Below are 57,671 nucleotides of genomic sequence, written 5' to 3' on the forward strand. Positions count from 1 at the left end.
AGAATCGATGATCTTTTTATTGCTCGGTTTCAAGCACTAGCTTTTCTTACTTTTTGATACTGGTTGATTGATTCAGTTTTCAAAGATCAAATTATGGTGGGCCTAAGTGGACTCGAACCACCGACCTCACGCTTATCAGGCGTGCGCTCTAACCAGCTGAGCTATAGGCCCAATTGGAGCGGGTGAAGGGAATCGAACCCTCGTCATCAGCTTGGAAGGCTGAGGTTTTACCATTAAACTACACCCGCAAATATTAATACTGACTTACTCTAAATAAGTTATAAATTTCAGGCTAAAATGGCGCGCCCGAGAGGAGTCGAACCCCTAACCTCTTGATCCGTAGTCAAACGCTCTATCCAATTGAGCTACGGGCGCCTGTTTCAGCAACGAAATTAAATATAACATGAAATGAGCTACTAAGTCAACCACTTTTTTTATAATTTGAAATGCATTTTTAAAAAGGTTAGCTCAAGCTCTTTTTACTGTAATATTTATAGAAATGAATAGGGATCTTGCCTAATGATTTCCTCTTAAATAAGCAATAAACGTCTATTTAAAAAACTTAAGCTAACCTTCCTAATCATCATTTTTTTGCTTTAGTTTCATTTTGTAAGGGTGAACTTACATCACTTAAGATTATCGAACCCGAGCAACAGTCAAACAAAGCGAACAACAAATTGGAACATGCACCTATCCATTGCTTACCCTAGTCAGGTTTTTTCAGTGTTTTGTGATTGTTATTCCACCTGCTCCAATTATATTTATATTATATAGTAGGAAATGGGTGAATCTCATCCTTATTTATTTTTATCTTTAGCGAGCACTCTGTTAACTGTGTTGAATCCTATAACCTACTCAACAGCTATATGCTCAAGCATAAATCTCCCTTAAACTACGGTATGGCTCGGCTACATAAACCATCCTCATATAAGGAGTACATTGGCAACACGTGCATCCATTGTTCGTCGTTATCCTAGGTCACTTTGCTCAACCATATAAAAAACCTTAGTTAAATCTCTTACCCTGCATACTTGCTACTTTAATATTAGCAAGTGCGACTTTCGCGAACCCATTATCCCAGACTGAACTATCCAGTTTCCTTCCCATTTGACCAGCAAAATCCCTACTTTTTTGAACCAGTTACTTCTATATTAATGAACATAAGAGCTACAGATGGATGAATGTATGGATTTCTCGTTTATTGATTCACATTCTTTCAATAATTATTCATCTAATTCAATATTTTAAGTATGACTAAAAAATTAAATAATCTAAAACTGAACAACCATAGCGCTTGTTTTATTTTAATGGAATGCCTATATTCCCAAGATCATAAGCAAAGTATGTTTAGTCTGCATTCAGCATTCGGTTGAAATAGAACATATACCTTCGCAGCATAAAGTGAAACCTCGTTCAGTGGGGGGGCGCTTTCTGTGCTAGTGCAGACGTTGCGACACGATGTCGCGAACTAGTCAGCCTCCTCCATCCCCACTGATTGAACCAATTGGGCCATTACTGGCTGTTGGATCTCCCACTTAGACAAGACGTGTCCCCTTATTTCTTGTAGTGGGAGGCTTACAAAAGCCCTTCGATGGGGCGAGTAGTCGCAGCCCCAGCCAGTTACACTACCATAATCAATTGAAATAAAAAGTGGCTAACTTTAAGACTTGACCTTCTCGTTACGTAAACCTGTAACATAAGGAATTGGGTTGGAGGAGGTGATAAATATGGCCAATAAAAGAAATGTTATTACAACTAGAATTTTAAATTTACCAGCAGGTGAAATTAATCCGGCTATAATAGGAAAGGATTTAGCTCCTACGGGTATCAATTTAGTTAAATTCGTAAATCAATATAACGACATGACCAAAACTGAAATCGGCAATATTATCCCAGCTAAAGTTACGGTTTACGATGATCAAAGCTTTGTCATTAACTTAAAAACACCCCCTACAGCTTTTTTAATTAAGAAAGCAGCTGGGATTAAAAAAGGTGCACAGAAGAGTGGGCATGAGATCGTTGGTTCGATTACACGTAAAGATTTAGAAAAAATTGCCCAGACTAAACTACCCGATCTAAATACGACCAATCTTACTGGAGCAATGCGAATGATTGAAGGTACAGCACGTAATATGGGGGTTAGCATTGTTGATTAGGCATAATCAGATGCTGATTGCAAAGCCCCTAAACGGATATTTTTTTGAACAATAATTAATCATTTTTTTCAAACGTATTGACATTGACGTTACGTAAAGGTTTATCATCAGATTAGGAGGTGGTTACATTGGAATACACCATTAAGAAAATAGCATGCATGTCTGGTGTGAGCACACGCACGCTCCGCTATTATGATGATATTGATCTGCTAAAGCCAGCTAGAATTAACTCATCTGGATATCGAATTTATGGAGAGAAAGAAATTGATCGGCTCCAATTGATCCTATTTTATCGAAAATTGGATCTAAAACTTGAAGAAATCCGGAATATCTTAAATGATCCGAATTATTCTATCCAGTCTGCACTAGCTGACCATTACCAACAGCTTCTATTAAAAAAGGCTGAAATTGATCATTTACTGGCTACAGTCAAAATGACAATGCGTTACCACAAAGGAGAGATTGAAATGAAAAATCATGATAAATTTGAAGTATTTAAGCAGGCAAAGCTTGCAGAAAATGAAATGAACTACGGCAAAGAAATAAGAGAAAAATATAGCGATGAGGTTATTGATGCAAGTAACCAAAAGTGGTCTAGCCTAACTAAAAAGCAATTTGAGCAAATGGGGAAAATAGAACAAGAGCTAATCGAAAACTTAAAGCAAGTGGCTAAAACAGGTGATCTTTCTTCACCAGATGCCGAAGCAGCCTACAACAACCATAAAACTTGGTTATCCTTTAGCTGGCCATCCTACAATGCTGAAGCTCATAAAGGGCTTGGTGACATGTATGTTGCTGATCAAAGATTTGCCCAGTACTATGATCAAAAGGCTGACCAAAAAGTCACATCATTGCTACGTGATATTATCTATCGCTATGCAAAATAAGTAAAGGTGGTAATGCTAATTATCGCATTGCCACCTATTTATGATTTTTGTTAGGAAAATACGATTAGAATTTTTTAAAATCCCATCTTGGTGAGCCAATTGACGAGTAGCTGCTCGCGTGCTCTTACATCATCTCCTTGTCGATACTTCCCAAGCACTTTTTCTCCCTTAATTGCTCCATCAGCCATATAAAGGACACGTTCACTTCTTGCAGCAACTTTAGCATCATGTGTGACAAGTAGGATAGTTGTTCCATTCAAGTTAAGATCAACCAAAATATTCATAACATCATCCGTCGCTTTAGAATTTAAAGCACCAGTTGGCTCATCACCAAATAGGATCTCTGGATCATTAATTAGGGCTCGACAAATAGCCACTCGCTGTAGCTGGCCTCCAGAGGCTTGATCAATTTCATGTTCCTTTAACTGCCTTATCCCTGTTTCGCTCATTAATGCTAATGCTCGATTTACAATCACTTGGCGTGACTCACGCTTTGCCATAAACCCAGGTAAGATAATATTATCCAATATATTTAGATTTTTTAATAATTGACTTTGCTGAAAAACAAATCCCATATAATTCAGTCGGATAGCTGATAAGTGGTCTTCTGTCATTTTTGAAATCTTTTTTCCCAAAAAGTATACATCTCCAGATGTCGGTTTATCCATTCCACTAATACTATATAGTAAAGTTGTTTTTCCAGATCCCGATGGTCCCATAATTGTGACAAATTCCCCTTGCTCTATCGAAAGATCAATATGTTTTAAAATCTGACTACTGTTATTTTTATCCAAATGAACAACCTTGGTTAATTGTTTCACTTCTAATATCTTCTTCATTAGCTGACCTCACTCTTCTCTCAATGGCATAAGATTACGTTTTGGGATGGATTGACTACACCATATTATAGTTATACTTACAGTTAAGATAAGACTGACAGGATAAACAAACCAACTAACAAATGGATCAATAATAAATTCCATCTTTGAAATACCTGTGATCAAAGCAACGGCGAGTTCTTGACCTAACGTCATTGCAGATAACACCCCCAATACTGTTCCAAGCAACAAAACCGTTAAGATTCGAGTTAAATATTGAACCTGAATATTCCGATAGGGGATACCAAGATGGTGCATAATACCAATTTGCTTAGACTCCTTTGCTAGGAGCATCTTACAAAACATTGCTGTAATTAGTACCGCGATAATAATGGCCAGCCCAAATGCAAGCTTAACAATCAACGCTAATTGATCGACTAAGCCACCTAATGTTTGGCTCAAGTATTCATCCATTTCTGTCACCTTGACCTCAGGAAATTCACGATTGTATTCCATTGTTTTATCAGCTACGGATATACCAGAAGCCAGTTCAATATTAATCACATACCAGAGAATATCCTCCTTCTGATAAGGTAATTGTGCCTTCGCTGTGCGACCGCCATTTGTTATATCCTGGTAAATCCCACTAATTGACAGTGTGTAACTCCGATCATCATTAGTCAATAAGGTAACCTCATCGCCTACTTTTTTGTCAAGCTCTTCAGCATATAAACTAGAGATGGCCATTTGATCCACTGAATCAGGCGCTGTTCCATTTAAATATTCAAGTGGAAAGATAGAAAAGTCACCTGACTCTATCTTTATCGTTTCGTGTAGGCCGTCTGCATTTTCTAGCCTATAAGCGGCTGTTACTAAACCAGTGTGATTAACAATATCCTGATCCTCAATTAAATATTGATTGATTTGTCTATATACCGAGTCCATATCCTGTCTGTGCTGAATATCGATTCGAATATCACTCCGTCCCGCTCCCATATAAGTAATAAATTCTGGAGATGTAAGGGTATTGAGGAGGTTAAATGGCATATTCATTAGACCTACGCAAACTAAAAAAATAACAGATAATGTCCCATATAAACTAAACTGGCTAAAGACTGCTTTTAATCCGAGAAAAATATTAGGGTTTCCTACAAAACAACGACTAAGTTTGAACCCTCTTGATCGATACTTATTGCCATTGATCATCATTTGTCTAAGCGCATCAATGGGCGATATTTTGCTTATTTTACGTAAGACAACCTGACAAAACAGCAGAATGATCCCAAATACAAATAGTGCCCCTAGAAAGGGAATGATGTTAGACCAAATGGTTAAATTTGAACTTCCCAGATAAAGTGAGATATTAGCAGTAAAGACATGACCAATAAACAGTGAGATCAAATAACCACATACAGAAGCAGTGAAACTTATGATTATATATTTAGCAAGATATAAACGTTTAATCTCTCTCTTGCTAATGCCAATCGCCTTCATCACACCGATCTCACGATAGTCTTCTTCAATCGTTGCTATCAAGGTGAGCCGTATACAAAGTAACGCAATTGCCAATAGCAACACACTAATTAACATAATGACCGCAACAACCACACCATCTGTTAAAGCATTTAAAACCCGATAAAACGTATAATTAATCGCTGTCCCCTGTTGGGGGAGAGAGCTTGACTGGTACAAAGCTTCAAATTCATTCACATCATTCACATCGTGTAATAGAAACTCAATTAAATATTCCTCTTCACTACAGTGATTCTGCAATGTCATCCAATCATTGTCATTGACAACAAAACGTTTTGACGTAACAATAGCTGGGTTCATTTGTGCATCACGGACAAAGGCTGTTATGGTAAATTCCATATTAAGATTATTTTTCACAATTTGAACTTTGTCTCCTAATTCTAAGCCGTACTCCTTCATGTGATAGATCGGTACTCCAATCTCACCATCATTGACATCGATCTTATGATTATTGGTATCTAGCAAAAAATCAAACTCCTGATTTTGTTTGACGAAGCTATTTTCAATAATACTGTTCGCTTCAGAGTTTTCATTATCTCCCAGATAGAGGTAGGCACCGTTAATACCCAGCATTGTCACAGTTTGTTGGTTTCTAACTAATGGATTTTCTTCCGTAAAAGTATCTATCTCCGCTTGGTTAAGATCACCTGCGTACATTTGAACATAGTGTGGTGCTTTTGCTGCAATGAACAAGTTATCCATTGAGCTAAACAAGGTGACCATAATCTGGGTCGCCCCTGACACCAACAGAGTAGCAAGTAAAATAAATACAAAAAGAGTGGTTATAATCACTTTATTCCGCCTGAGGTCTTTTACTAATATTTTTCTTTTCATCTATACGATGGCCTCGTTTCTCATCATTCTATAAGTTAACAGTGTCAATCCTAGCATTACGATACTAACGAAAAGCGTCGGTAAATATACATAACCACTGAATGATTCAAAAGCTAAGCCATAGATAATCTGTCCAATCGGTGCCATACATTGTGACGCTGCAGTTATAATGGCCATGACCTTACCTAAGTTCTCATTAGGTGTCTTTTTCTGAACTTTAGTAATAACGAAAATAGAGGCTATTGTCATGATCATGGCAATGAGAACAGTAGATATGATAAATAAAATAAATGAAGGATAGTAGCCCAAGTTCAACATTATCGGAGTTACTGAAAGTGCGGTGGGCAACACAAGTACCGCAATGATAAGCAACCAGTAATGGAGTGTACTGACTTGGATTTTCTTAGCAAAAAAACCAACAGATAATGCTCCAATAATCGTCGCTACATTAATTAATCCCATGCCTATACCATACATTGTATTGCCACTGCCCATAGTCAATCTAAGGACGATAGGACCTCCTTCAATAAAGTAAGGTGTTAAAAATAAATTAAGTAAGGCAGCAAGGACCATTGATTTCATAATAAACGGCTGCTTTACCACATAAGTAAAGCCATCTTTTAAGTCGCGCGTAATCATAAGAGCAATATAGCCCGATTGTTTACGTTTCTCAAACGGAATCTCGATAAACATTTCCATAATAGCGGAGAATATAAAAGTAAAAAAGCTAAGGACCACTAAAAGACGAAGACCTATTACACCATACAGTAATCCACCTATAAACTGGAGCAATCACTGCTGAGAGTGCTTGGATTGCTTGGATCAAGCCATTAGCCCCTTCTAGCTTTTCTTTCTCTACTAACAGTGGAATACTTGCCGTTACAGCTGGAGTGTACATCGCACTTATGATAGAAAAGATAATCATGATCACAGCAATAAGTAATACAGAAGTGTAACCGCTAAGCATGAACAAAATATAAATAAGTATGACTGCACCTGATGCAAAATCGAAGTTAACCATAAGATTACGTCGATTAAATCTGTCAGCCAATACTCCTCCAAGCGGGGCTAGTAATAATGGTATATTCGACATGGCATAAAGACTCGCATAAATATCGGCACGACCAGTAAGATCAAGCACATATAACGATAAAGCAAAGCGCAGTAATACTGAGCCAAGTACTGAAATAATCTGACCCGCTACCATTAATCTAAAATTTTTGGGTGAAGAATTAACCTTTAAGAATTGATTGCTCTCCATCTTATTCCCCTCCTGTTCAGCTATCTAGAATGTCATAAATAAAATTAAAGCTTCCTTTCTTGGCACCAAGTAGACGCTCAGCCGATTGAACGAAACCTACTAACCGTTGAACGCGTTCTTCTAACGGCCAATCAAAAATAGCCTCATCAAACAGCATTTGCCTGAAATAAGTAACATATCCATAACCGTTCTCGGGTTGTTGGTGTGAAAATCCCCATTATCAATTCCTTGGATAATTACTTCAGTTATAACAGGTGATAACCTTTGAATAGATTGCACAATTGTTTTGACATGCATGGCGAGATTTTCTGGTTCGTGTGCAACCTTTATCATGCTCTCCTTGCTATCTCCTACTTCCGGACGTTGTGCTAGCAATATTTTTGCTATTTTCTCAATCGGGCTTATTGTCTGATCCTCGACAATTGCTCTTGCCCTCACAAGATCTTGATCAATAATTCGCTCGATCATCGCATCAAGAATATCATCCTTTGACTTAAAATAGTGATAGAAGGTCCCTTTGGCAATCCCAACAGCTTGACGAATATCATTAATGGTCGTCTGATTAAATCCTTTCGTGATAAATAGTCGCTCAGCAGTATCAAGTAATTCTTTTCTTCGTACGTCATGTTCTTTTACGACACGCATCTTCATTCTCCTTATTTCAGTCTTTCTTACACTGACTGACCGACGGTCAGTATAATATAATTCGAATTTTATAGCACCATTCACATGTTCACAACATACTTTTAACGCTAATTGATAAATTACATCTGAAGTCTTAGTTTCTAGCCCTTGCACATGCTTATTTTGAAAATGACATAGAATATATGACAGTGGATGTCAGATTTTTGCTAGTATAATAAAATTAAAGGAGATGAAGATAATGAACCAAAAGCGCAAGATAGTTCTTTTTATTGCTACAAGCCTAGACGGTTATATTGCGACAAAGAATAACTCACTTGATTGGTTATTCGATGTTGAAGGTGATGGAGATAATGGCTTCTCTGCTTTTTATCAAACAGTTGATACCATCCTTATGGGGCGAAGAACATACGATTGGATAATGAACCAGGAGCTCGATTCATTTCCTTATGAAGGTAAAGCCTGCTACGTCTTTACCCAATCGGTTGTTAACGATACAAAATATGTAAAATTTATCAATGAAGATATGACTGATTTTTTGGACAGGCTAAAAAGCAGGTCCGGAAAAAACATATGGATCGCTGGCGGTGGAGGGTTGATCAATTCTATTATTAAGACTAAACAAGTTGATGAAATCATATTAACGATTGCACCAACCATTTTGGGTGGTGGAATTTCACTGTTTCGAGAGGGCGACTATCACTTGAATTTAGAATTAAAACAAATGAAAAGGTATAATCAATTTGCTGAATTGTATTATATGGTGAAGGACGTATAACTACAAAATCATATCACAGCTAAGATTGTAGTTATACGATAAATCAAACGCTAGCTATCTTCTTCCAATAAGTTTAGTTTCATAATCCACTGTTCACCTATTGGACCTGTTTTTCTTTTCCCTGTATCGATGAATCCAACTTTTGTATAGAGCTTCTGGGCTGGAATGTTTTTATGGTTAACAGCTAAAACGACTTCATTTATATTAGAAAATTCAGATGTGATAAACTTTTTTAACATGGCCAACCCTCGGTAAGCATAGCCTTTTCCTTGATGGATATAATTAATCGAGAAAGCCGTTAACAAAACAGCTCGGGGGTTATCGGTATACTCTTTAACTCGATCTGTCGTATGCAATAAAAAAAAGCCAACAGGTTCTTGACCATTCAGGATAACAATCGGGTTTTGTCCTTCTTCTATGTCTGATTGTTGTTTGATTGGCAATGCCGCAAACTGTGCTTGTTGATCTGGTAATTGAAATGCATGTAATTCTTTAAAATAATCTTGAGTAGCGTATGCTAGCTTTATACATGCTTTTTCTTCCATTGCTGTCACTTCTCCTCGTTGTTTTTAATCCATATTACCATAAGCACATATGTTTGTCATTATCGCTCTTTCGGACTAAATTAGTATAGTAAAGAGACCGAACAAGGAGACTTTAATCCTAAACTGTTAACTCTGTTTAATTGTGAAGTCTTCTGTTACAACTTAATGAATAATACCTAGCCCTCTCAGTCTAACTATTGTATAACGAGCACACTATAATTAGCTGAAAGAAGCTCTTTCTAAGTCCTTAATATCTAAATTATTCAACACATTTTAATCTTTTTTGCTTTTTACTCATAAAAATGCACAAACACATTATACAAAGTGAAACTTCGTTCAGTGGGGAGTTCGACGCATAGGATGTGCTCGTGCAGACGTTGCGACACGACGCCGCGAACTTAGTCAGCTTCCTCTCTCCCCCACTGAACGTTAGTTAAACCAATCGAGCCGTTACTGGCTGTTGGATCTCCCACTTAGACATGACGTGTTCCCTTATTTCTTGTAGTTGGGAGTCTTACAAAAGCCCTTCGATGGGGCGAGTAATCGCAGCCCCAGCCAGTTATACTGCGATAAAACTCTATGCTCGTGCTTACTATTCTAACTTAGACCCGTTGAACCTCTTCACTTACTTTGCTTAGGTGTAGTGGCGGTGGAATCAACCAGCCTTTTTCCTTGTTCAGCTTCAAGTATTTTGCACCTAGCGCAGCTTTGTCAGTGTGAAATTGACCAAACATCATCGCAATGTCCTCACGAATAGATTGTCCAATAATGGTACTGCATGTCACTAAACCTGCCGCTACCTCCGCTGCTGTTGCAGCAGAAACAGCTGGATCCTGAAAACGGGCACCAGTTGGTATACTATTTAGATCAGCCTTTGGTGGCTCCGGTGTTTCTGGAGGGAGGCCCACACCATTATCCCTTAAAACCGTTTCGACTTGCTTCACTTCTGCTTGACTTTGCTCAATCGTTTCTTGAAGTAACTGCTTCAAGTCGTCGTCTCCTACATGGTTAATCAGCATTTGATATTTACCAATTGCACCATTAGCAGCCATAACATAATTCCACGCGCTAAATACTTCACCATAATGTAATGGTTCATCTTGAGGGTTTCCATTTAAAATACCCATCATCTTCCTCCTTAAATTATTTTTGTGTCATCTTTCGATCTATACACTCCATTAGAATATCCTGAATTTTAACAATTATACGGTTTTCAAGCTTAGTATATCGATGGATTTCGAAAAGCGCAGGTCTGTTCAAGAATGGCTGATAAAGTGAAACTCGTCAATTACACTGCGATAAATTATCAGACGAAGGGGCATTTTACGGTATTGTCTAATCGATCAATAAGAATTGAAGACATAAAAAAAATACCAAAACCTCTAAAAGAAGGATGGTATTTAGTGATGCGGTCGAGAGGACTTGAACCTCCACGGGATAAACTCCCACTAGGCCCTCAACCTAGCGCGTCTGCCATTCCGCCACGACCGCATAATATTTTTAAAACATCAGATGAGCCATGAAGGATTCGAACCTTCGACCCTCTGATTAAAAGTCAGATGCTCTACCTACTGAGCTAATGGCTCTTTATAATCTTGCCATATTTAATTCTTTATTAACAGAAAACCCCTTTAAAACCTTAGGGCTTCAAAGGTGTTCTATTAAGTATAGATATAATAAAATGGCTGGGCTAGCTGGATTCGAACCAGCGCATGACGGAACCAAAAACCGTTGCCTTACCGCTTGGCTATAGCCCAATAAATGATAATGGCGGTCCGGACGGGACTCGAACCCGCGACCTCCTGCGTGACAGGCAGGCATTCTAACCGGCTGAACTACCGGACCCTAACAAATTGAAGATATAATGGTGACCCGTACGGGATTCGAACCCGTGTTACCGCCGTGAAAGGGCGGTGTCTTAACCGCTTGACCAACGGGCCATTACAACAAAAAACAATGGCGGAGAAGGAGGGATTTGAACCCTCGCGCCGCTTACACGACCTACACCCTTAGCAGGGGCGCCTCTTCAGCCACTTGAGTACTTCTCCATTATGGCTCCACAGGTAGGATTCGAACCTACGACCGATCGGTTAACAGCCGATTGCTCTACCACTGAGCTACTGTGGAATAGATGAAAACTTATATTAGCGACGTTTAAAAATATACTATATCACAAGTGAAATGTCAACATATTTTGTCTTATTTTTATTTAAAAAATAAACTGAGTTATCCATTTACGATTAAGACCTAAAAAGATATAGTTACATTTTACTTGGAAAGGTATAAATAGGTCAAGCCTCCATCGGAGATTCCTTCTTGTTTAGTTGTTTTAATTTGCCGCGACAAGCTCCACAGCGGTAACGTTTAAGGTCAATTTTTTTCTTCCTGATATAGTGTTGCCCACATTGGGTGCAACTATAATAAATTTTCGGTTTTTTTTGAACTGAAGGAAGGGGTTGGCAATGCTTGGGAGCTCCAACCTGCTTTAACAAGCGTTGAAAACTAGCATCTCGATCACGGTAGTTTTCACCTGTAATATGAAGATGATAATGACAAAGCTCATGCTTGATAATACCAATCAACTCATCCATCCCTAGCTCGATCAAATATTTTGGGTTTATTTCAATCTTCCTATGTCCCGGTAAATATCGACCACCAGTTGTTCTAAGTCGGTTGTTAAAAGCTGCTTTACCTAAATAAGGTTGGTGAAAATACGTAAGTGAAAGTTGTTTAATAAGTGTTTTTAGTTGTAAATCATCCATATTCGTGTACCTCAAAATTCCCTTTTTACATATGCTATCTTAACAAAAGTTTAGTCAAGGAGGAATAACCATGCCGACTTGGTTAAAGAGACAACTTACTTATGCTTTCAAGCAAAAAGATATTAACCAAATTATTATCCTAAACCAGTGCTGGTTTTTTTATCATTCTGAGCAAGGCTAAAACTGGTCTGAGACCACACAAAAAACCGTCATTGTGGTGCATTAATCATTGGCAGGTCCGACGTAACGTACCTATCGTGTGTAGCTCTTCGATACAGATTACCTCGTAGTTTTGGCTGATCAACTTATTCTGAATGGTTGATTACCTTTTCGTGTAGACGAGCTACTTCTAGTAAAAACATTCTTCAAGAAGGGCGAAGAATACTCGCCCTATCTTGAGTGAAGCTGGACCATAGGGGTAGCTTCGTCAAAGAGAAACCTCTGTGATGGAAGAGATACACGTAGCCAAGCATCTCCCACTTCAGTCAGACTGCGAGGACGCTAAATGGGGGAGGTTCAAGATTCTTGTTTAACCATGGTTAAAGCTATCCGTTCTTTAGCTAAATCGACTTGATCTACCCATACTGTAACTACATCACCTACAGAGGCGATATCCATTGGATGCTTTACAAATTTATTAGACATTTTGGAGATATGGACAAGTCCGTCCTGCTTAACCCCAATGTCAACAAACACACCAAAGTCAACGACATTTCGCACTGTACCTTGTAATTCTAATCCGGGCTTTAAATCTTCCATCGACAAAACGTTTTTCTTAAGCAAAGGTTTAGGAAGATCATCTCGTGGGTCACGCTCTGGACTGCTTAACGCCTTAACGATATCTTGTAAAGTAATTAATCCAATATTCAATTCTGTTGCTACTTGATTTAAATCCAAAGTAGCTAATGCTTTAGTTAGCTTTTCACTTCCTAAATCTGCTCCCGTACAATCGATCATCGCAAGTAACTGTTTAACCTCTCGATAGCTTTCAGGGTGGATCGGCGTACGGTCCAATGGCTCATCTCCGTTTGAAATACGAAGAAATCCAATACTTTGTTCATAAGTTTTCTGACCAAGTCGCGGAACATCCTTAAGTTGCTGACGTGAAGTAAATTTACCTAAATCCTCTCGAAGCTTAACAATATTCTCCGCTACCGCTTTGCTTAGCCCTGACACATATTGTAGCAGTGAGACCGATGCGGTATTAACATTAACCCCAACTTGGTTAACGGCTGTCTCAACAACAAATTTCAGTGATTCACTTAAACGCTTCTGACTGACATCATGTTGATATTGACCAACACCAATTGATTTTGGATCAATTTTAACGAGTTCGGCTAGTGGATCTTGAACACGTCTTGCAATTGAAACAGCACTACGTTCTTCAACCTGAAGATCAGGAAATTCCTCACGTGCTAATTTAGAAGCAGAATAAACACTTGCTCCAGCCTCATTAACAATTAGATAAGGTGTTGAAAACTGTTCCTTTTCAATTAAATCGGCTATAAATTGTTCTGTCTCACGCGAAGCAGTACCGTTTCCAATAGCTATAAGCTGAATCTTGTATTTTGACATAAACGCTTTGACCTTCTGCTCGGCACCTGCTATATCCTTTTTTGGTGCGGTTGGATAAATGACATCAACTGCAATCATCTTTCCGGTCTCGTCTACTACCGCCAATTTACAGCCAGTACGATATGCTGGGTCAATCCCTAAAATCATTTGTCCTTTTAAAGGTGGCTGTAGCAATAAGCTATTGAGGTTTTTAGCAAAAATATCAATGGCCTGTTCCTCTGCCTTTTCCGATAGACTAGTACGCACTTCACGTTCAATTGAAGGCTGGATCAATCGTTTATAGCTATCGCTAATAGCTTCACCCAAAAATGTTTTAACCGCTTCTTGACTATTATTTTTAATGATTTGACGTTCGAGATAGCCTTGAATCAGCTCTAGCGGTGGTTGTATTGAAACCTTGATAACCCCTTCCTTTTCACCTCGATTCATAGCAAGGATTCGGTGGGAAACAACGGATTTTACCGCTTCTTGGTAATCATAATACATTTCATAGACCTTTTTCTCATCTGACTCCTGATCCTTGACTTGAGTAATGATAAGGCCTCGTTCAACCGTCTGCTTTCTTATGTAGTGACGATAAGATGCTTGGTCCGATATCCATTCAGCAATAATATCATTAGCTCCTTCTAAAACTGCAGTGGTTTCAGTTAATTCATACTCGTCAGAAAGAAACTCAGTGGCAGCTTGGTTCAGATCGGTTAAACTTTGTTCCCAAATTTGTTGGGCCAATGGCTCCAACCCTTTTTCCTTAGCAATAGTTGCCTTTGTCCGACGTTTTTGTTTATATGGACGGTATAGATCTTCAACACGTTGTAGTTGTTCAGCTTGTTCTATTTCAGCTTTTAGCTCTGGTGTCAATTTTTGTTGCTCGTCAATTAAACGGATGACCTCAGCCTTCCGCTGGGCCAGCTGCTGACCATAGTGCCAATGGTCTTCAATTTCTTTTATTTGAACTTCATCTAAACTACCTGTTTGTTCCTTACGATAACGTGCAATAAAGGGAACGGTATTTCCTTCTTCTAATAATTTAATAACTTGTTGAACTGTTGAGAGCTTGAGTGAAACACGTTTGGCTACACCTTCAATGACAAGCCCTTGATTTAATTCCTGACTCATGACTTTTCCTCCAATCTCTATTCCCTTATTTTATCAAAACTTTTACCCGTTTGGCTATTCGAATCATCGTATCCCCTTGATCTGCTGCTTTGAGCCCATAGCTTGATAAGAGAGCATAGCAAAAGCTCTATGCCTTTGCTTGCTTAGCATAGAGCTTTCTAATGGTATTTTATAATGATTAAAGTTGTATCATCTGCATGGTTATGGTCAAGCCGTTCTGCAAACGTATCGGTCATCTCAATAACATTTCTCTTTTTAAATAATTCATGTGATAAATCATGTGAACTCACACCGTCAGAAAATAACGCAAAAATAGTACCTGATTCCAACTGCCCTTGCTCTTCTTTCATTGCTCGAGCATATACTCCTAAGTAACCCGAGATTGGAATCATACGTTTTTTTAGTGTGTCAACCGTTATGGTTATTAAACCAATATTACCTATGGATGCGTAGGTATAGACTTTTTTGTGATAATCAAGCTTTAAAATCCCAAGTACTACTCCACGTTTGCCTATTAATACCTTGTTACTTTCTTTGACCAGCTCGGCTGTATCCATTGTTGGCTCTGACTTAACAACGTTCATCACAGCCATTGAAGACTCACGCGCTAACTCTCCACTGCCTAAACCATCCGCTAAGGCACAGATAAAGTAACGATCATCTTCATAGTAATAATAGCTGTCACCACAATAGAAATTACCAGCTTTAGGGGTCTGATAAATTGATACATCAACTCGTTTTGTCTCTACCATTAATCATTAACTCCAATACCATCAGCTTGTAGGGCTTCCTTTAGCTTTAACAAAGCACGTCGTTGAATTCGTGACACGTGCATTTGCGAAATCTCCAAAAGTTCACCTGTCTCTTTTTGACTTTTATTTTCAAAGTAAGTATATTGTAAAATTTTTTGTTCACGCTCAGACAAAATCGGTAATACTTTCTCCAATAATAACCGTAGATCTGTTTTTTCAAAACCTTCATCTTGGTTTCCGATTAGGTCAAGTATCGATACTGTGCTTCCATCAGAGTCTGATTCAATTTTTTTATCAACCGATAAAGCTTTATAGCTTTGCCCCATTTCCATGGTCTCAAGAACTTCTTCTTCTGTCACTTCCAAATATGCTGCAATATCGCGTACGGATGGAGAACGTTGATACAAAGTGGTTAATTCCTCTGTTGCTTTTTTAATTTTTGGTCCTAATTCTTTAATTCTACGTGGCACATGCACACTCCAAGTCTTATCACGAATAAATCGCTTAATCTCACCGATAATCGTTGGAATGGCAAATGACTCAAATGATTTACCTAATGATGGATCATACCTTTTGATTGCTGCTAATAATCCAAGCATCCCTACTTGAACAAGATCCTCATGAATCGTACTATTCTTTGCATATTTTCGTGCAATGGAATGGACGAGATCCTGATAGGTTAAGACAATCTTCTCTTGTATTTGTTCATCTTGTGGGTTACTTTGTAGGTGCTTTATCCATTGGTAAACCTCATCCCCACGCTTATTGTGTGGTTGAGATTTGGCCGTCATCAAAATCCACCTCGTTTATTGGGAGATTCTTAGTCATTAATACAATAACGCCATAGTCATTTTTTATCTCCACTTTATCCATTAGTGCATCAATTAAAAATAAACCGAAACCACCTTCACGTAAATTTTCAATCTTTTCTGATGGTTGATAAGGACCGATTTCTTCCTTGATCTTAGCTAAATCAAAACTACCTCCATGATCTGCCACCATCACTTCTAATCGGTCTTGATAAACCCCAAAGCCAACGGTAACCTCACCTTCCTCCTCAACATCATAGGCGTGAGTTGTCGCGTTCGTCATAGCTTCAGAAATTGCCACCTTTAAGTCCTCAATTTCCTCATAGGAAAAGCCCATCCGATTAGCAATCCCAGACACACTCAACCGGATGACCCCAACATATTCAGATTTTGCAGGAAGCTTCATCTCAATAAAATCAAACTGTTCCATTTTAGTTTCCACCCCGTACTGTTGTATCAATCGTGATAATATTGTCTAAGCTTGTAATCTTGAATAAGCGATGGACGCGATCTTGCAGGTGAATGAGTCTAAGCTTTGATCCACATTCATTTGTTGATTTCAATGCACTAATAAATACACCTAATCCAGTGCTATCCATATAGTTTACATGTTCTAAATCAACAACAACCTCTGCATTCGGTTGTCTAGTCAATGGTAATAATGACTCTTTCAGCTTAGGTGCGGTATAGGCATCAATTTCTCCCGATAGCACTAATACCGTTGATGCTTCCTGTTTTTTCACTTCTACCTCTAAGTTGATATTCATCTGCTACCTTCCTTCCACACTTGTCAATTGATTTATGTAATTCCCGATATCGGAGATCACTAAACTTCTTTTTTTATAATGATTAAAGTAAAGTCATCGCGTAAATGAAACTCTTGTAAGCGCTCAAAATACTTATAAACCTTATCCACCGCATTTTGAGCAGGTAAATGAATATAATCTTTAATCACCTGACGAACCTCTTCACGCTCAACAAAGCGATCGCCTACTCGACATTCTGTTACACCATCTGTTAATAAAATGATGCAGTCACCCTTGTTTATCTTTTGAATACATTGCTGGTAAGTAGCGTTATGCGTTGCCCCTAACACTAACCCACGTGCATGAATTTCTTCAAAGCGGTCCTCACTAGCATGATAATAAAATCCCGGTTCGTGACCAGCTGAGGCGAATGAAAAGGTCTCATCTTCAGGATTATATAAACCATAAAACATTGTAATGAACATGCTAGGATCTACATTACGTTCAACGACACGATTTAGATTTTCCAAAATCAAACTAGGTTCGCGTTGATTATCAGGAAAGCTATCCATTGAATATTTAATCATAGACATAGCCAATGCCGCAGGAATACCTTTTCCGATTACATCAGCAAGGGCAATACCTAGCGATCCATCCTTATCGGTCACAAAGTGATAGTAATCACCATTCATTTGATTAGCCGGTACGCTTATCGCCCCAATATCTAGCCCCTTAACACTTGGGTGGACAGTAGACAATAAGGTTTCCTGCATTCTTGCCGCGACGGATATTTCAGACTCTAATTCGAATTGTTTTTGCCGTAAAAACTGAAATTCTTGTAAAGCTAACCCATAGGAAATCATCGCTTCCAAAAGAAAGTCTAGTGAATCCGTCACCTCTTGAGGCAACTCAGGATGTAAGTCCTTCAATGCCTCAATATGAACATTGATAATTTCCTCAGGTGAAATACTATGCTGTACAGACATTTTACTTAATTGTTCAGCCTGATATAATACGGTTTCATTTTTGGTTAGGAGATACTCTTTAAGTAAGTTCCGATAATTATTTAAGTCAAGTTTCATTTGTTCCATTGGCATTCCCCCGATACGTTATCTTAACCATTTAATTGCTTCTATTTCTGTACCTTTTTCCGAGTCAGAGCGGATTTCAAAAAAATCCATCAACCGCTTAACTCCTGGTAAGCCTGCACCTAATCCACCTGAGGTTGAATAGCCATCTTGCATGACTTGGCTAATATCGCGAATACCAGGACCATTGTCTTTCGCTACTATTTTCAAACCCTTTTTATCTAGCTCATCAATGACTTCAAAACAAATCGTGCCTGTTCTCGCATATAAGTAAATATTCCTTGCCAATTCTGAGATTGCAGTGGCAATACGTGCTTGATCGACTGTTCCAAACCCTAGTTCCTTAGCATGTTTCCTGCCTAATTGCCGTGCCCCTACAATATCCCATTCTTTTCGAATTGTTACACAGGGTTTGAAATCCATAACTACCCCTCCAGTTCCTGGCGAAGTTTGATCAACCCTTGCTCGAGGTCTAGTGCAGTTGGAACGTCATGCATATGGATGCCTAGTTCAATTAGCGTCATGGCAACAGCAGGTTGAATACCAGTCAATACCACCCTTGCTCCCATCAACCCAGACATAGTCACTACATCACCTAACACCTTTGCAATGAATGAGTCAATGATATCAACCGATGTTAAATCAATGACCACTCCTGTTGCCCCACTCTTATGAATCTCGTTTAATAAATCTTCTTGAAATTGAATCGCTGACTGGTCATCAAGATCTATCTGGATTGATATTAACAAGTAATTATGAAGCTTTAAAATTGGGATACGCACAAGATCACTCCTTGTCTAAAGATTCAATCATTTCCTCAATCGCACTAGCACTGTCCTTCTGTCGGATAATCTTACGATTGGTTAACTCAAGCGCTGTTTCAAATCCTTTTCTTAATGATGATTTGGTCGGGAATTTGCCTAGATCAATACCTAAGTTTACAATGGTTTGGGCAATTTCAGGACGTATTCCAACTAAAATGCAGTTCGAGCCGATTAATCTAACTGCCTCAGCTGCCTGAATAATATGGTGAGCGACCATGGTATCGACAACAGGAACACCTGTAATATCCATTAGTACCACCTCAGCATTATGCTTAATGACTCCCTCTAGTAAATTTTCCATGATTAACTTAGCCCGTTCGGTATCAATTGTACCTATTAAAGGCATAATCGTAATATTACGCATCACAGGAATTAAGGGGGCAGATAATTCTTGCAAGGCCACTCTTTGCAAAGATACTGTATGCTCCCAGTTCCCTGAATACTCATTAACTAGCTTATTAATAATCGGATCAACCCAACTATCCACTCGGTCTAAAATGACTGAAAAGTAGTCAGTATCGATTTTGTCGGTTTGTCCTAGAACAAAATCGATCACTACCCGGCGAAACGTTTGTAAACCATCGGTTAAATAAGATAATGGCCACCCCAAATTAACAAGGCGTTCTGAAAATTCCTCTAAATCTTTAGTCAACCCCTGCTGTTCCAAACTTGCAAAAATCATGTTGACAAATTCACGGTTAGTGCTCTGAAATAATTCTTCAGAAATTGAAGAGGTATAATCATTCTGTCTTTTTTCAGAAACAATTTCCAACCAATTTTTAATGATAATATCACTATTTTCAATAATGATTTTTTGAACACGTTCTGGCAAGATTATGACCACCTTTATTTGTTAGAAATATTGTATTTGCACTTAATTTATCATTTTTTAGCTAAAATTACTATAAATCTGTTTTTATCCGGTGAGCTGTAACAAATTGGAATACCGGAGCGCTAGTTAGGGAATCAAGTCTATTTTATTTCGCTAAGCATCTAACAGGTGTATAGATAACAAAAAGCACTTGTCCCATGGGAGTGATACGCTTCTTTTAAGCAGCAGATTTTATTTACTAATCTGCTGCTTAAAAGGGCATATCAGATGACAAGTGCTCTTCCGTATTATTCTCAAATGCGCCTCAGCGTATTTGTGCCCAAATTAAATCGAGCCAAACTCGTTAAATCCCCTCTGAAAATCTGCCGCATCAGCTAGAGGGTTAACTTTATTCTGCCGGGGTTTGTACCGCACTGAATGAAAGACAAATAGACATACATCTCACCACTTATAGTAGTGGGAGACTTCTGCTAAGTGAAGTTAAATCATTAAATATGGGTTAACCCTAGACTAATTTCTAGGGCTTTATCAATCTTATCCATCATTTGACTATCTAATTGTGTTATCTTATCTGTTAATCGTTGCTTATCGATCGTTCGAATTTGCTCGAGTAGAATAACAGAGTCGCGTTCAAAGCCATATTTGTCCGCACTTATTTCCACATGGGTCGGCAACTTTGCCTTTTGAATCTGAGCCGTAATGGCTGCCACAATGACAGTTGGGCTAAATCGATTCCCAATATTGTTTTGAATAACTAATACTGGACGGACTCCACCTTGCTCTGAACCCACAACTGGAGAAAGATCAGCGAAATAAACTTCGCCTCTTTTTACGATCAAAGCATCACACCCCGCTCACTAAGCGTTCAAAGGTGATTTCTGCCTCCTCTTCAGCTAAAAAAGATTCTGAAGCAATATTTAGGTTAATCTTTGCCATCTCTAAATAACCTCTTTGCATCGATTCGCGAATGTGTTTCTCTTTTTTGTCTTGCACGTAAGATTTTGTTGCTTGATAAATAAAATCATTAAGATCTTTTTCCTCTTCCTTTATCAGACTGTCTACCTCATTAAGTAATGTTTTAGGTAAGCGTACAACAATTTCTTGCATGTTAGCTGACAAACGATACACCTCCACCACAATTAAATCCGTTTATTCTAGTCTCTTTTATAATAGCATTGTCATAACCTCTTGCAAAGGCATTTTTGATAGTTTTTTTTGTAATTCTTAAAAATTAACGCCGGCTCCTTCAGTATCACTCGGATCATAGAACCTTGGTAATCGATTGGTCAATAAGCAGGCAACCTCATAGTTGATCGTTCCTAAATGTTGAGCAATCTCCTCCATACTTATTTTTTCGTTACCTTGTTTACCAATAAAGGTAACTTCTGTACCTATAGGATATGCCTGATCCAGCTTTACCATACATTGATCCATACAAATTCTCCCTATTAGCGGCATTTTCTTTCCGTTAATGAGTACGGATAGACCTTGCCAGCCTCGCTGGATGCCGTCAGCATATCCAACCGGAATCGTCCCAATCCACTCCTCCTGTTCAGTTGTATAGGTGGCACCATAGCTTATTGATTCACCTGCCCCCACTTTTTTGACATGGGTTAGCTTTGCATGTAAGGAAAGTGCTGGTTCTAATGAAATAGGTTGAGTTTCCTTCAAATATAAAGAAGGATATAAACCATACATCCCGATACCAAACCGGACAGCATTAAGCATATCATTTGAATGTTGGATAGCTGCAGCACTATTACCTGTATGGACAACCATTTGATCAGTGGTATGCTGCTTTAATTCGTTGATAAGTGTTTCAAAGCGGCTAGACTGCTTATAGTAATAGTCGTGGTTCGGTTCATCAGCTGTAGCAAAATGTGTATAAACACCTGTTAAATTAATATTGCATTGAGCCAGGTGTGCCATGAAATCACGTAATTCCTCTATTGAACGAATACCTAATCGGCCCATCCCTGTGTCTAGCTTGAGGTGGATAGATAAAGGTTGGCCAATCTTATTCTGTTTAAAGGTTTCTAACCAGCTAACCTGAAATACAGTTAACGTGATTTGGTACTCAATCGCTATTCGAGCAAATTCAGGAGCTACCCAACCCATAACTAAAATTGGAGCCTTAATCCCCGCTTTTCTTAGCCTTACAGCTTCTTCCAGCAATGCAACTGCAAGGCCAGAGGCACCTGCAGCTAAGGCTGCTTGTGCAACTTGAATATCTCCGTGGCCATAACCATTTGCCTTTACTACAGCCATAACGGCAGTTTGATTTGGCAGCTGTTTTTTTAATTGATTTATATTAGCGCTAATGGCAGCTAAATTTATATTAATCCAAGCCTTACGATATAATAATGGGTCCATATTTGTCCCTCATTCCTTATTTAAAAGTATTGATAGAGCTATAAAAAGCAGCTCCCGTTAGTTAGTTAATCCAAAAACATCGTGTAATGGAAATATTCTTAACTGATTATATGACTCATTTTATCATTATCGTTTCTCACTTGACTACTGTCAATAGTCGAGATTATCGAAGCATTAGCTCGATTAGCCTGGATAACAGAGCTAAGAAGCAAAGGAAAGCCGTTGTTCCAATAAAAAAAGCGCAGAGCGCCCGCTTAAAAACGTAGCGACTGGAGCGAATCAACTGAGATAAAGGAATCACGGTAAGCTTGCGAACCGATGATGACTTATCGTAGGGCGATTCGTGAACTCGCCTATTTTGGGCGCTCGAAACTGGAGTCGCTAAATAGGTTACCTACATGTTATCCACATCCGACAAATTTATAATTTCATAGACAACCAAAAAACGGGCACTTGGCCTTAAAGCCAAATACCCGCTAAAGCATAATAGGGTAAGCCCCCTAGCTCACCCATTTCATGTGTTCTAACCTATTACGACTTACTCTTCTTTGTATTAGTACGCTGCCACTATTACTTTTCCATCTGTGGTGTCATCGATTGTGCAACTTGAATCATTTCTTCCTCCGTTAACTGATCACTAACTAAGTAAAAATCGATACCTTGATCGGACCAAGCAATAGATTGTTCTGTTTTTGCTCCAATTGTACCACCAATGTGCACCGGTTCACCATTGGTCCATTCAGGCTCACGAGCAGCAACCATTGCTGTTTCCCTTACCTCTTGTACAATCGTAAAGTCTTTTTCACCTGTGTAAGTTAAAACAACTCGCCGTCCTTCATCTAAATCAAATTCTGAGGTATCTGATAATTCACTGCCAAACATTACGCTTGGGTATTGAATGGTAAAGTCGGTTTGAGGAAGCTGTTGCTCCATGACATTAACAGGTATGCTAAAAATACCACTCGTTAAATTAGTATCAACGTCAAAATAATTATCTTCAAATTCTACATCAAGCTCAAACGGCTCAAATGTGACCTCAACCACCACATTTTGCTCTTGATCATATATTTTCACAAGATAAGGTGTTAAACTTTTTTGGTCGAAATAGATCTCTTGCGTTGGTAACGAATGATTATGTTGATAATTTGTTTGTGTCTTAAAAACATAATATTGATCTGTAACTTTAAATTCCGCTTCATTATCATTTAAAATGTCTGATACGAGTGAATGATATAAGTAGGGTTGACTAGCATTACTAGGCCAGTCACTTTGAAAACGAAAGCTCTTATTCAAAGCAGGTGTCAATACGAACACACCGTCATCGTTTTTTAAAATGATCTGACTCCCTTCTTGATCATCTTCATTTTGCATTAACACACGATAATAATGATCGGCTTGATACGACAAATCAATCTCATATTGCTGGGTGGCTTCGCCAGTTTGCATTTCCATCTTTGCTTTTGTCTGATAACTGGTCAGATCTGTTAAGGTTTGCTCAAGATTCTTGACGACCTCCTCCTGCGAAGCTTCGCCACACCCTGCTATAATGAAGATTGATAGAACGATTAAGCCAATTCTGATCACTCTGTTCATCATGTCAGCTCCTTTAACTCTAGTTAGAGAAAAAGGGAATGAATAAACCGCTTTATTAGTTAAGACATGTACGAAATGCCTCGGAAAGGTTCTCGATGACATCTGTTGCTAATAGATCGATATTAGAATGACTATGCTTAACAGCTAGATCGGCTGCTAAACCATGAATAAAGCATGCATTTGCTAGCGCCTGTTGGATAGGCTGCTTTTGACAGAGCTGTGCCAAAATAATTCCAGCTAGACAATCTCCACTTCCAGCTTTAGCAAGACCAGCATTTCCCGTTGTGTTAATGGTCTGATTACCTTCTGGATCCGTGATAATTGTATAGGCACCTTTGAGCACTACAAATACATTGTATTGTCGAGCAAATTGTTCGGCAGTATGAAAAGGGTTAGACTTAACCTGATCAATCGTTTTATCAACTAACCTAGCCATTTCTCCTGGGTGGGGAGTTAGAATAGTTGGGTGGTCACGTTCGGCTATTAACTCAAGTTTATCCTTAATGTGGTATAAACCATCGCCATCAATAATGAGCGGTTGCTTGACCGACAGGGTCGTTCTTACCAATCGTTCAGCTAAAGCCAATCGGCCCATCCCCATTCCGATAACCACTGCATGGACGTTATTGATGATTAATTGATAGTTAGCTAGCCACTCATCAGTTAAATCAGCGGCTAGTAAATGATAGATCACTTCAGGCACATGATTAGCTACGGTTTGTTTAACTTCATCAAAGGTAACGACAGTTAGCAAACCTAAGCCTGCCCTTAAGGCTGACTTCGCTGTTAGGGTAATTGCTCCAGGCATTTCTTTCGATCCACCGACAGCTATCCCTTTGCCATGGTTCCCTTTATGGCTATGCTTATCACGCCTTAGTACAGTTAAATTGGCCTTTTCACGCGTCCAAACGTCCTTGCTATACTTTTGAATTAGGGTCACTGGCAGCCCAATATGCACGGTATGCCAATCCCCATAATAGCTAGCATAGTGCTCAATAAATGCACTTGGCTTAGGTGCCTCTATGCAGTAAGTCAGATCAGCTTGAATAGCTGTGCTGAAATAGGGATCAGATTCAGCTGGTACACCACTCGGAAGATCAATAGCAATGGTCTTAGCACTGGATTGATTAACCGCCTTTATTAGGGAGTAAAAGGGCTCTGATAAGCTACCTCTATACCCAATCCCTAATAGAGCATCAACGATTATATCAGCGTGTTCAATCGAAGCTTTAATCGATTTCTCTCCATTAAATCGAATGATTGGGCAACCAAACTGATTAAGTATTGACTTGTGAATAGCAGCGGCACCTTTAATCTTTTGATCAGGAACAACTTGTACGACACGAACATCGAAGCCTAAATTGTACAAATAACGCCCAATGACAAAACCATCGCCACCATTATTACCACTCCCAACCAGCACAAGCGTCTTCATGTCTGGGGTTAATTTCGTTAAAAGCTGCTCAACAATTGCTCGTCCTGCATTTTCCATTAGCAACTCACTCGTCATTCCATACTGCTCAATTGCTTCCTGGTCAACTTTGTACATTGCCTTTGCGGTTATACAATTCATTTTTGTCCCTCCTACCCGCACTACACTATATGAGTTTGTCCGCTTGATTATGCAGACAGGCTGTTAGTTACTGTTCAATAATAACTTGAGCTACAGCATAATGATCACTATGAGAAATTGAAACGAAAAAACGATAATGCTCAAGCCCATGCACGTTGATAATCGGTTGTCCGTATGGATTAGGTAGTATCTCAATGTCACGAAAAGCTAGCTTCCCAATGCCTGTTCCATATGCTTTAGCAAAAGCTTCCTTAGCTGCAAAACGACCAGCTACAAATTCCAGTTTGCGTTTATCAGAAGGTAAATCGTTAAAGCAAGCTTGCTCCTTTACTGTTAGTATTTTCCTACTAAAGCGAGGCTGACTAGCTAATAGTTGTTTGATTCGATTTAGCTCGACAATATCTATACCTGTTCCAATAATCATGTCAATTCACCTTTTTTCTATTTCTATAGACGAAAGAATATTTACTTTCAACGTAGCAAAGATATACGCCTATGTCTAGCCTTTTATGGCTTGGAAGATTTAACTGTTCTACCCCTTATTTTTTTAACAAAAGCTTTAAATGTATTATACATTTTCTACCTTTTCTACTCGTATAATATAGCTAACATTCTAATTGAATGATTTGTCAAATCCTACTGTGTTAGAGTATGATTTAATAGAATGAAAATTAAAGGAGCATTAATCAATGTTTTTTCGAAATGAATCATTTAAAGACTTTATTCGTTACTATCCCATTGTATCCATTATAATTGGGTTTCAGCTCATCGTTTGGCTGCTGATGTTTTTCCAATTGCGCATAGGGGATTTTATTTACGATTGGGGTGTGGGTTTAAACATTGCGGTTAGTCACGGACAATATTGGCGACTTGTCACACCCATTTTTATGCACGATCGCAGTGGCTTTACCCATATTTTATTTAATTCTTTCTCTTTAGTCCTGTTTGGTCCAGCACTAGAACAGATGCTTGGGCGATGGAAATTCTCTTTCGTCTATTTGGCGAGTGGGTTCATTGGTAATGTCTTTACTTACTTTGTAGCCCCACAATCGCTAAACTTCCACCTTGGGGCTTCAGGTGCCCTTTTTGGTCTATTAGGTCTATATGTATATATGTCCTTTTTCCGACCACATTTATTGGATCCCGTTAGTAAGCAAATGATTATTATGTTTAGCTTAATCAGTTTAGTTATGACCTTTTTGCGTCCAGGTATTAACGTTTCAGCACACCTTTTCGGATTTGTTGGTGGATTCGCGCTTGGACCCATTGTCTTAACCCGAGCAAAGCCTTTTTCTCCGTCACTAGTTCGTAGACGTGTCGTGGTGAATGATGGCACAGTTAGATTCGATCCAAATCGTTGGAATAAACGAGGATTTAGAATGAATCGAAATGTCAGCTCAATTATTTGGTGGGTGATCTTTATATTAGCTATTATAGGTTTGTTAGGCAACTTTCTTATCTGGTAATGCTATGGTTTCGTTAGTGATTTTTTCTTTTTTCTATAATAAAAGCTTGTACCGGTTATTAGCCAGTACAAGCTTTTTTTTAAGATTTCGATCCACGTTTATTTTGAAATTTACGATTTCGTCCTTGTGGCTTACCTTTACGCGAAAAATTACGTTTATAATCATTTTTTCCACGATAATTTTTTCGATTGTCGTTATTATTCTTTGTTCTTTTTACACTTACAGGTTGAACAGATGATAAGGTGACAGGTGTCTGACGACGCTCCTTAGTCATCATTTTAAGAGCGGCAGCAACAACCGTGACAGAATCATGCTCATCTAGTAATTCTGTTGCTGTTTCGCGATAATCCTCTAATTGTGCTTTACTAATCGTACGTAAAAGCTTTTCGACGGCAATCTGCTGTTGACCACGACGTGCTTCGTCCATACTTGGAGCCTGCATCCGCTTCATCTTGCTTTTTGTTACTTTTTCAATTAAATGCAAATGCGGGATTTCTCTTGGTGTAATAAATGAGATCGCCACTCCTGTTTTCCCAGCACGGCCTGTTCGGCCGATACGGTGAACATAGCTTTCCGGGTCTTGAGGTATATCAAAATTATAAACATGTGAGACACCTGAAATATCTAACCCTCTTGCCGCTACATCTGTTGCAACTAAAATCTCAATCCGACCATTTTTAAACTTTTTTAAAACATTCATACGTTTTCCTTGAGTCAGATCACCATGAATCCCTTCAGCTCGGAATCCTCTGGCTTGTAACCCTTCGGTTAATTCATCTACCCTTTTCTTTGTTCGACCAAAAATAATTGCCAGCTCAGGAACATGAATATCTAAGAGGTTAGTTAATGCATCAAATTTCTGTTTTTCATGTACTTCAATAAAGTTTTGGTCAATATTTGAGACAGTCATTTCTTTCGACTTAACTTTGACCTCAGCTGGATCACGCATTAAAGTTGTCGCTATATTCCGGATTTCCTTTGGCATTGTCGCAGAGAATAACAAAGTCTGTCTTTCCTCAGGAATCGCTTTTAGAATATCACGAATGTCATCAATAAAGCCCATGTTTAACATTTCATCAGCTTCATCTAAAACTGCTGTATGCACTTCACTAATATTTATACTCTTTCGTCGAATGTGGTCAAGTAAACGTCCAGGCGTCGCAACTACAATGTGTGGCCCTTCCTTTAGCCCTCTAATTTGACGATCCATTTGTTGACCACCATAAATGGGAAGTGTTCTTAATCCTTTAAACTTACCAAGACGGTGCAGCTCTTCGGCTACTTGGATAGCTAATTCACGTGTTGGAGCAACAACCAAGCCTTGAACCTTCCGTGTTTTCTTGTCTATTTTCTCGATCATCGGGATACCAAATGCAGCTGTTTTCCCCGTTCCAGTTTGCGCTTGCCCAATAACATCTTTACCCTCGAGACCTAGAGGAATCGTTTGTTCTTGTATGGGTGTTGCTTCTTCAAACCCCATCTTCTCTAAAGCCTTCATAATCGGTTGTGAAATACCTAATGATTGAAATGTAGTCAATTTCTTTTCATACTCCTTTATCTTATAAAATCTTATCGTGTCACGCTACAACACGTTAACAAATTGCCCTCAACGGCTAATTAGAATACAATCTAATCATAACGAATTAAGTACAGTATAGTGCTAACACCTTCCTGAATTGAGGTGTGTCAATGCCGTCATGTTGACAGCTAATTCTTCAAATATGTCTTAGAAAAAGGCTTAAACGTAAAACAGGCAGCTTTCTCCATACTATATTTAACTAAGGGGATTATGTCTGGCGTTAAAAGGTACTTAGACATGCCGGGAATTTAAAAATGGGCTTATATATTAGCAAAACGATTTGTTACCTATAATAACGAAGCCTCTTTTTATTACCTATTCCCCAAAATCATGCTTAACAACCTCTTAAAATAAAGTGAAACTTCGTTCAGTGGGAGTTTCGACGCATAGGATGTGCTCGTGCAGACGTTGCGACACACGTCGCGAACTAAGTCAGCTTCCTCCCTACTGAACGTTAGTTGAACCAATCAGGCCGTTTACTGGCTGTTGGATCTCCCACTTAGAAATAAAACGTGTTCCCTTATTTCTTGAAGTGGGAGTCTTACAAAAGCCCTTCGATGGGGCGAGTAATCACAGCCCCAGCTACTTACACTCCGATAAACTTTATCAACAATATTTGAACATAAGCCCCTAACACTTATTAACGTGAAAAAAGCCTCCCTCCACACATGGAAGAGGCCTATTTACGAGCATTCAATCGATTATTTTATCTTAACATACTCTTAGCATTAATTCTAGTTATGCACCATAACTTTTCAATAACGGTAAATTAAGTTGACAATAGGCCTTAACTGCACTTAATTTATGTAATAGCTTACATCGCTATTATACCGTATTGCTTGCAATCATATACTTGAATGATTATGATAAATTTAGTAAGCGATTAAACAAGTTACTTTTTATTGGTTAGCTTTGCTAGAGCAATAGTTACACTGCAATAAAAGTAACTAATACAGAAGGTGATATCATGACAATACAGCTTATAACAGACAGTGGAGCAGATTTATCCGATCAAATGAAAAAGGATTGGAATCTTAAAATCATTCCCCTTTATGTTCATTTTGACGGTAAACAGTATGCTTCAGAAGATTTAACAACAGCCTCTTTCCTAACAAAGCTTAGTGAAAGCGAGCAATTTCCCACCTCCTCCGCACCCGGTCCACAACAATATTATCAGGCTTTTAAAAGCACGCCTTCAGATCAGGCGATTATCCACTTTAGTATTTCGAAAGGGGTTAGCAGTGCTTATAATCATGCAATGATGGGGAAAGAAATGCTCTTAGAAGAGGAACCCAACCGAAAGATAGCGGTTATTAACAGTAAATCCGCCTCAAGTGGAATGATTCTTTTAATAAATGAAACCATCACCAAAATTAAAGAGGGACTATCGTTTGAAGCATTGGTTGAGTATATTCACGATAGAATTAAGCACCTACATACCATCTTTATCCTGCAAACTTTAGATAACTTAATTCGTGGTGGTCGTCTCGATAAAGTTAGAGGTGCGGTAGCTAAAACGTTAAATGTTAAGCTCTTACTCCATGCCAGTATTGATGGTAAAATTGAAGTGCTGGAAAAGGTTCGCGGCCATAAAAAAGCAACTCGGCGTTTTATCGAGAAAATTGGCGAATACATTACTGACACATCACAGCGCACCTTAGCTCTTACCCATTGTAATGCACGTGAAAGACTAGAAGAATTTATCGATATGATAAAGGAAAAGTATTCATTTGAGCAGATTATCTTTTCTGAAACTGGCCCTGTTATTTCCGCTCATGGAGGCCAAGGCGCTATCGTCATGTCATTCTTTAGTGATCAGAGACGTTAATAACGACAACGCAAATGTGAGGAGGGACTATTGCCCTCCTCTGAAGTGTACATAGCTTAAAGATAGCAAATGGCTTAACAAAGTCCCATGATTTGACCGCCTAATCCCCAAATTACTTTTCATCTAAATCCTTATTATCATTTTCTCTAGCGAATCAACAGTGACTAATCCGAACCCCCAAAAAAGCTTGTCAATTTGAAAGTTTTTGCGATCACCAACAATCATTGTATAATAAATCAGTAAAGTCACATCGGTGGTGGTATTATTCAAATCTCTTCATGACTACTAAGATACAACATTTTTTTCGCTCAAGGAGCAAATTGGAGGTGTATGAGGTGCATATTGACAAAATCAAATATTTTATAGACCTTGTTGAATGCCGTAATTTTACAGAAACAGCTAAAAGAAACTTTGTTTCACAGACAACCATTAGTCAGCATATTGCAGCGCTTGAAAGAGAATTTAATCTAACGCTTATTGATCGGAAGCAAATACCGATTGAACCAACACAAGCTGGCTGGATGTTTTACGGCGAAGCACTTGTGCTTTGGAAACAATATAATCATATGAGAAAGAGAGCTAAGCACTTTCAACAAGACCATACCCTTATTTTAAGTATTGAGTATTCGACTTTAACCGATATTCAAAGCATTTTAACTTTTATACCAGCCTTCAACAAGGCGCATTCGAACATTAAGCTTGATTTAAATAAAGTGTTATTAAAAAACGTTTCAACCTTTCTTAAAAAAGGCCTTTATGATGTAGCGATTGCAGTCGATTCTGAACTTCAAGGCGATGATAGCATTACAACGCTTCCTCTTTACAAAGGAAAATACAGTGCTACGGTAAGCCGGACACACCCTCTTTTTCACTATGATGCGATTACTAAAGATCAGCTTTATCAATTTCCGTTGGTCATGCTAAATTCCAATGCTATCGGCAATTCCTATTCCTTAATGATTCAGCATGCGATTGAGGATGGCTATCAGCCAAATATCGTTAGAACGGTTGAAGATATTGAAACAGAGCTATTTCATATCATAACAGATAATTTAATTGGCTTCTTTCCTGATAACTATTATCTTAATTATCCCGAGAAGGAAGTACGTTTAATCCCTATTCAAGATACACATCACAATTACCAAATTGAAGTTGGGTTCTTAAAAGAAAACAATAATCCAGCATTAGCACCGTTTCTGTCGACTATTCAAAATTGGTTTTCCCAATAGGTCATTCGTCTTTTATATTAGACTTTGTTCAACATTTCACATAGTATAAAACTATACTAACAATTAAGGAGTGAGCCAAAATGGGAAAACTAATATTAACAGGGATTGATGGAAATCTTGGTAGCCATGCAGCGGAATATTTACTGAACCTTGTAGACAAGGATCAAGTCATTTTTTGCAGCTATAACGCAGAGGCGCTAAAACCCTATGCCGATCAAGGCATTGAAACTCATGTGACAAATTTCAATAGCACTCAAGGTTTAACAGAAGCTTTTGCAGGAGCTGATAAACTCGCTCTAATATCGATGCCTTTTGTTGGAAAAAAGCGTCAACGCGCTCATCAAAATGTTGTTGATTCGGCTAAAGCTGCTGGTGTTAAACAGATCATTTATACTTCGTTAGTTAATGCTGGGGACGAATCAAACCCAAGTGTTGAGAAACTCGATCATATCTTTACTGAAAATTATGTTAAAGGTGTTGGCTTAGATTATATTTTCTTACGTAATTCACAATATGCAGAAGCGATGATTTCCAACTACTTTACCTATGTAAAAGGGGATGGAGTATTAAAAAATAGCCAAGGAAACGGAAAAATGGCCTACATCTCACGTAAAGATTGTGCTAAAGCAATCGCCCATGCACTGCTATCTGACACTTATCATCAGGCTATTCTTAACATCAATGGGCCTGAGCTATTGACAATTTCAGATTTTATCGAGATTGGCAACAACATAACTGGTCATCAAGTAATCTATAAGGAAATTACCGATGAAGAAAACTATGCAATCTTTGATGCCATGGGAGTCCCTCGGACAACAGATGGTGAATTCAAAGAAGGGTCAGAGGCACCATTTTCTTCAGAAGGGATGGTTACTTTCGCCCAAGCTATCCGATTAGGTAAAATGGATAATTTTACTGATGATTTCAAAAAGTTAACTGGTGATGATCCTATAACCGTTGAATATATGTTTTCACATGCTAAAGATTTCCAAGTCGGTGATCGCCATTCTATGGATGATTAACCTAAGCTAGACCATAGTTATCATAAAAACTGAGATGAATAAACAAATATCGCATAACTCATCAAATAAATTGGAGCAGCCAACTAAGGTAGGCTCCAATTTTAAACGTTTGGGAATAAATGTGTGGCGTGATACATGGTCCACCGCAAATAGGGAGGATCGCGTTTGATCATCTTCCCCTTACTCTTTTGTCCCAGCCCCCTTTTCACTAATAGCAACATTATAACTTAGCCATTTAATAATGTAGCAAGTATTTCGAAATAATAGAGGTTAGAACTTATGATCTAAAGCTAAGTATTATAGTCAGTTGCACTTACATAGCCATGGTATGTTCTTACAAAGGAACTTCTTAACCTCATCATATTGTTAGAATAATTATAAAGCAGATCTGTTACTTTTTAGCTTGGCTAATTCTTTTGAGAGAAAATCATGGACAGCTTTAATAACAATTTCTTTATCATCGCCTAAACAAATGAGATGCTTTGAATCTGCATAATAAATAACATCAATATTAACCGGTATTTCTTTATCTAAATAGTGAGTAGCTTTGTAGGGGACCACCCCATCTTGAATTCCCTGTAAAACCAAAACAGGACAAGTAATATCTTGTAAAGACTCACGTGTTGCTTTCATACATTTTAAAAACTCGAGATAAGCACGAGTAGGAATAGCCCCACGCTTGTGTTTATAGTTTTGATAAGTAAAATTATCCTCTATTTCTCCCAATATACGATCGCGTATCATCTGGCTAGCTTCAATTGTCATTTTGATCAAACTTAAGTATTTTCTTGAAGGAGATAGCATAACAAGGCGATCTACTTTATATTTCCCTGCTAAGTAGGCAGCAATCATTCCACCCATTGAGAAACCAACTAAATAAATCTGATCCACTTCTTCAACAAGCTTTCGATAGGCTTGTTCAGCAGCTTCCAGCCATGCTTGATAGCTTGAGTCTTCCAATGTCAATTCAAGTCCGTGACCAGGAAGTGTAGGTACACGAATAACCCAATTAGTATGTTCACGTAAGTATTCGGTTAAAGGCTCGAGTTCATGTGGACCACCTGTAAAACCATGTATAAGTAAACATCCAATCATAACATCTCTCCTTATGTTTGTTCATAAACAATAGTCTTGCCAAAGATGACAAGACTATGTCTTTGCCCCTTTTATAAAAGAGCTAATCCCCTTTATAATGGGTGTGAATTGTTGATAGGTATTCGCAACCTGTCCCGCTGTATTGAATACTTTATCTAGATCAAACTGCCCGTCTTTATCCTGAAAATAGCTCATTAATCCTTTCGTTTGAGGCATTTGCCCTGTAACTGCTTGCGGTTGCTGTGGCGGCTGCCAATGGCTTGGATGGTATGGCGAGCCGTATTGCATAAACGGTTGCGGGTTCGGGCCTGGCCTTGGCGGATAATAATTAGGCGGGGTAGGTGGCTGATGCATGGTTGGCGGTACACGATAGCTTGATTGATAAGGCTGACGATTGGACTGCATAAAAAACACCCCTATACAATAATCTTAGCTATGGTATTGTATGCGCGTTAAACTTAGATGTTCTTATCCTTAAATGATTTTATTAGCTGTTTAATTTTGTACGCTTGATAACCTAATACCTTATCGGTTTCATTTATAATTACTGCAGGAGTGGAATAAACACCCATCCCTTGTAGTTCCAGTAAATAGGTACGTGTCCTACTAATATTTTTAGTCTGATAAGGTACCGCTAGTTGGTCCAATAAATTAATGACACGCTGTGATTCTTTACAATCGTCACTAACATAAACTACAATACCTTTTTCATCCATGACAAACCATGCTCCCTTCAGAAAAATGATGACTGACTTCGTTGTCGGTTATATCAGCAGGCTTTTTTCCCTGAGTATACCAAACTAAAACCCTTTACCTAGGCTATTATTCCCATAAAAAAAGCAGCCAATAAACGTATACCCAGATTCGCATTAGCCAAAACATCATTTTTCTAATTAAGTGAAACTTCGTTCAGTGGGGGTTTACCCATAGGTGTGCTCGTGCAGACGTTGCGACACGACGTCGCGAACTTAGTCAGCCTCCTCTCTCTTCCACTGAACGTTAGTTGAACCAATCAGGCCGTTACTGGCTGTTCGATCTCCCAATGGACATGACGTGTTCCCTTATTTCTTGAAGGGGGAGTCTTACAAAAGCCCTTCGATGGGGCGAGTAATCGCAGCCCTAGCCCGTTACACTGCGATAAATTATCGAGTAAGCAAGGATAGTCACTTTTTCATCATCTTATCAAATGCACCTTGGCGTATTTTTGCCCAGCATTTATCGAGCTTCGCTCGATAAATTTCCGCTGAAAATCGGTGGCCTCCGCCGAAGGTCCTTAGCTTGATTCAGCCAGGGTTTGCCCCTACTGAATGAAATAAATATACATTCATTTGACCACTTAGAGGAGACTTGTGCTGAATGAAGTTAAACAGATCGAAACCTTTGTCTAAAAGCTAACAGTTAATACTTTAGGTTCTCTGCAAAAATCCCCAGTTTTTTCAACAGTTTAATCGCTTGCTGCTTTTCCTCTTCATTTAAACCTGATGTAATTTGTTCAATTTGCTGCCAATGATCAGGAAAAATATCATTCAGTAGCTGCTCACCTTGCTCTGTAATGGAAGCATAGGTAATTCTACGGTCCTTGGCACATTGAATACGCTTAAGATAACCCTTTTTCTCAAGTTTATCTACGACATACGTAATGCTGCCACTTGCTAATAAAATTTTATCACCTATCTTTTGCAAAGGCTGATCCCCTGAATGATACAGCAATTCAAGGACGCCAAAATCTGTTGTATTCAGCCCTTTTTTTCTTATATCCGCCGCTACCTGATCAGCAACTGATCGATATGCCTTAGATAAGACAACAAATAATTTCAAGGATGGGTCTTGCTTTCGTTGTTCATATTGTTTCTTTGCGTGATCCATATTTGTCTCTCCTATTTACAATGTAATTGAGATAAGTATAACGTAAAATAGCGAATATTATAATTGCAATGCTAATAATCGGAAATTTAATACTGTAAATAACACCAAAAAACATAAGTACAGCTAGCAAACTTGTCCAAATTGGCTGCGTTACTTTACTTTTTATTAAAACACGACAATGATGAGTAAGCTGCTCACTAATAAAGAAATAGCCAACACATAAGTAGGCAACCATATGGATCACTAGCCAGAGACGTGATGTAATGATAAAGAAAGCTGGGATGCTAGTGATCAGTGTCCATATTAAAAGCCCCGACCATAACCAGCGAAAAAAAGCAACACGCCAATCATTGATTCGCCACGGTAAAATATAAAGGAGTTTCTCTTTAAACAAAACATCAAAGAAGCTAGTCATTATTTGACTATATAGCACCATAGTGATCGCTACTGCAAAGCCAAAAGATGCAGTAGATTGAATGAGTAAAATCACTAATATTGCGATCATCCCTAGCCACATTTTGAATAATGGTTCCTTCTGTTCTGAAAACATAAAATAAATTAAGCGATGATAGCTCTGATACTTTTTGTTATGATTAAACGGTTTACGAAGCCTTTTATTTCTAACTAGATGATAATAAAAGCCTCGCCGCTTAATTGGCTCCATCGTTACTTTTGATGCAAATCCAACAATTGGGATATTCCATAATATCCGATCGTTAACTTGAGCAACCATTGACCAATTGGATTGATTTACAACTAACCGATAGCCCGATAGATTAATCAGTGCAACACCAAGGAAAATAACTAACCATAGTAGATTTGGAAGCTGTAGTTTAATAAAGGTGATCTGAACAGCTACGACGATTAGCATGGTACCTTGTCCAATGATCCACTTTAAATACCAAGGAAGGTGGAAGATTAACCATTGCGGGATAATCATTAGTGCATCAAGCAGAATAAAGCCAATAATTAAGCTAAGAATCAGAGGCATGGATAGTGGAGTAACCAAATAAATGATTGCCCCAATAGCTAATAACGATCGTGTATATTTTTTGATTCTAACCAATGCATGAAAGCACCAGATCTGCTCCTTCCGATAAGGTAACAACGATAAAAGTAAATCAGAGCTGGTAAACATCACACCTGGTCTTGTTGAGCTATGGATAAATGGACGAATTAAGCCAAGGAACATGATGTTAAGGGGTGCTGTCCAAAAGAAAGCTTCAAAAGCAAGAAATAACTGTTGGTATTGCACGAGAAAATCCCTTACAAATAATAAAATGACAATGAAGAAAAAAGACAAATAAATCAGCATGGTTCGATCGACTAATGTACCGATCGCCATCTTAAGTAGAGATCGTCTTTTCTTCGTGCGATTCTTTTGAATTTCACGAATGACTTTAAAGGTAGAAGGTATGATCAAGAGTCTTCAAACCTCCTCTTAAGCTCTGAAAAGGAAGCCATTTCACCTTGATCTATTATTCTGCCTTGCTGTAGCATAATATAATCATCTGCTAACTCAGTTAAGCGATCTAATTGATGAGTGGTTAATAAGACCATCGTTCCTTGCTGAGCTTTCATGCGTAATTCATTTGCTAAAAAATCAGCAGCATGTACATCTAAGCCCATAAATGGCTCATCGATCAATAATAAATCAACATCAGGTAATAAGGCACAAATAGCTTGAACTTTTTGGCGCATTCCTTTTGATAAAGATTCAGGATATTCATTCAGTTTATCTTTAATTTCTAAGCTATCAATGTAGTTGTGAACTTTATCCTCTGTTTCAGCTTCATTCAGATTATAGCTATTCATATAGAGTTGGAAATGCTGTTGTACCGTTAATTCTGACAATAACAAGGGTTCTTCCGGGATATAGGCCAGTTTTGATTTAAATGTGATAAAATCATCCAGCTGTTGCACGTCATTTAAAGTTACTGCACCTTCTTTAATGTCCACCAAGCCCAAAATCGATTTCATAATCGTGGACTTACCTGCCCCATTATGACCAATAAGAGCAGTAATCGAATTGGGCTTTAAGGTAAAGTTCACTTGATCCAATATCTTTTTTTGTTGAATTGCCACCGTTACATCATGATAATTAAATCCATTCATTAGCTAACTCCGATCTGGTTAATTTCTTTTCAAAATAAACCAATTGTTCATTCTCATACTCTCTAACTTCGACAAACTGAAACCCATGTCGCTTAAACAAACGTTGGGCATATTCATTTTCACTGTAAGTGTCGGTTGTTAAATAATTAACTCCTGAATCTACAGCTAGTTGCTCTGCAAAAGCAAGAAATTGATCAGCTGCTCCTTGTCCACGATAGTCAGGATCAATAGCGATCCGTTTAATCGTCCATGCCGGTTCATCATGTGACCAATTAATTAGGTGGTACTCTTGATGTCCACGTTTGCTAATCGTACATACTCCACGAATTATGTCCTGATTTTCGAGTACATAGAGCTCTCCCCGCTTTAAATCTTTTTGATAGTCTGCTTGGGACGGGTAGCTTTCATCCCATTGTTGACTGCCTTGTGCATTCATGACTTCAACTACACGTTTAATCATGACCATAATGGCATTCATATCTATTTGAGCTGCTTTTCTTATCATTTTGTTTCATCCCCTTTGGTTAGAAAAGAGACATAATCTCAGATCATGTCTCCCTAACTATTCATTCTATCTATTGTCTTAAGGCTAGTAAGTAAGCGACGGCCAAGCCAGTGAAAAAGGCAACTGCACTGGTAATAAGCTCGAATGTGGTTTGTGGCCAGCCAGGAAAAATCACAAAAATCGAACCAATGACTAACCCTATTACTACCGCGTATGTCGCATATGCATAATGAGTCAGAAAATATTTAATAATTTTGCTCATAACAATGATCCCAACACCAATACCGGCTGCTACAACGATTAAAATATCAAACTTAAGTTGCGAAACGGCATTGATCACGGTACCGTATGCTCCAATAATAAGTAACACTAAAGAACCACTTATTCCCGGTAGAATCATAGCTGTACTACCTAAAAAGCCAGCAAAAAATAAAAAGACATATTCACGTAAATGAATGTCAACTATAACAAATGCTTCATTGCCATGTAAGAAAGCTAGCGATCCAGCAATAACGACACCGATAAGGAGCATTAAATAATGGGTTACTCTAAAATTCTCACTTGCTCCCGATCTTTTTAATAGATAAGGTAGTACACCCAAAATAAGACCTAAAAAAGCAAATTGTGTTGGTTTAGGATGGTGCTCAAAAAGCCATTCTAATAAACCAGATAGTAACCAAACTGCACTCACGATGCCAATCCCAAGCGGGATAAGAAAGCTCAGATGTTTTCGCCAATCCTTGCTAAACAACCCATTAATCGATAGAATTAATTGATCATATATTCCTAGCACAAGTGCGATCGTCCCACCACTCACACCTGGTACCACATCAATTGCTCCCATCATAAAGCCACGATAAATATTTTTCCAGTGCATGATGTTCTCCTTTTATAAAATCTCGTATTTTTACATTATAGCAAAATGACATTTTACTGCCTAGCTTCGGGCCATATTTTAGTTAATAAAATCTAATTCTGGTAACCATTGCGACATATGCTCTTTAATCTCCTCATAATGATAGCGAGCGGCTTCGAGCTGCTGATCAGTTAATTCATGCATCGGTATCATTCTAAACTGATGCGGGGGATTTTCTGCAAAGGTTACATATGTCGGCAGAAAACGTGGTGATGTGATTTCAGTAGTAGAACCTTCTTGATCCACTTCTTTTTTAATGGTTAACTCTAATATACCACCTATTTGACGGTAGAGCTGATCTTGACCGGATAAGAAATTGCCAAGTGAATAGATGACCAGTGTTTCTTGACCATCTTCTCTTTCTAGCCATTCAATCGGCTGTAAAACATGGGGGTGATGACCTAAAATGACATCAACACCTAAGTCGGCGACAAACTGAGCCAGCTCCTTTTGTTGTTCATTCGGCATTCTGACATATTCATCACCAAAATGCAAATGCATCACAACAACATCTGCATGCTGTTTCGCTAACTGAACATCATGGGAAATTTGTTCCCGATCAATTAAATTGATTAAGTATTCTTTCCCATCTGGAATCGGAATGCCATTCGTACCATAACTATAGCCCAAAAATGCTAGCCCAATATTATTTTTTTCTACGGTTCTAATTCGATCTCGATCAGAGAAACTACGATATGAACCAACATATTCAACACCTAATTCATCCCAATAATCAAGAGCTGAGTAAACCACCTCTTCACCTCGATCTAAAGTGTGGTTATTAGCTAGGTTAACTAAATCAACTCCCACCTCTTTTAACATATCACCGACTTCTTTTGGACTGTTAAAGGATGGATAGCCTGATAAGCCATATTCCTCTCCACCAATCATTGTCTCTTGATTAGCGGTAACCACATCTGCCGCAGTTAAATAAGGGGCTACTCTTTCAATCATAGGCATAAAATCAAAACCTTGATCTGTACGTGCATCATCATAAACCCGATCGTGGATCAGAATATCACCAATAGCCGCTAAGGTTATTTCGTATAGCTCAGGTCCGGATTCCACCTGCTTATCTTCTAGCTCTAGTTGACTATCCTCAGCAAACTGGGCTTGATCCTGTTTCTGATTATTACAGGCTACAAGGGATAGTACAGTAATGATTATCATTAATTTTATCCATCTCAATTTTTACCCCTCCACTAAATATAAGAGATTATTATTCTATCTGATCATTAGTATAACAGATAGTCAGCTTTATTATCAGAATAAAAATCGGTATAATGGGATTACTTTACAATAAAGTGAAAGTTCGTTCAGTGGGGTTTCGACACATAGGATGCTAGTGTAGACGTTGCGACACGACGTCGCGAAATTAGTCAGCTTCCTCTCTCTCACACTGAACGTTAGTTGAACCAATCGGGCTGTTACTGGCTGTTGGATCTCCCATTTATACATGACGTGTTCACTTATTTCTTGAAGGGGGGTCTTACAAAAGCCCTTCGATGGGGCGAGTAATCGCAGCCCCAGACCGTTACACTGCGATAAACTAAGGTCAGATTTAAAAAAAGGGGGATACCCGTATGTTTAATCAATCATTAATGGATGCAATCACATATGCCACACAAAAACACGAGGGACAGCGACGCAAAGTAGATGAAACACCGTATATTGCGCATCCTTACCGTGTAGCGATGTTGCTCAAGTCCTATCATTGTGCCGATCATGTTGTCATTGCAGGCCTCTTACATGATATCGTTGAAGATACTGATGGAACATTCGCAGAACTTGACCATTTGTTTGGAAAAAACGTGACCCAATTAGTCAAATATCTTACAGAAGAGAACAAAACAGTCGATTGGGAGCAAAGAAAACAACATAGCATTGCCAAAATTAAGCATGCGCCACTAGAAGCTAAATTGATTATTTGTGCTGATAAAATTGATAACCTTCAGTCGATGCTTGATAGTGAAGCTAGGTTGGGTGAATCGATTTGGCAAGCCTTTGACCGAGGAAGAGAGCATCAACAATGGTACTATCAAAGCATGTATCAAAGTGTTATTTATCAACAAAACTCAGCCCAGCTCCACCCTTTAATCCAAAGCTATAAAACATTATTAGATCAGTTTTTGACAAAGTAATGTGGCTTTCAAGAAAACTTAACCAAATCGTAACCTTCAAAAGAGCCGAAATTAGAAGTAAGCAGATCGAGTCGTGATCGGAAGAGAACAAATCTTACTCCTTTAGTAAGGTAAACACCAACCAACACTGTGACGCAATGCTTATTATTGGTCATTTTGAACAACCGCTTTTATAAACCAAAAAGACAGCCCAAGCTAAAGCTGCCCTAAAGATTACCACGTGTAATTTTCTAGGGCAGCTCTTTTTTTCCAAAAGTATGGTAAAGAAAATAAAAAGATACCAGACTATTTATGGGGATCTGAAAGCTGTTTAAATCAAACGGCTAAATTTGCTCTTATAACGCTAAGAATGAGCCTATAGCTTATTTGAAGTGACACATTATCCTCGTTATCATTATTACATGCATGGCAAAAGATTTTGCTCCAGAAATTTTGTAAAATGTGACATTACAAAAGAAACCCATGTCACAGAAGAGGAAACAGTCCGGATTGTATTCCTAATTAAATGAGGAGGTTTTTCAACTTGAAACATTTAGTGAAGGGTTTATTCCTAGCTATCAGCCTTATCATTGTAGCAGGATGTAGCAATGGAAATAATGATGATGATCAAAGTAGTTTAGAGCAATTACAAGATGCAAGAAGGGTAACCATTGGATTTTCGAATGAAGCGCCTTACGCCTATGAAGAAAATGGCGAGCTTAAAGGTGCTGCAGTCGAAATTGCTACCGCTGTCTTTGCTGAACTTGGAATCGATCATGTAGAAGGGCAACTAGCCGAATGGGGACAACTTATCCCAGGTGTCCAAGCTGGACAGTTCGATGTTATTACAGCAGGTATGGCGATTACACCAGATCGAGCAGAGAATGCCCTATTTGGAGAACCAGAGATGATGTATGGTGAAGGTTTAGTCGTCGCTGCCGGAAATCCACATCAACTTTATAGCTACGAAGATATCGCTAATAATCCTGATATTACGGTTGTAGTCATGGAAGGTGCTACCGAATATGAATTTTTACTTGAGTCAGGTGTTAGCGAAGATCAAATTACCACAGCGTCTGATATCCCTTCAACCTTCTCCGCTGTTCAGGCAGGTCGTGCTGACGCAACTACGGGAACTGAAATGACAGTCCGCATGGCATTTGAATCAGCTAATAACACTGATCTTGAGCTCGTTGAAGACTTTCAACAGCCAGAGAATATTGAGGGCATCCCAAGTTACGGGGCGGCAGCATTTAGTTTAGAGAATGAACAACTACGTGACGCATACAATGAGGCCCTACAGGAACTGAAAGAAGATGGAACTGTACAAGAAATACTTGAGGCTAATGGCTTTCACCCAGAAAATAACTTTCCACCTGAGGATGTTACAACAGAGAGCATCATTAGTGGTGAAAATTATTAATCACTAACAACTAGATAAGCAGTCGATTAAGACTCCATCGGGTCCAGTTCCCCACTAGCCTTGGGGGCTGGATTATTTCTTGCTTTGAAATTCCATTATTAATAAATTGCTAAGGAGTGATGATATGAATCCAATTATGGATATTGCACCACAGCTAGCACGGGGCTTAAGCATTACCCTTACTATTCTAGTCGCCTCAGCTTTATTTGCTTACCTGATGGCATTTATTGCAGGCCTTTGTAGCCTATCTAAAAATATCTTGATTAGAAAAATCACCGGCCTATATGTTGAAATTTTTCGTGGGACTTCATTAATTGTCCAGCTTTTTTGGCTTGTTTATGCTATTCCAATTTTGTTTGGGCTATCGCTTGCCTCGAATTGGGTTATTGGAGTGATGGCAATTGGATTAAATTATGGTGCTTATCTCTCTGAAGTGGTTCGAAGTTCGATTTTGGCCGTAGCACCAGGGCAATTTGAGGCAGCAATCGCATTAAACATGTCAAGCTTTCAACGGATGCGTTTAGTCATCTTCCCTCAGGCAGTTCGGATGATGTTACCTGAATTCGGAAATTACACCATTCAAATGTTAAAAGGAACAGCATTAGTCTCATTAATTGGACTAAATGATGTCTTATATTTCGGCAATATTTTGAGGAGCTCAAATCTATCTTATGGACCACTTATTTATATCATGGTTTTGGTCTTTTACTTTATCCTCGCTTTGCCGTTAATCTTCTTAACAAGAAAAGCCGAGAAAGTAGCTAAGAAAGGAGTGGCCAGCTCATGAACACGAATTATTGGAGTTGGGATCGCCTGACAGAAGCTTTCCCTTTCGTACTTGAAGGAATTGGAATGACCATTGCTGTAACATTCGCAACGTTTCTCTTTGCTCTAATCTTCGGTTTTGTATGGCTATTCTTACGTCGTATCCCTAATCGCAGCCTGAACTGGTTTGTTACATGGATAATGGAGTTCATTCGGTCAACTCCACCTTTAGTTCAGTTGTTTTTTCTTTATTTTGCTTGGCCAGTTATTCCCTATGTTGGCGTGACATTAAGTGCATTTACATGTGCTGTTGTCGGTCTAGGTATCCACTTCAGTACTTATATTGGTGAAATTTACCGTTCAGGAATTGAAAGTGTTGAAAAAGGCCAATGGGAAGCAGCTACAGCTCTCAACTTTTCGATTCGAGATAAGTGGTTGAAAATTATCTTACCTCAGGCTATTCCACCAACCATCCCAATGCTTGGCAACTATTTTATTATTTTATTTAAAGAAGTACCTATTACTTCAACCATTGGTGTTCAAGGTATTTTATATATGGCCAATACTTTTGGCGCTCGAAATTGGGCCTATATTGAAGCTTTAACTATTGTTGGCTTAATCCTACTCGCCTTAAGTTATCCATCAGCCCTTTGCATTCGTAAACTTGAAGTGAAGATGAATACACGATTCAATAATAACGCAAATAAAAAAACAAATAAAGGAGTGACGTCGCAATGACTGAACCAATAGTTCGCTATCAGAATGTCCATAAATCTTTTGGTGATGTAGAGGTATTAAAAGGGATTGATTTAGATATTTATCCAGCAGAAAAAATTGCCATAATTGGTCCAAGCGGTTCAGGTAAAACCACGATTATTCGCATGTTGATGACGTTAGAAGAACCAACATCAGGGGATATCATTGTTGATGGAACAAACCTTTGGAAAATGGAAAAGGACGAAAAGATGGTAAAGGCAAACGAAAAACACTTACGTTCAGTCCGAGGCGATATTGGAATGGTCTTTCAGCATTTTAATCTATTTCCACATATGACCATATTAGAAAACTGCATGACTGCACCCATTCATGTCAAAGGAGAAGACAAAAAGGAGGTTGAGCAACGGTCAATTGAAATGCTTGAAAGAGTGGGCTTAGGTGATAAAATTCATAATTATCCGAGTCAATTATCTGGTGGGCAAAAGCAACGAGTAGCGATGGCGCGCGCGCTTGTTATGCGTCCAAAAATCATGCTTTTCGATGAAGTAACCTCCGCCCTAGATCCTGAACTAGTTGGAGAAGTGCTTGAAGTCATTCGTGACATTGCTAAAAATGACGATATGGCGATGGTGCTTGTTACTCATGAAATGGACTTTGCATTAGATATCGCAGATAAAGTGCTCTTTTTAGATGAAGGCGTTATTGCAGAACAAGGTACTGCTTCTGATATTATTGAACATTCTCAAAATGAACGTCTTCAAGAATTCCTTAGTCGCTTTAGAGCTTAATTTCGATTTGAATGATAATGAATTAAAACGATTAACAAAACTCCGGTCATCATTGTTTGGTGATCGGAATTTTTTGTAGCTATGTACGCATTTGAAAACTCGCCCCATCGAAGGGCTTTTGTAAGCCTCCCACTTCAAGTAATAAGGGAACACGTCTTGTCTAAATGAGAGATCCAACAGCCAGTAACAGCCAAACTGGTCAACTTACGTTCAGTGGGGAGAGAAGAAGCTGGCTAAGTTCGCAACGTCGTGTCGTAACTCACCCCCACTGAACGAAGTTTCACTTATGTCCCCATATTATTATCCATGACGATATTTTTTTGCATCTTTTTGTAAATTTGTCTCGTCATGTTAGTAGGAAATTAAAATTGGAGGATAGTATATGATTACAGTAAAGAACTTGTCACACCATTTTGAGATGGGGAAAAAAGGACAGAAAACAATATTACCTGTACTTCATGACATTAATTTTTCGGTTGAAGCTGGAGAAGTCGTAGCCATAATCGGTCGCAGTGGTTCAGGTAAATCAACCTTATTAAACTTAATAAGTGGCTTCATTAGACCAGTCTCTGGTCAAATCATAATTAATCATACTGAGGTCAGTACGTTTACCGAAGCCCAATTTGCTGATTTTCGACTGGATCAGCTCGGTTTTATCTTTCAAAATTTTCAACTTATTCCAAGTATGACTGCTTATCAAAATGTAGAATTGCCTTTAATCTTAAAAGGTATGCCAGAAAAAGATCGTCAAGCTTTAACTAAACAGACATTAGCTAGAGTAGGACTAGGACAATTTCATAATCATTATCCAAGTGAACTATCTGGTGGCCAACAACAACGAGTCAGTATCGCAAGAGCGCTGGTGCTTAATCCCCCTTTGATACTAGCTGATGAGCCGACAGGTAGTCTGGATAGTGAAACAGAAGCAAGCTTGCTTGACTTTATTAAACAGTTAAATCAAGAGCTTGGCATTACCTTTTTGATCATTACTCATGACAAAGAAGTAGCCAAAATCGGTAATCGTACTATCGAATTACAAGATGGTAAGCTTATTGAAGGAGGGCAACTCTCATGACATTTAAAGATAAGATAAAATTTGTCAGACAAAATATGAAGAAAAACAGGATGCGTATCTTTATGACTGTACTAGCAACCGCTATGGCAAGTGCTTTCTTAATTGTACTTGCTTCAGTTGGATTCGGTCTTCATGATACATTACTTAAGGACATAATGGAGCAAGATACCATTAATGAAATCTCGATTTATGGTTATGAAAATGAAGCAGAATATCGTGAAATTAACGACCAAGATATTAGCTATTTTGAAACCCTTGATAACGTCCGGTCAGTCACACGGAGAAACTATTTAGCCCAAGCGATTCATTATCAAATAAATGGTTTTGAACTATCTAACGAATACTCAGAGTCACAATTTGTTCATTTTCCGTCTGAGCAAAAAGCAGGTATGACATTAGCAGAGGGAGATTACCCTTCGAAAGCCAATGAAGTTGTCGTCGGCTACCATTTTGTTGATCAGTTATTGCCAACCGGTTTAGATCCGGAAGAAGTATATGATGAGCAAGGAAATAGAAATGCTGGCACGCTTTTTACTGAAGATATTATCGGCCAAACTTTATCTTTTGAGATTGAAAAATATGATGAGGATGACAATGTAGAGACGAAAGCTTTTGAGGTTGTCGTCGTTGGTGTAACAGAAGAACCTAGTCGAGAATGGGCGGTTGATACAACCATCTATATGTCTGAACTATTTCAACAAGAGATTGAAGCCTTTACGGAAGCACGAAATGGAAATCCTTATGCATTTGAGGTCACTGATCAAGAAGCAGAGCGGACCTATGAAATTGTCAAGATATATACCCACTCCTTACAACAGGTAGAGGACTTAACAACCCATTTAAGTGAAGAGAATTATTATGCCTATTCCGTTGCCAATGAAATTAGACAAATTAACATGCTATTTTCAATTGCTAAAGCTGGTTTAATTTTTATTGGAACAATTGCTGTTTTAATTGCATCAATCGGGATCTTTAACACAATGACCATGGCCGTAACAGAGCGTGCTCCTGACATTGGAATTATGAAGGCAATCGGTGCAAATCCAAAAACAATTAAGCAAATATTTTTGTTGGAAAGTACTTATATCGGTATGATCGGAGCTTTAATTGGAACAGCCATCTCTTACCTGATTAGTTTTGCTGTTAATCTCGGCATACCTCTCATTTTGGAAGCTGTTTTTGACGACCAACTACCGGAAGGATTGAAATTCTCATCGATTCCGTGGAGTCTTGTTGCCATTGCGATTACAATCTGTCTGGTGGTTACGATCATTTCTGGCTCTCGTCCTGCCAAGAAAGCAACACAAATCGATGTTTTAAAAGCGATGCGAAGAGATATTTAGTATTTATCGCAGTGTAACTGGAGAAGGATTACATTCACTATATTAAAAATGCGTATCGACAAAATGTCGATACGCATTTATTAAATCTGTCATCTATTTTCTTATTAATCAGAAGCTCTGTGTTATTTCTTCTTAGCTGCTTTTTCACGTTCACTCTTATTTAATATTTTCTTACGTAACCGGATCGACTCTGGTGTAACTTCACAGTACTCATCATCGTTTAAGTATTCAATCGCCTCTTCCAAGGACAATTGACGTGTTTTACGAATGGTAGAGGTTTGGTCCTTTGTAGCAGATCGAACATTGGTTAAGTGTTTTTCTTTGGTTATATTAACCGTCAGATCATTGTCACGGTTATGTTCGCCAACAATCATCCCTGCATAGACCTCTGTACCTGGCTCAACAAAAATTACGCCACGATCCTCTAGATTCATGATTCCGTAAGTTGAAGCCTTACCGTTTTCTAAAGCAACAAGTACGCCTTGACGACGCCCTCCCACTTTACCATCAACGACAGGCTCATAGCTATCAAAGGTATGATTAATAATGCCATAGCCTCGCGTTTGGGTCATAAATTCAGTTGAATAACCGATTAATCCACGTGAAGGCACTTTAAATTCGAGTCGAACTTGTCCATTACCTTGATTAACCATATCCAGCATTTCACCTTTACGTGAGCCGAGCGACTCCATAACAGCCCCTGTATGCTCCTCTGGCACATCAACTTGAACACGTTCCATCGGTTCACACTTGACTCCATCAATTTCTTTAATAATGACCTGAGGCTTTGATAATTGAAGTTCGTAGCCTTCGCGTCTCATATTCTCAACTAAAATCGAGAGGTGAAGCTCACCACGACCAGAGACAATCCAAGCATCTGGTGATTCTGTTGGATCTACTCGCAAGCTTACGTCTGTTTCTAACTGCATCATTAGACGTTCTTCAATTTTCCTCGATGTAATATATTTCCCTTCTCTACCGGCAAAAGGGCTGTTATTGACAACAAACGTCATTTGTAAGGTTGGTTCGTCAATATGCAACAAAGGCAGTGCCTCGAGATGATCAACTGGACAAACCGTCTCACCAACATTGATATCTTCTAAACCTGTTAATGCAATAATATCCCCTGCACGGGCATGTTCGATTTCAATTCGTTTTAACCCTAAGAAGCCAAACATTTTCGTGACACGGAAATTCTTCGTTTGACCATCCTTTTTAATAAGGGTAACTTGCTGCCCTACCTTAATTGATCCACGATTAACACGGCCAATACCAATTCGGCCAAGATAATCATTATAATCAAGTAATGTGACTTGAAATTGCAGCGGCTCTTCGTTGTTATCTACCGGAGCCGGAATATGACTCATAATCGTTTTAAAAACAGCTTCCATTGATTTTTCTTGTTGATCAGGCTCTTCACCAGAGGTCCCATTTAAAGCTGATGCGTAAACGACCGGAAACTCAAGCTGGTTATCATCAGCACCAAGCTCGATAAAAAGATCCAATACCTCATCGACGACTTGATCTGGCCGAGCATTTGGTCGATCAATTTTATTTAATACGACAACAGGGGTTAGCTTTTGTTCTAAAGCTTTTTTTAAAACAAAACGTGTCTGTGGCATACATCCTTCATAAGCATCAACCACAAGAAGCACGCCATCAACCATCTGGAGAATCCGCTCAACCTCTCCGCCAAAGTCGGCGTGTCCAGGGGTATCTAATATATTTATCCGAGTATTTTGATAGTTGATCGCTGTATTTTTAGCTAAAATGGTAATACCACGCTCGCGCTCTATATCGTTTGAATCCATCGCTCGCTCGTCGACATGCTCATTATCACGAAATGTCCCTGAATAGCGAAGTAGCTGGTCAACCAAAGTCGTTTTACCATGGTCGACGTGTGCAATAATCGCTATATTACGAATATCTTCTCTTAATTGCATCCCTTTACAACTCCTCTTTATAAAGTGAAACTTCGTTCAGTGGGGGGCGACGCATAGGATGTGCTCGTGTAGACGTTGCGACACGACGTCACGAACTTAGTCACCTTCCCTCTTCCCCACTGAACGTTAGTTGAACGAATCGGGCCGTTACTGGCTGTTGGATCTCCCACTTAGACATGCCCGTTCCCTTATTTCTTTAATTGGGAAGCTTACAAAAGCCCTTTATGAGGCGAGTAATCGCAGCCCCAGCCAGTTACTCTGCGATAAAACACGACTATAACCGAGTAATTATAGCATACTTTATTACAGAAAGTATATGTTTTTTTAAAAATGTTATTTAACAAAGTTTTTGCCACAACAAAAAATCGGGCGAGCATCCATGATGACTCTAACCCGATTTAATTATTCATATCTTCAACACAATGGTAAACCGAGCTCCCCCCATTGGAGAACGATCGACCCGAATAACGCCGTTTGAACGTTCAACAATTGCCCGGGATATCGCTAGCCCTAATCCTGTTTCGCCACCCTTTCCTTTAATAAAACGCTCAAACAAATGAGGCATTAACGCGTCATCAATACCCTCACCATCATCATCAATAGTGATATAAAGCCGCCCAGACTCCTGAGTCACTTCAATATACACCTTTGTTTTAGCGTGACGGATGGCATTCGTGACAATATTCATCATGGCTCTTAGCATTTTTTCCTGGTCTATTTTTATCACAGCATCTTGCTTAACCGTATGAAATAAGGCAATTTGTTGGTCTGTTGCCATAGGTAAGGCTCGATCTACTGTTGATTGAATTAATTCACTAATATAAAGTGAATGGACTTGATAAATGTTTTCATCACTATCTAACTTAGCTAACAAAATCATCTCATTAATTATTTTCTTTAATCGACTAATTTCAGCAACCATGATCTCCAATCCTTGGTCTGACTCTTCAGCTTCAAAAATACCATCACGAATTCCTTCAGCATAGCCTTGAATCGTCATCAATGGTGTCTTTAATTCATGGCTCGCATTTTGTAAAAATTGCTGCTGGGATTTCATATAACGCTGTAATTCCCGAGCCATTTCAATCACGCTTTCTTCAACTTCCTTGATTTCTCCAGTTGCTTTGACACGTTTGATATCATCAAATTGTCGTTTTTCGACTTTCTTTAATTGATATTTAAGCTGGGTCAACGGGGTAACCATTCGGTGTGTAAAGTAATGTGTCAAAATGATAATAACTAAAATCCCAACTAAAAAGACAATAATCAATTGGTTAAAGAAGCTTTGTTGAACCTCCTGTAGGTCATCTAAAGGGGTAAACAAGACAAGGTCTTGATTAACAATATTCGGATATATTCGAATGATAGAAACGACATAGTAAGTTTCCCCATCATACCAAAGCGGCTGCTCCTGCTGTGCTAAATCATAGGTTTTAACCCAATACTTAATGAGTTCAGGGTCAAGAGAGTCTTGATGATATCTAATTTGTTCCCGTTCACGATCATAGATAAACATATACAACCCTTCGTCTGTTAACCATTGTCCAAAACCAGCAGGAGCAAAATCACTATAGTATAATTGAACAATAATCTTCCCTTTTTCCTGTAACTGATTACGTTCATTTTGGATCAGTACATCCAGCAAGAGTGAATGGATGGTTACAGCAAGAATAGACATGGTAATAAACAGTAGTGTTGTGAATGCTAAGGTAAGCTGTGTTTGTAATCTCATTGATCTTCGCTCTCATCTCTTAATCGGTAACCAAACCCCCAAACAGTCTCAATAGGTAAACCATCGATTTTCTTTCTTAATCGTTTAACCAAATCATCAACAGCTCGATCACTACCGAAATAATCTTCCCCCCAAATTAATGTCAATAATTCTTCACGGGAAAAGGCACGGTTCTGATTCTGCACTAGATTACACAATAAATCGTATTCTTTAGCTGTAACCTCTACCTCTTTATTATGCCAAAATACACGACGGTCATTTGCTTTAACGATAAGCTCACCAGCTTTAAATTGATGTGTCGTCGTATCACCAATCGGTTGATATACCTGTGCCACACGTTTAAACAAACGTTTAACTCGGGCAACAAGCTCACGAGGACTGAATGGCTTCGTTAAATAGTCATCGCCTCCAAGCTCAAGCCCTAATATTTTATCTACTTCCTCATCTTTGGCAGAAATAATAATAATGGGGACTTCGCTCTCTTGACGTATTTTCTTACATAGCTCATACCCATCCATTCCAGGTAACATGATATCTAAAATCCACATATCTGGCTGTTGACCGCGTGTCAATTCCCATGCATCTTCTGCATTATCTGCTATGGAAACACGGTAGCCATCCTTCTTTAGGTAAGCTGAGACAATCTCACGAATATTCGGATCATCCTCAACAATAAAAATATGATAGGCCATCTCTAATGCCTCCTTTATTGCTATTTATTTTCCCATAATTAGAATCGGTTGACTAGCTAAAAAACTTCCATACTTTTTTTACAATTATACCGAATTATTGCCTATTCTGCTCGTTATAATATCCATATAAACTGAAGCCTTCGTTCAGTGGGGTTTCGGCGCATAGGGTGTGCTCGTGCAGACGTTGCGACACGGCGTCGCGAACTTAGTCAGCTTCCTCTCTCCCCACTGAACGTTAGTTGAACCAATCGGGCCGTTACTGGCTGTGTGGATCTGCTACTTAGACATGACCTGTTCACTTTTTTCTTGTAGTGGAGTCTTACAAAAGCCCTTCGATGGGGCGAGTAATCGCGGCCCCAGACAGTTACACTGCGGTAAATCCGATATCACGACAAATTTTTTGAAAGGAGTGGCTCGTATGTCAGAATTTAATGAGTATCATGATCAAGAGTACAATAGACAGGAGGAGCAACACGTAGAGGAAAAGTTAAATCCATCATCTCCTAACCGTTCTAAGCCAAGCGCAATGGCCCTTTGGTTAAGCGGGATTACTGGCGGTCTTACTGTTGCGATCATTGGATTCCTGTTGCTTTTCTTCGGTATTATACCGAAGGAAACAGACAATGAAAATCATCAAGCAGATCAAGCCACCACTCAAAATTTAATTCAAACATCGACAGCAGGTGATGATATCTCGACAGATGTATTGAGTAACGTTGCTGAAGCAGTTGTTGGAATAGCCAATATTCAAACAGCAGATTTATGGTCAGAAAGTACGTCAGGGTCTGGATCTGGTGTTATTTATAAAGTTGAAGAAGATCGTGCTTATGTTGTAACCAATCACCATGTTGTAAGTGGAGCTAATGAGCTTGAAGTGATCTTAACAGACGGTGAACGAGTAGAAGCTGAATTACTTGGCTCAGATGAGCTCACTGATTTAGCTGTACTTAGTATTGATGCAGCTCATGTTGACACAGTTGCAACCTTTGGTAGCTCTAGAGACTTAATTGTTGGTGAAACAGCTATTGCGATTGGGAATCCACTTGGAACAGAGTTCGCTGGTACCGTCACAAAGGGAATTATAAGCGGACTCGATCGAACACTAGACGTAGATTTAAATAACGATGGTATACCAGATTGGACGGTTGACGTTATTCAAACAGATGCGGCAATTAATCCAGGTAATAGCGGTGGAGCATTGATTAATAGTGCCGGTGAGGTTATCGGGATCAACTCAATGAAAATTGCATTAGGGACAGTAGAAGGAATTGGCTTTGCGATTCCAATTGATGAAGCTCTACCTATTATTGAACAGCTTGAAGCTCATGGTTCAATAGAGCGGCCTTTTATGGGAATTAGTGCGATTGATTTTTCTAACGTACCACAACAGCATATTCAGCAAACACTTCATTTAGATCCAAATGAAGTCAATAGCGGAATTGTTGTAGCTGAAGTTCAAGAAGAGTCAGCTGCTAAGGAAGCAGGATTAAAGATATACGACGTTATCACGGCTATTAATGGAGAAGCCATCCATAACATGATGGACCTAAAGCAGTACTTGTATCGCGAGACAGCGGTAGGCGATACCATTACCATATCCTATTATCGTGATGGTGTTGCTCAAGAAACCTCTTTGACACTAAGAGGAGAATAAGTTCATCCATTAGGAAACTCCCCTTTCCTAATCGATTTTATATAGATGCTATCGAGTGATAGCTCGTATATGGATTGATCTACTCTACCCAATACTCCATATCAATCCATATACAACAGTGCCCAGTCCGCATGTGACTGGGCATCCTTTTTAGTATTTAAGTCTGAGATCTTTGATCAGCAATAGTCTCTCACCATATCCACGTGAGGAATGCCATCTTCTAAGTAGTGGTCTGTCGCTTCTTTAAAACCAAATGATTGGTAAAAATCGAGCAAGTACACCTGTGCGTGAAGTTTAATTTGGTCTTGTTGCCAATCCTCTGTGATAACCTCTATCGCTTTTGCTAGCAATTCTCGACCATAACCATTTTACGATAAGACTCCGCTACAAGAATTCGTCCAATTGATGCCTCATCATACAGCACGCCCTGTGGTATTAGCCGTGCATAAGCTACAATCCTGTCACCCTCCCGCTTAAAGAGGTGGGTACAGTTTGGATCAATACCATCCACCTCCGGATAGGGACAATTTTGTTCAACAACAAACACCTGTACTCTAGCCTGCAAGATTAGATAAAGCTCTGTTAACGAGAGCTGGTCAAAGCTCTTGATCTTCCAATTCATTTATATCCCCCTTATTCCATAAAGTGAAACTTCGTTCAGTAGGAGGTTGGACGCATAGGATACTCGTGCAGACGTTGCGAACTGAGTCAGCTTCCTCTCTCCCCCATTGAACGTTAGTTGAACCAATCGAGACGTTTACTGGCTGTTGGATCTCTCACTAGACATGACGTGTTCCCTTATTTCTTGTAGTGGAGGTTTTACAAGAGCCCTTCGATGAGGCGAGTTATCGCAGCCCCAGCCAGTTACACTGCGATAACATATCAACATGCCAAATATCATAAACTAAATATGGCTCTGATATCTTTTTAAAGCCAAATGACTGATAAAACTTCGCCAGGTACGCTCTGCCTGAATCTTGATCACAGGCTTATTCATAACGTTAATCCAATGATAAAGGCCCTTTTCTAATAACGCTTTTGCATATCCTTCGCCTCGCTCACTTGGGTCACGGTTCCCCTTCCAAAAGAAGCTTGCTCATAAATGTATCGCTCTTAGCTTGGCCATTTGATACCATTCTATTGTGGAAAGCTCGTGGAACGATTTAATTTGCCATTCTAACAATGACCACCCCTTTATTCGATCCTGTTATCTTTCTGCAAGCTTGTCGTATCAGCTTGCCCGTAACCATCGACTGTATATAGACAAGCTTTTCTCCCGATAAACTGATTTAGGCTCTAGAAAGAAGTTTGAGCTATATTTAAATCTGGGGTATGACTGTCTATTAAACTGCGTTAAAATGATCATAACAAATTTTAATAGGGATGTGGTATTGAAATGACTACAATCGGATTTATTGGAACAGGGGTAATGGGTAAAAGTATGGCCTTGCATTTATTAAGAGCCGGACATGACATCCACGTCTATACACGTACAAAGGCGAAAGCTGATTCATTAATTGATGCCGGTGCGACATGGCATGACAGTGTTACTGAATTAGCTCATGCTGTTGATGTGGCGATTACTATTGTGGGCTATCCTAGTGATGTTGAAGAAATATATTTTGGACCGAATGGGTTAATTGAAAATGCGAAACCCAATACGCTATTAATTGATATGACTACCTCAAAGCCAAAGTTAGCAGAAAGAATTGCCGAAGCAGCCAAACAGAAACAGCTTATGGCTTTAGATGCCCCTGTATCAGGTGGGGACATTGGAGCAAAGAATGGTACGCTCGCGATCATGGTAGGTGGAGAAAAGCAAGCTTACCAGTTAGCACTCCCATTATTGAAAATGATGGGCGAAAAAATTGTTTATCAAGGACCAGCAGGCTCTGGCCAGCATACTAAAATGTGTAATCAAATCACGATTGCTACAAACATGATTGGCGTGTCTGAAGCGATCGCATATGCAAGAAAAGCGGGATTAGACCCTAATCTAGTACTAGAAAGCATCTCAACTGGAGCTGCCAGTAGTTGGTCACTATCCAACCTAGCGCCACGAATCATTGCCGGTGATTTCAAACCTGGTTTTTACGTCAAACACTTTATTAAGGATATGACCATTGCGCTTGAAACAGCAGAAGAAATGGGCTTAGCCACTCCAGGCTTAAAATTAGCCTTATCCCTTTATCAAGAACTTGCCGAAGCTGGTGAAGAAGATAGTGGCACACAAGCTCTGATCAAATTATTCTCAAGCTAATGATGGATCAAGTCTGTTAGAGCCATTTCTACAAAAGCTGCAACTTGGGGTAATGCTAACGCCCCACCTTCGGTTATTAGCCAAGTAGGACGAACAAAGGGTTGATCAGCTATAAATAAGGGTGTGATTTCAAAGTCATCAGCATTGAGATCGCGAATAACTGTTTTGGGTAAGACACTTCTCCCAACACCATGGACAACCATCTGTTTGCAGGTTTCAATTTGATCGACCGCAACAATCTGAGGTGGTGTTGTAAAATATTCTCTGCGCCACGTTTGAATAAGCGTTTGATAGTTTTGTCAGCTTGGTGTTCAATAAAGGGTTTAGATTTAGCCATACGTTTATCTGCTACTAAATATAATGGGTCATCAAAGAGCTTAATAGCTTGCTTATTGTTTGAGCTTTGTCCTCTCGTAATTCTAACATGATATTGTCCTTGGGCGATTTCATCACTAACACCCGTCATTAGATTAATCTTAACGAGTGGATAATTCTTCATATATTGATTTAGTAGTGAGGGGAGTATGTATTGACCAATTACTGAAGACCCCCCTAATGATAGCGTGCCGGAAATTTCCCCTTTTAATTGAAGAATTTTTTCTTTTAAAAGCTGCTCTTGTCTTAAATAATCTTGGGTAAATGCCAGCACCTCTTCTCCTATTGGTGTTGGTATTAACCTTCTTGGGGTACGAAGAAAAAGTTGATGCCCCCAGTCGCGTTCAATCTGTTGTAAACGTTGGCTAACGGCAGGCTGTGAAATAAACAGTGTCTCAGCCGCTGCTCGAACTGTTCCTTGCTTAGCTAAAGTGTAAAGTAAAGTAAAATCATCTATTTTCACTTTTGGCCCTCCATGATATAAGTTTTTCTTATCATAATATATAATTTATATATAATTTTTTTATATCAGAAACATCTCTATACTATAACATATCACGAAATAAGGGGTATGTTATGATGAGTATTTATCTATCAATCTTAGCCAGTTTCTTTTTCGGTGAAACAGCTAGAACTATTTATTTAGTCACGATCTCCTGGCTATTGTATCAGATGACTGGCCGAGCGGAATATACTGGTTTACTTGTTGGTTTAGGATTTCTTCCGAGCCTGCTGACAAACCTCTATCTGGGTGCCATTATTGATCGATTTTCCAGAAAAAAATTAGCCTTATTTGCTTTAATCGGCCATATCCTATCGATTTGTCTTGTTTATATCGCACTGACGATGCTCCCTTTTTTCCCTTCGTTAATCTTGACTATCCATATGTTCCATCAATTGATGGGTACCCTGTTTAGAGCAACGATGCAGGCACATTGTGCAAAATCATTTCCGAGCAGACAGCTCACTAAGGTGATCGCTTACACAAATACCTTTACTGAGCTTGGTGCGCTATTAGGGGCCAGCTTAGGTGGTCTAATTATTAAGACATTAAACGTAAATCTGGTAATAACCACGATGATTTGTCTATACATAGCTACACTATTCACGTTGCTAATGATCAAAGAGCATAAAGAACCTCAAGTGCTAAAAGGGAAAAATCGAAATATTCATCTTGATCTTTTTGAAGGATTGCATTATCTCTTTCGTCACCGCCATTTATTCCGGCTATTCAGCTTAACTATGGCAGGGCAGCTAGTTCTCCATACAAGTATCGGTTTTTTATCCGTATACACAATTGAGCAAATGGGGCATTCTTCAATCATTTATGGTTTTTTGGATGCCTTAATTTCAATCGGGGGAGGGATGGCGGGGTTGACGGGCATCTGGTGGTTCAGACAAAGAAGGCAGTTCCATACAGCCTCTGCTCTTATTATAACTGGTTTCGGATTACTGATTTTAGGCTTATCCAGTACCCCGATAGCGGTAATATGTATCGGTGTATTTTTAATCGGTCTAAGTACAACGTGGATCCGAATCGTACTACAGTCCACACAGCAAATTTTAACCGATAAAGCGTATCATGGCAGAATGTCAAGTTATCGCATGACAATTAACCACTTGTCCATTGTTATAGCTGCACCACTATTAGGTTGGCTAGCAGAGG

Annotated in this window: 53 protein-coding genes, 10 tRNA genes and 3 pseudogenes (1 of these 66 running past the window's edge); 18 read left to right on the forward strand and 48 right to left on the reverse strand. The window is 38.9% G+C overall.

Going from position 1 to position 57,671, the window contains the following annotated elements:
• Nucleotides 1-94: 94 nt before the first annotated feature.
• From ASE01S_RS01965 to ASE01S_RS01975, 3 genes are all read right to left on the reverse strand, one after another.
• Nucleotides 95-171, reverse strand: a tRNA-Ile gene (locus tag ASE01S_RS01965).
• Nucleotides 172-174: 3 nt separating this feature from the next.
• Nucleotides 175-248: transfer RNA gene (locus ASE01S_RS01970), tRNA-Gly, on the reverse strand.
• A gap of 50 nt (nt 249-298) precedes the next feature.
• A tRNA-Arg gene (locus ASE01S_RS01975) sits at nt 299-375 on the reverse strand.
• Nucleotides 376-1,727: 1,352 nt separating this feature from the next.
• Between ASE01S_RS01975 and rplK the strand changes: the two genes are divergently transcribed.
• A complete protein-coding gene (gene rplK, locus ASE01S_RS01980) occupies nt 1,728-2,156 on the forward strand; it encodes a 50S ribosomal protein L11 (RefSeq protein WP_067837501.1) in 429 nt (142 codons plus the stop codon).
• Nucleotides 2,157-2,275: 119 nt separating this feature from the next.
• A complete protein-coding gene (locus tag ASE01S_RS01985; RefSeq protein ID WP_306303206.1) occupies nt 2,276-3,043 on the forward strand; it encodes a MerR family transcriptional regulator in 768 nt (255 codons plus the stop codon).
• Nucleotides 3,044-3,117: 74 nt separating this feature from the next.
• Here the strand turns inward: ASE01S_RS01985 and ASE01S_RS01990 are convergent, their stop codons facing one another.
• From ASE01S_RS01990 to ASE01S_RS02005, 4 genes and pseudogenes are all read right to left on the reverse strand, one after another.
• Nucleotides 3,118-3,882, reverse strand: coding sequence for an ABC transporter ATP-binding protein (locus ASE01S_RS01990; RefSeq protein WP_067837505.1), 765 nt, complete (start codon nt 3,880-3,882; stop codon nt 3,118-3,120).
• Nucleotides 3,883-3,891: 9 nt separating this feature from the next.
• Nucleotides 3,892-6,228 (reverse strand): ABC transporter permease, encoded by a 2,337-nt coding sequence (locus tag ASE01S_RS01995; RefSeq protein ID WP_083511990.1) that lies wholly within the window; start codon nt 6,226-6,228, stop codon nt 3,892-3,894.
• Nucleotides 6,229-7,489, reverse strand: a pseudogene (locus tag ASE01S_RS02000) (MFS transporter).
• 120 nt (nt 7,490-7,609) lie between these two features.
• Entirely contained in the window at nt 7,610-8,134 is a 525-nt protein-coding gene (locus ASE01S_RS02005; RefSeq protein WP_169793084.1) for a TetR/AcrR family transcriptional regulator, read from the reverse strand.
• A gap of 238 nt (nt 8,135-8,372) precedes the next feature.
• Between ASE01S_RS02005 and ASE01S_RS02010 the strand changes: the two genes are divergently transcribed.
• Nucleotides 8,373-8,909, forward strand: a complete 537-nt coding sequence (locus ASE01S_RS02010) for a dihydrofolate reductase family protein (RefSeq protein WP_067837511.1) — start codon at nt 8,373-8,375, stop codon at nt 8,907-8,909.
• 50 nt (nt 8,910-8,959) lie between these two features.
• On the opposite strand, the gene ASE01S_RS02015 is transcribed toward ASE01S_RS02010, so the two are convergent.
• From ASE01S_RS02015 to ASE01S_RS02060, 10 genes are all read right to left on the reverse strand, one after another.
• Nucleotides 8,960-9,454 (reverse strand): GNAT family N-acetyltransferase, encoded by a 495-nt coding sequence (locus tag ASE01S_RS02015; protein WP_067837512.1) that lies wholly within the window; start codon nt 9,452-9,454, stop codon nt 8,960-8,962.
• Nucleotides 9,455-10,056: 602 nt separating this feature from the next.
• A complete protein-coding gene (locus tag ASE01S_RS02020; RefSeq protein ID WP_067837516.1) occupies nt 10,057-10,581 on the reverse strand; it encodes a DUF3231 family protein in 525 nt (174 codons plus the stop codon).
• Between the two features lie 280 nt (nt 10,582-10,861).
• Nucleotides 10,862-10,945, reverse strand: a tRNA-Leu gene (locus tag ASE01S_RS02025).
• Nucleotides 10,946-10,967: 22 nt separating this feature from the next.
• Nucleotides 10,968-11,040 (reverse strand) — tRNA-Lys (locus ASE01S_RS02030).
• A 96-nt stretch (nt 11,041-11,136) separates the two neighbouring features.
• Nucleotides 11,137-11,211, reverse strand: a tRNA-Gln gene (locus tag ASE01S_RS02035).
• 11 nt (nt 11,212-11,222) lie between these two features.
• Nucleotides 11,223-11,299 (reverse strand) — tRNA-Asp (locus tag ASE01S_RS02040).
• Nucleotides 11,300-11,319: 20 nt separating this feature from the next.
• Nucleotides 11,320-11,394 (reverse strand) — tRNA-Glu (locus ASE01S_RS02045).
• Nucleotides 11,395-11,411: 17 nt separating this feature from the next.
• Nucleotides 11,412-11,502: transfer RNA gene (locus ASE01S_RS02050), tRNA-Ser, on the reverse strand.
• A gap of 4 nt (nt 11,503-11,506) precedes the next feature.
• Nucleotides 11,507-11,581, reverse strand: a tRNA-Asn gene (locus ASE01S_RS02055).
• Between the two features lie 164 nt (nt 11,582-11,745).
• The gene (locus ASE01S_RS02060) at nt 11,746-12,216 is read right to left on the reverse strand and encodes a SprT family protein (protein WP_067837520.1); all 471 of its coding nucleotides are present in this window, start codon (nt 12,214-12,216) and stop codon (nt 11,746-11,748) included.
• A 70-nt stretch (nt 12,217-12,286) separates the two neighbouring features.
• Here ASE01S_RS02060 and cmpA point away from each other — a divergent pair, with 70 nt between their 5' ends.
• Nucleotides 12,287-12,397, forward strand: a complete 111-nt coding sequence (gene cmpA, locus ASE01S_RS15690) for a cortex morphogenetic protein CmpA (protein ID WP_157065126.1) — start codon at nt 12,287-12,289, stop codon at nt 12,395-12,397.
• A 335-nt stretch (nt 12,398-12,732) separates the two neighbouring features.
• Here cmpA and ASE01S_RS02065 read toward each other — a convergent pair whose 3' ends face one another.
• From ASE01S_RS02065 to acpS, 15 genes are all read right to left on the reverse strand, one after another.
• The gene (locus ASE01S_RS02065; RefSeq protein ID WP_067837524.1) at nt 12,733-14,907 is read right to left on the reverse strand and encodes a Tex family protein; all 2,175 of its coding nucleotides are present in this window, start codon (nt 14,905-14,907) and stop codon (nt 12,733-12,735) included.
• A 158-nt stretch (nt 14,908-15,065) separates the two neighbouring features.
• Nucleotides 15,066-15,659, reverse strand: coding sequence for a SpoIIE family protein phosphatase (locus tag ASE01S_RS02070; protein WP_067837526.1), 594 nt, complete (start codon nt 15,657-15,659; stop codon nt 15,066-15,068).
• On the reverse strand, nt 15,659-16,450 hold the full coding sequence (sigB, locus tag ASE01S_RS02075; RefSeq protein WP_067837529.1) for an RNA polymerase sigma factor SigB: 792 nt from the start codon (nt 16,448-16,450) through the stop codon (nt 15,659-15,661). Before sigB ends, ASE01S_RS02070 begins: the two co-directional genes overlap by 1 nt.
• A complete protein-coding gene (gene rsbW, locus ASE01S_RS02080; RefSeq protein WP_067837532.1) occupies nt 16,422-16,898 on the reverse strand; it encodes an anti-sigma B factor RsbW in 477 nt (158 codons plus the stop codon). The genes sigB and rsbW overlap by 29 nt, the downstream gene beginning before the upstream one ends.
• Before the next feature lies 1 nt (nt 16,899).
• Nucleotides 16,900-17,235 (reverse strand): STAS domain-containing protein, encoded by a 336-nt coding sequence (locus ASE01S_RS02085; protein ID WP_067837534.1) that lies wholly within the window; start codon nt 17,233-17,235, stop codon nt 16,900-16,902.
• Nucleotides 17,236-17,294: 59 nt separating this feature from the next.
• Nucleotides 17,295-18,305, reverse strand: a complete 1,011-nt coding sequence (locus ASE01S_RS02090) for a PP2C family protein-serine/threonine phosphatase (protein WP_067837536.1) — start codon at nt 18,303-18,305, stop codon at nt 17,295-17,297.
• An 18-nt stretch (nt 18,306-18,323) separates the two neighbouring features.
• Nucleotides 18,324-18,725 (reverse strand): anti-sigma regulatory factor, encoded by a 402-nt coding sequence (locus ASE01S_RS02095; protein WP_067837538.1) that lies wholly within the window; start codon nt 18,723-18,725, stop codon nt 18,324-18,326.
• A gap of 2 nt (nt 18,726-18,727) precedes the next feature.
• Nucleotides 18,728-19,084 carry an STAS domain-containing protein gene (locus ASE01S_RS02100; protein WP_067837541.1) on the reverse strand — a complete coding sequence of 119 codons (357 nt, stop codon included), beginning with the start codon at nt 19,082-19,084 and terminating at the stop codon, nt 18,728-18,730.
• Nucleotides 19,085-19,088: 4 nt separating this feature from the next.
• Nucleotides 19,089-19,958: an RsbT co-antagonist protein RsbRA gene (gene rsbRA / locus ASE01S_RS02105; protein WP_067837544.1), complete on the reverse strand. Its 870-nt coding sequence runs from the start codon at nt 19,956-19,958 to the stop codon at nt 19,089-19,091.
• A 488-nt stretch (nt 19,959-20,446) separates the two neighbouring features.
• Entirely contained in the window at nt 20,447-20,797 is a 351-nt protein-coding gene (locus ASE01S_RS02110; protein WP_067837547.1) for a type II toxin-antitoxin system PemK/MazF family toxin, read from the reverse strand.
• Between the two features lie 4 nt (nt 20,798-20,801).
• On the reverse strand, nt 20,802-21,077 hold the full coding sequence (locus tag ASE01S_RS02115) for a CopG family ribbon-helix-helix protein (RefSeq protein WP_281176863.1): 276 nt from the start codon (nt 21,075-21,077) through the stop codon (nt 20,802-20,804).
• 105 nt (nt 21,078-21,182) lie between these two features.
• Nucleotides 21,183-22,331: an alanine racemase gene (alr, locus tag ASE01S_RS02120; protein ID WP_067837550.1), complete on the reverse strand. Its 1,149-nt coding sequence runs from the start codon at nt 22,329-22,331 to the stop codon at nt 21,183-21,185.
• 570 nt (nt 22,332-22,901) lie between these two features.
• On the reverse strand, nt 22,902-23,924 hold the full coding sequence (locus ASE01S_RS02125) for a LolA family protein (RefSeq protein ID WP_067837552.1): 1,023 nt from the start codon (nt 23,922-23,924) through the stop codon (nt 22,902-22,904).
• A gap of 55 nt (nt 23,925-23,979) precedes the next feature.
• Entirely contained in the window at nt 23,980-25,497 is a 1,518-nt protein-coding gene (locus ASE01S_RS02130; protein WP_067837556.1) for a bifunctional ADP-dependent NAD(P)H-hydrate dehydratase/NAD(P)H-hydrate epimerase, read from the reverse strand.
• Nucleotides 25,498-25,564: 67 nt separating this feature from the next.
• Nucleotides 25,565-25,921: a holo-ACP synthase gene (gene acpS, locus ASE01S_RS02135; RefSeq protein WP_067837558.1), complete on the reverse strand. Its 357-nt coding sequence runs from the start codon at nt 25,919-25,921 to the stop codon at nt 25,565-25,567.
• Between the two features lie 265 nt (nt 25,922-26,186).
• Here acpS and ASE01S_RS02140 point away from each other — a divergent pair, with 265 nt between their 5' ends.
• Nucleotides 26,187-26,963 (forward strand): rhomboid family intramembrane serine protease, encoded by a 777-nt coding sequence (locus ASE01S_RS02140; protein WP_067837561.1) that lies wholly within the window; start codon nt 26,187-26,189, stop codon nt 26,961-26,963.
• Nucleotides 26,964-27,042: 79 nt separating this feature from the next.
• Here ASE01S_RS02140 and cshA read toward each other — a convergent pair whose 3' ends face one another.
• Nucleotides 27,043-28,500, reverse strand: a complete 1,458-nt coding sequence (gene cshA / locus ASE01S_RS02145) for a degradosome RNA helicase CshA (RefSeq protein WP_067837564.1) — start codon at nt 28,498-28,500, stop codon at nt 27,043-27,045.
• Between the two features lie 1,009 nt (nt 28,501-29,509).
• Between cshA and ASE01S_RS02150 the strand changes: the two genes are divergently transcribed.
• The 3 genes from ASE01S_RS02150 to ASE01S_RS02160 all read left to right on the forward strand — a co-directional run bounded on the left by ASE01S_RS02150 (nt 29,510) and on the right by ASE01S_RS02160 (nt 32,621).
• Nucleotides 29,510-30,370 (forward strand): DegV family protein, encoded by an 861-nt coding sequence (locus tag ASE01S_RS02150; RefSeq protein ID WP_067837568.1) that lies wholly within the window; start codon nt 29,510-29,512, stop codon nt 30,368-30,370.
• A gap of 335 nt (nt 30,371-30,705) precedes the next feature.
• Nucleotides 30,706-31,599 (forward strand): LysR family transcriptional regulator, encoded by an 894-nt coding sequence (locus ASE01S_RS02155; protein WP_067837570.1) that lies wholly within the window; start codon nt 30,706-30,708, stop codon nt 31,597-31,599.
• A gap of 80 nt (nt 31,600-31,679) precedes the next feature.
• The gene (locus ASE01S_RS02160; protein WP_067837573.1) at nt 31,680-32,621 is read left to right on the forward strand and encodes an NAD(P)H-binding protein; all 942 of its coding nucleotides are present in this window, start codon (nt 31,680-31,682) and stop codon (nt 32,619-32,621) included.
• A 375-nt stretch (nt 32,622-32,996) separates the two neighbouring features.
• On the opposite strand, the gene ASE01S_RS02165 is transcribed toward ASE01S_RS02160, so the two are convergent.
• The 9 genes from ASE01S_RS02165 to ASE01S_RS02205 all read right to left on the reverse strand — a co-directional run bounded on the left by ASE01S_RS02165 (nt 32,997) and on the right by ASE01S_RS02205 (nt 40,306).
• A complete protein-coding gene (locus tag ASE01S_RS02165) occupies nt 32,997-33,716 on the reverse strand; it encodes an alpha/beta hydrolase (protein ID WP_067837576.1) in 720 nt (239 codons plus the stop codon).
• Between the two features lie 54 nt (nt 33,717-33,770).
• On the reverse strand, nt 33,771-34,121 hold the full coding sequence (locus tag ASE01S_RS02170; RefSeq protein WP_067837579.1) for a YppG family protein: 351 nt from the start codon (nt 34,119-34,121) through the stop codon (nt 33,771-33,773).
• Nucleotides 34,122-34,174: 53 nt separating this feature from the next.
• On the reverse strand, nt 34,175-34,432 hold the full coding sequence (locus tag ASE01S_RS02175; RefSeq protein WP_067837581.1) for a glutaredoxin domain-containing protein: 258 nt from the start codon (nt 34,430-34,432) through the stop codon (nt 34,175-34,177).
• A 682-nt stretch (nt 34,433-35,114) separates the two neighbouring features.
• Nucleotides 35,115-35,582, reverse strand: a complete 468-nt coding sequence (locus ASE01S_RS02180) for a MarR family winged helix-turn-helix transcriptional regulator (RefSeq protein WP_067837583.1) — start codon at nt 35,580-35,582, stop codon at nt 35,115-35,117.
• Nucleotides 35,557-37,005 (reverse strand): hypothetical protein, encoded by a 1,449-nt coding sequence (locus tag ASE01S_RS02185; protein WP_067837587.1) that lies wholly within the window; start codon nt 37,003-37,005, stop codon nt 35,557-35,559. The genes ASE01S_RS02180 and ASE01S_RS02185 overlap by 26 nt, the downstream gene beginning before the upstream one ends.
• Nucleotides 37,002-37,697: an ABC transporter ATP-binding protein gene (locus ASE01S_RS02190; RefSeq protein WP_067837591.1), complete on the reverse strand. Its 696-nt coding sequence runs from the start codon at nt 37,695-37,697 to the stop codon at nt 37,002-37,004. The genes ASE01S_RS02185 and ASE01S_RS02190 overlap by 4 nt, the downstream gene beginning before the upstream one ends.
• A complete protein-coding gene (locus tag ASE01S_RS02195) occupies nt 37,684-38,202 on the reverse strand; it encodes a GNAT family N-acetyltransferase (protein WP_067837593.1) in 519 nt (172 codons plus the stop codon). Before ASE01S_RS02195 ends, ASE01S_RS02190 begins: the two co-directional genes overlap by 14 nt.
• Before the next feature lie 70 nt (nt 38,203-38,272).
• Entirely contained in the window at nt 38,273-39,079 is an 807-nt protein-coding gene (locus ASE01S_RS02200; RefSeq protein ID WP_067837595.1) for a DUF368 domain-containing protein, read from the reverse strand.
• Nucleotides 39,080-39,157: 78 nt separating this feature from the next.
• Nucleotides 39,158-40,306 carry a CapA family protein gene (locus ASE01S_RS02205; protein ID WP_245630307.1) on the reverse strand — a complete coding sequence of 383 codons (1,149 nt, stop codon included), beginning with the start codon at nt 40,304-40,306 and terminating at the stop codon, nt 39,158-39,160.
• A gap of 395 nt (nt 40,307-40,701) precedes the next feature.
• Between ASE01S_RS02205 and ASE01S_RS02210 the strand changes: the two genes are divergently transcribed.
• The 7 genes from ASE01S_RS02210 to ASE01S_RS02240 all read left to right on the forward strand — a co-directional run bounded on the left by ASE01S_RS02210 (nt 40,702) and on the right by ASE01S_RS02240 (nt 47,349).
• Nucleotides 40,702-41,259 carry an HD domain-containing protein gene (locus tag ASE01S_RS02210; RefSeq protein ID WP_067837599.1) on the forward strand — a complete coding sequence of 186 codons (558 nt, stop codon included), beginning with the start codon at nt 40,702-40,704 and terminating at the stop codon, nt 41,257-41,259.
• A gap of 523 nt (nt 41,260-41,782) precedes the next feature.
• Nucleotides 41,783-42,661: an ectoine/hydroxyectoine ABC transporter substrate-binding protein EhuB gene (ehuB, locus tag ASE01S_RS02215; RefSeq protein ID WP_067837603.1), complete on the forward strand. Its 879-nt coding sequence runs from the start codon at nt 41,783-41,785 to the stop codon at nt 42,659-42,661.
• A 124-nt stretch (nt 42,662-42,785) separates the two neighbouring features.
• Nucleotides 42,786-43,448 (forward strand): amino acid ABC transporter permease, encoded by a 663-nt coding sequence (locus tag ASE01S_RS02220; protein ID WP_067837607.1) that lies wholly within the window; start codon nt 42,786-42,788, stop codon nt 43,446-43,448.
• The gene (gene ehuD, locus ASE01S_RS02225) at nt 43,445-44,164 is read left to right on the forward strand and encodes an ectoine/hydroxyectoine ABC transporter permease subunit EhuD (protein WP_067837609.1); all 720 of its coding nucleotides are present in this window, start codon (nt 43,445-43,447) and stop codon (nt 44,162-44,164) included. Before ASE01S_RS02220 ends, ehuD begins: the two co-directional genes overlap by 4 nt.
• On the forward strand, nt 44,161-44,931 hold the full coding sequence (ehuA, locus tag ASE01S_RS02230) for an ectoine/hydroxyectoine ABC transporter ATP-binding protein EhuA (RefSeq protein ID WP_067837612.1): 771 nt from the start codon (nt 44,161-44,163) through the stop codon (nt 44,929-44,931). Before ehuD ends, ehuA begins: the two co-directional genes overlap by 4 nt.
• A gap of 382 nt (nt 44,932-45,313) precedes the next feature.
• Nucleotides 45,314-46,006 carry an ABC transporter ATP-binding protein gene (locus tag ASE01S_RS02235; RefSeq protein ID WP_067837613.1) on the forward strand — a complete coding sequence of 231 codons (693 nt, stop codon included), beginning with the start codon at nt 45,314-45,316 and terminating at the stop codon, nt 46,004-46,006.
• On the forward strand, nt 46,003-47,349 hold the full coding sequence (locus tag ASE01S_RS02240) for an ABC transporter permease (RefSeq protein ID WP_067837616.1): 1,347 nt from the start codon (nt 46,003-46,005) through the stop codon (nt 47,347-47,349). Before ASE01S_RS02235 ends, ASE01S_RS02240 begins: the two co-directional genes overlap by 4 nt.
• Nucleotides 47,350-47,471: 122 nt before the next feature.
• On the opposite strand, the gene typA is transcribed toward ASE01S_RS02240, so the two are convergent.
• The 3 genes from typA to ASE01S_RS02255 all read right to left on the reverse strand — a co-directional run bounded on the left by typA (nt 47,472) and on the right by ASE01S_RS02255 (nt 51,716).
• Nucleotides 47,472-49,292 carry a translational GTPase TypA gene (gene typA / locus ASE01S_RS02245; RefSeq protein WP_067837620.1) on the reverse strand — a complete coding sequence of 607 codons (1,821 nt, stop codon included), beginning with the start codon at nt 49,290-49,292 and terminating at the stop codon, nt 47,472-47,474.
• 406 nt (nt 49,293-49,698) lie between these two features.
• Nucleotides 49,699-51,024: a sensor histidine kinase gene (locus ASE01S_RS02250; protein WP_067837621.1), complete on the reverse strand. Its 1,326-nt coding sequence runs from the start codon at nt 51,022-51,024 to the stop codon at nt 49,699-49,701.
• Nucleotides 51,021-51,716: a response regulator transcription factor gene (locus tag ASE01S_RS02255; protein WP_067837624.1), complete on the reverse strand. Its 696-nt coding sequence runs from the start codon at nt 51,714-51,716 to the stop codon at nt 51,021-51,023. The genes ASE01S_RS02250 and ASE01S_RS02255 overlap by 4 nt, the downstream gene beginning before the upstream one ends.
• A gap of 418 nt (nt 51,717-52,134) precedes the next feature.
• On the opposite strand from ASE01S_RS02255, the gene ASE01S_RS02260 reads away from it, so the two are divergent.
• A complete protein-coding gene (locus ASE01S_RS02260; RefSeq protein ID WP_067837627.1) occupies nt 52,135-53,370 on the forward strand; it encodes a S1C family serine protease in 1,236 nt (411 codons plus the stop codon).
• Between the two features lie 176 nt (nt 53,371-53,546).
• On the opposite strand, the pseudogene ASE01S_RS02265 reads toward ASE01S_RS02260, so the two are convergent.
• Nucleotides 53,547-53,992 (reverse strand): annotated as a pseudogene (locus ASE01S_RS02265) (GNAT family N-acetyltransferase).
• 774 nt (nt 53,993-54,766) lie between these two features.
• On the opposite strand from ASE01S_RS02265, the gene ASE01S_RS02270 reads away from it, so the two are divergent.
• Nucleotides 54,767-55,630, forward strand: a complete 864-nt coding sequence (locus tag ASE01S_RS02270) for an NAD(P)-dependent oxidoreductase (RefSeq protein WP_067837630.1) — start codon at nt 54,767-54,769, stop codon at nt 55,628-55,630.
• Here the strand turns inward: ASE01S_RS02270 and ASE01S_RS16430 are convergent.
• Nucleotides 55,627-55,911: a LysR substrate-binding domain-containing protein gene (locus tag ASE01S_RS16430; protein ID WP_083511991.1), complete on the reverse strand. Its 285-nt coding sequence runs from the start codon at nt 55,909-55,911 to the stop codon at nt 55,627-55,629. The two genes, ASE01S_RS02270 and ASE01S_RS16430, sit on opposite strands and share 4 nt — an antisense overlap.
• A gap of 50 nt (nt 55,912-55,961) precedes the next feature.
• Nucleotides 55,962-56,468, reverse strand: a pseudogene (locus ASE01S_RS02275) (LysR family transcriptional regulator); the annotation flags it as partial.
• Between the two features lie 116 nt (nt 56,469-56,584).
• Between ASE01S_RS02275 and ASE01S_RS02280 the strand changes: the two are divergent.
• Nucleotides 56,585-57,671 carry the 5' portion of an MFS transporter gene (locus ASE01S_RS02280; protein ID WP_067837636.1) on the forward strand. Its footprint extends 125 nt past the window's final position, so only the first 1,087 of its 1,212 coding nucleotides appear in the window; its start codon is at nt 56,585-56,587; its stop codon lies off the right edge, out of view.

Source organism: Amphibacillus sediminis NBRC 103570 (assembly GCF_001552275.1).
Classification (GTDB): domain Bacteria; phylum Bacillota; class Bacilli; order Bacillales; family Amphibacillaceae; genus Amphibacillus_B; species Amphibacillus_B sediminis.

Bases quoted from the DNA above. Each gene is read 5' to 3' on its own strand.
- ASE01S_RS02165 (WP_067837576.1), bottom strand. From the start codon at position 33,716: ATGATTGGATGTTTACTTATACATGGTTTTACAGGTGGTCCACATGAA.
- typA (WP_067837620.1), bottom strand. From the start codon at position 49,292: ATGCAATTAAGAGAAGATATTCGTAATATAGCGATTATTGCACACGTC.
- ASE01S_RS02240 (WP_067837616.1), top strand. From the start codon at position 46,003: ATGACATTTAAAGATAAGATAAAATTTGTCAGACAAAATATGAAGAAA.
- ASE01S_RS02200 (WP_067837595.1), bottom strand. From the start codon at position 39,079: ATGCACTGGAAAAATATTTATCGTGGCTTTATGATGGGAGCAATTGAT.
- ASE01S_RS02095 (WP_067837538.1), bottom strand. From the start codon at position 18,725: ATGGATTTCAAACCCTGTGTAACAATTCGAAAAGAATGGGATATTGTA.
- ASE01S_RS02180 (WP_067837583.1), bottom strand. From the start codon at position 35,582: ATGGATCACGCAAAGAAACAATATGAACAACGAAAGCAAGACCCATCC.
- ASE01S_RS02220 (WP_067837607.1), top strand. From the start codon at position 42,786: ATGAATCCAATTATGGATATTGCACCACAGCTAGCACGGGGCTTAAGC.
- acpS (WP_067837558.1), bottom strand. From the start codon at position 25,921: ATGATTATTGGAACAGGTATAGATATTGTCGAGCTAAATCGAATCAAA.
- cmpA (WP_157065126.1), top strand. From the start codon at position 12,287: ATGCCGACTTGGTTAAAGAGACAACTTACTTATGCTTTCAAGCAAAAA.
- ASE01S_RS02190 (WP_067837591.1), bottom strand. From the start codon at position 37,697: ATGAATGGATTTAATTATCATGATGTAACGGTGGCAATTCAACAAAAA.
- ASE01S_RS02140 (WP_067837561.1), top strand. From the start codon at position 26,187: ATGTTTTTTCGAAATGAATCATTTAAAGACTTTATTCGTTACTATCCC.
- ASE01S_RS02125 (WP_067837552.1), bottom strand. From the start codon at position 23,924: ATGAACAGAGTGATCAGAATTGGCTTAATCGTTCTATCAATCTTCATT.
- ASE01S_RS02060 (WP_067837520.1), bottom strand. From the start codon at position 12,216: ATGGATGATTTACAACTAAAAACACTTATTAAACAACTTTCACTTACG.
- ASE01S_RS02005 (WP_169793084.1), bottom strand. From the start codon at position 8,134: ATGCGTGTCGTAAAAGAACATGACGTACGAAGAAAAGAATTACTTGAT.
- ASE01S_RS01995 (WP_083511990.1), bottom strand. From the start codon at position 6,228: ATGAAAAGAAAAATATTAGTAAAAGACCTCAGGCGGAATAAAGTGATT.
- ASE01S_RS02160 (WP_067837573.1), top strand. From the start codon at position 31,680: ATGGGAAAACTAATATTAACAGGGATTGATGGAAATCTTGGTAGCCAT.
- rsbW (WP_067837532.1), bottom strand. From the start codon at position 16,898: ATGGAACAGTTTGATTTTATTGAGATGAAGCTTCCTGCAAAATCTGAA.
- ASE01S_RS02250 (WP_067837621.1), bottom strand. From the start codon at position 51,024: ATGAGATTACAAACACAGCTTACCTTAGCATTCACAACACTACTGTTT.
- alr (WP_067837550.1), bottom strand. From the start codon at position 22,331: ATGGACCCATTATTATATCGTAAGGCTTGGATTAATATAAATTTAGCT.
- ASE01S_RS02260 (WP_067837627.1), top strand. From the start codon at position 52,135: ATGTCAGAATTTAATGAGTATCATGATCAAGAGTACAATAGACAGGAG.
- ASE01S_RS02270 (WP_067837630.1), top strand. From the start codon at position 54,767: ATGACTACAATCGGATTTATTGGAACAGGGGTAATGGGTAAAAGTATG.
- ASE01S_RS02130 (WP_067837556.1), bottom strand. From the start codon at position 25,497: ATGAATTGTATAACCGCAAAGGCAATGTACAAAGTTGACCAGGAAGCA.
- sigB (WP_067837529.1), bottom strand. From the start codon at position 16,450: ATGACGGCCAAATCTCAACCACACAATAAGCGTGGGGATGAGGTTTAC.
- ASE01S_RS02090 (WP_067837536.1), bottom strand. From the start codon at position 18,305: ATGGAACAAATGAAACTTGACTTAAATAATTATCGGAACTTACTTAAA.
- ASE01S_RS02255 (WP_067837624.1), bottom strand. From the start codon at position 51,716: ATGGCCTATCATATTTTTATTGTTGAGGATGATCCGAATATTCGTGAG.
- ASE01S_RS02150 (WP_067837568.1), top strand. From the start codon at position 29,510: ATGACAATACAGCTTATAACAGACAGTGGAGCAGATTTATCCGATCAA.
- ASE01S_RS02195 (WP_067837593.1), bottom strand. From the start codon at position 38,202: ATGATAAGAAAAGCAGCTCAAATAGATATGAATGCCATTATGGTCATG.
- ASE01S_RS01990 (WP_067837505.1), bottom strand. From the start codon at position 3,882: ATGAAGAAGATATTAGAAGTGAAACAATTAACCAAGGTTGTTCATTTG.
- rplK (WP_067837501.1), top strand. From the start codon at position 1,728: ATGGCCAATAAAAGAAATGTTATTACAACTAGAATTTTAAATTTACCA.
- ASE01S_RS02210 (WP_067837599.1), top strand. From the start codon at position 40,702: ATGTTTAATCAATCATTAATGGATGCAATCACATATGCCACACAAAAA.
- ASE01S_RS02010 (WP_067837511.1), top strand. From the start codon at position 8,373: ATGAACCAAAAGCGCAAGATAGTTCTTTTTATTGCTACAAGCCTAGAC.
- ASE01S_RS02015 (WP_067837512.1), bottom strand. From the start codon at position 9,454: ATGGAAGAAAAAGCATGTATAAAGCTAGCATACGCTACTCAAGATTAT.
- ASE01S_RS02235 (WP_067837613.1), top strand. From the start codon at position 45,314: ATGATTACAGTAAAGAACTTGTCACACCATTTTGAGATGGGGAAAAAA.
- ASE01S_RS02020 (WP_067837516.1), bottom strand. From the start codon at position 10,581: ATGGGTATTTTAAATGGAAACCCTCAAGATGAACCATTACATTATGGT.
- ASE01S_RS02175 (WP_067837581.1), bottom strand. From the start codon at position 34,432: ATGGATGAAAAAGGTATTGTAGTTTATGTTAGTGACGATTGTAAAGAA.
- ASE01S_RS02085 (WP_067837534.1), bottom strand. From the start codon at position 17,235: ATGAATATCAACTTAGAGGTAGAAGTGAAAAAACAGGAAGCATCAACG.
- ehuD (WP_067837609.1), top strand. From the start codon at position 43,445: ATGAACACGAATTATTGGAGTTGGGATCGCCTGACAGAAGCTTTCCCT.
- ASE01S_RS02065 (WP_067837524.1), bottom strand. From the start codon at position 14,907: ATGAGTCAGGAATTAAATCAAGGGCTTGTCATTGAAGGTGTAGCCAAA.
- ehuA (WP_067837612.1), top strand. From the start codon at position 44,161: ATGACTGAACCAATAGTTCGCTATCAGAATGTCCATAAATCTTTTGGT.
- ASE01S_RS02170 (WP_067837579.1), bottom strand. From the start codon at position 34,121: ATGCAGTCCAATCGTCAGCCTTATCAATCAAGCTATCGTGTACCGCCA.
- ASE01S_RS02070 (WP_067837526.1), bottom strand. From the start codon at position 15,659: ATGGTAGAGACAAAACGAGTTGATGTATCAATTTATCAGACCCCTAAA.